At 40.4% G+C, this 57,671-nt stretch carries 52 protein-coding genes and 3 tRNA genes (1 of these 55 only partly in view); 39 read left to right on the top strand and 16 right to left on the bottom strand.

Translation table 11 applies throughout. The annotated features are described in order from the left end of the window. Positions 1-955, bottom strand: the 5' portion of a protein-coding gene (locus FJX03_05385; protein ID MBM3633116.1) for a lytic transglycosylase domain-containing protein. 38 nt of this gene lie to the left of the window's left edge; only the first 955 of its 993 coding nucleotides appear in the window; the start codon lies at positions 953-955; its stop codon lies beyond the left edge, outside the window. Positions 956-1,308: 353 nt separating this feature from the next. Between FJX03_05385 and FJX03_05380 the strand changes: the two genes are divergently transcribed. The 4 genes from FJX03_05380 (at position 1,309) to parE (ending at position 5,583) form a co-directional block, all read left to right on the top strand. Then, entirely contained in the window at positions 1,309-2,553 is a 1,245-nt protein-coding gene (locus tag FJX03_05380; protein ID MBM3633115.1) for an isovaleryl-CoA dehydrogenase, read from the top strand. Between the two features lie 127 nt (positions 2,554-2,680). Next, complete coding sequence (gene rpmI, locus FJX03_05375; protein ID MBM3633114.1) at positions 2,681-2,878, top strand: 50S ribosomal protein L35; 198 nt, start codon at positions 2,681-2,683, stop codon at positions 2,876-2,878. A gap of 12 nt (positions 2,879-2,890) precedes the next feature. Further along, positions 2,891-3,265, top strand: coding sequence for a 50S ribosomal protein L20 (rplT, locus tag FJX03_05370; GenBank protein MBM3633113.1), 375 nt, complete (start codon positions 2,891-2,893; stop codon positions 3,263-3,265). Positions 3,266-3,603: 338 nt separating this feature from the next. Beyond that, on the top strand, positions 3,604-5,583 hold the full coding sequence (gene parE / locus FJX03_05365) for a DNA topoisomerase IV subunit B (protein ID MBM3633112.1): 1,980 nt from the start codon (positions 3,604-3,606) through the stop codon (positions 5,581-5,583). 86 nt (positions 5,584-5,669) lie between these two features. Here parE and FJX03_05360 read toward each other — a convergent pair whose 3' ends face one another. After that, complete coding sequence (locus FJX03_05360) at positions 5,670-6,131, bottom strand: FKBP-type peptidyl-prolyl cis-trans isomerase (protein MBM3633111.1); 462 nt, start codon at positions 6,129-6,131, stop codon at positions 5,670-5,672. Positions 6,132-6,305: 174 nt separating this feature from the next. Here FJX03_05360 and FJX03_05355 point away from each other — a divergent pair, with 174 nt between their 5' ends. The 4 genes from FJX03_05355 to ispG are packed head-to-tail and all read left to right on the top strand — an operon-like array spanning position 6,306 to position 9,689. Next, positions 6,306-7,097, top strand: coding sequence for an amino acid ABC transporter substrate-binding protein (locus FJX03_05355; protein ID MBM3633110.1), 792 nt, complete (start codon positions 6,306-6,308; stop codon positions 7,095-7,097). After that, entirely contained in the window at positions 7,081-7,737 is a 657-nt protein-coding gene (locus tag FJX03_05350; protein ID MBM3633109.1) for an amino acid ABC transporter permease, read from the top strand. Before FJX03_05355 ends, FJX03_05350 begins: the two co-directional genes overlap by 17 nt. Further along, a complete protein-coding gene (locus FJX03_05345; GenBank protein ID MBM3633108.1) occupies positions 7,730-8,440 on the top strand; it encodes an amino acid ABC transporter ATP-binding protein in 711 nt (236 codons plus the stop codon). Before FJX03_05350 ends, FJX03_05345 begins: the two co-directional genes overlap by 8 nt. A 16-nt stretch (positions 8,441-8,456) precedes the next feature. Further along, on the top strand, positions 8,457-9,689 hold the full coding sequence (gene ispG, locus FJX03_05340) for a flavodoxin-dependent (E)-4-hydroxy-3-methylbut-2-enyl-diphosphate synthase (GenBank protein ID MBM3633107.1): 1,233 nt from the start codon (positions 8,457-8,459) through the stop codon (positions 9,687-9,689). Between the two features lie 30 nt (positions 9,690-9,719). On the opposite strand, the gene der is transcribed toward ispG, so the two are convergent. From der to FJX03_05325, 3 genes are read right to left on the bottom strand one after another with little or no spacing between them, the layout of a single operon-like run. After that, entirely contained in the window at positions 9,720-11,096 is a 1,377-nt protein-coding gene (gene der, locus FJX03_05335) for a ribosome biogenesis GTPase Der (GenBank protein MBM3633106.1), read from the bottom strand. A 6-nt stretch (positions 11,097-11,102) separates the two neighbouring features. Next, entirely contained in the window at positions 11,103-12,437 is a 1,335-nt protein-coding gene (locus tag FJX03_05330; GenBank protein ID MBM3633105.1) for a pyrrolo-quinoline quinone, read from the bottom strand. Between the two features lie 23 nt (positions 12,438-12,460). Continuing rightward, the gene (locus tag FJX03_05325; GenBank protein MBM3633104.1) at positions 12,461-13,153 is read right to left on the bottom strand and encodes a tetratricopeptide repeat protein; all 693 of its coding nucleotides are present in this window, start codon (positions 13,151-13,153) and stop codon (positions 12,461-12,463) included. A gap of 253 nt (positions 13,154-13,406) precedes the next feature. Here FJX03_05325 and apaG point away from each other — a divergent pair, with 253 nt between their 5' ends. From apaG to FJX03_05295, 6 genes are all read left to right on the top strand, one after another. Next, the gene (gene apaG / locus FJX03_05320) at positions 13,407-13,814 is read left to right on the top strand and encodes a Co2+/Mg2+ efflux protein ApaG (GenBank protein ID MBM3633103.1); all 408 of its coding nucleotides are present in this window, start codon (positions 13,407-13,409) and stop codon (positions 13,812-13,814) included. Between the two features lie 118 nt (positions 13,815-13,932). Then, on the top strand, positions 13,933-15,054 hold the full coding sequence (alr, locus tag FJX03_05315) for an alanine racemase (GenBank protein MBM3633102.1): 1,122 nt from the start codon (positions 13,933-13,935) through the stop codon (positions 15,052-15,054). Between the two features lie 3 nt (positions 15,055-15,057). Next, positions 15,058-15,903 carry a glutamate racemase gene (locus FJX03_05310; GenBank protein MBM3633101.1) on the top strand — a complete coding sequence of 282 codons (846 nt, stop codon included), beginning with the start codon at positions 15,058-15,060 and terminating at the stop codon, positions 15,901-15,903. A 128-nt stretch (positions 15,904-16,031) separates the two neighbouring features. After that, complete coding sequence (locus FJX03_05305) at positions 16,032-17,477, top strand: NADP-dependent isocitrate dehydrogenase (protein ID MBM3633100.1); 1,446 nt, start codon at positions 16,032-16,034, stop codon at positions 17,475-17,477. Positions 17,478-17,483: 6 nt separating this feature from the next. Continuing rightward, complete coding sequence (locus FJX03_05300; GenBank protein ID MBM3633099.1) at positions 17,484-18,050, top strand: hypothetical protein; 567 nt, start codon at positions 17,484-17,486, stop codon at positions 18,048-18,050. Then, complete coding sequence (locus FJX03_05295; protein ID MBM3633098.1) at positions 18,050-18,550, top strand: hypothetical protein; 501 nt, start codon at positions 18,050-18,052, stop codon at positions 18,548-18,550. The genes FJX03_05300 and FJX03_05295 overlap by 1 nt, the downstream gene beginning before the upstream one ends. A gap of 88 nt (positions 18,551-18,638) precedes the next feature. On the opposite strand, the gene FJX03_05290 is transcribed toward FJX03_05295, so the two are convergent. Then, a tRNA-His gene (locus FJX03_05290) sits at positions 18,639-18,715 on the bottom strand. Between the two features lie 158 nt (positions 18,716-18,873). On the opposite strand from FJX03_05290, the gene FJX03_05285 reads away from it, so the two are divergent. The 7 genes from FJX03_05285 (at position 18,874) to FJX03_05255 (ending at position 23,970) form a co-directional block, all read left to right on the top strand. Further along, the gene (locus FJX03_05285) at positions 18,874-19,260 is read left to right on the top strand and encodes a hypothetical protein (GenBank protein MBM3633097.1); all 387 of its coding nucleotides are present in this window, start codon (positions 18,874-18,876) and stop codon (positions 19,258-19,260) included. Between the two features lie 110 nt (positions 19,261-19,370). Then, on the top strand, positions 19,371-20,783 hold the full coding sequence (locus FJX03_05280; protein MBM3633096.1) for a hypothetical protein: 1,413 nt from the start codon (positions 19,371-19,373) through the stop codon (positions 20,781-20,783). Beyond that, positions 20,740-21,363, top strand: a complete 624-nt coding sequence (locus FJX03_05275) for a rhodanese-like domain-containing protein (GenBank protein MBM3633095.1) — start codon at positions 20,740-20,742, stop codon at positions 21,361-21,363. The genes FJX03_05280 and FJX03_05275 overlap by 44 nt, the downstream gene beginning before the upstream one ends. A 109-nt stretch (positions 21,364-21,472) precedes the next feature. Beyond that, positions 21,473-21,549, top strand: a tRNA-Arg gene (locus FJX03_05270). A gap of 241 nt (positions 21,550-21,790) precedes the next feature. After that, positions 21,791-22,807, top strand: a complete 1,017-nt coding sequence (locus FJX03_05265; protein ID MBM3633094.1) for an aminoglycoside phosphotransferase family protein — start codon at positions 21,791-21,793, stop codon at positions 22,805-22,807. A gap of 510 nt (positions 22,808-23,317) precedes the next feature. Then, positions 23,318-23,650, top strand: a complete 333-nt coding sequence (locus FJX03_05260; protein ID MBM3633093.1) for a type II toxin-antitoxin system RelE/ParE family toxin — start codon at positions 23,318-23,320, stop codon at positions 23,648-23,650. Continuing rightward, positions 23,647-23,970, top strand: coding sequence for a putative addiction module antidote protein (locus FJX03_05255; GenBank protein ID MBM3633092.1), 324 nt, complete (start codon positions 23,647-23,649; stop codon positions 23,968-23,970). The genes FJX03_05260 and FJX03_05255 overlap by 4 nt, the downstream gene beginning before the upstream one ends. Before the next feature lie 273 nt (positions 23,971-24,243). Here the strand turns inward: FJX03_05255 and FJX03_05250 are convergent, their stop codons facing one another. Together FJX03_05250 and FJX03_05245 are read right to left on the bottom strand one after the other, a co-directional pair. Further along, positions 24,244-24,837 (bottom strand): hypothetical protein, encoded by a 594-nt coding sequence (locus FJX03_05250; protein MBM3633091.1) that lies wholly within the window; start codon positions 24,835-24,837, stop codon positions 24,244-24,246. Positions 24,838-25,390: 553 nt separating this feature from the next. Next, on the bottom strand, positions 25,391-26,932 hold the full coding sequence (locus FJX03_05245; protein MBM3633090.1) for a hypothetical protein: 1,542 nt from the start codon (positions 26,930-26,932) through the stop codon (positions 25,391-25,393). 201 nt (positions 26,933-27,133) lie between these two features. On the opposite strand from FJX03_05245, the gene FJX03_05240 reads away from it, so the two are divergent. Beyond that, a complete protein-coding gene (locus FJX03_05240; protein ID MBM3633089.1) occupies positions 27,134-29,143 on the top strand; it encodes a hypothetical protein in 2,010 nt (669 codons plus the stop codon). Positions 29,144-29,329: 186 nt separating this feature from the next. Here FJX03_05240 and FJX03_05235 read toward each other — a convergent pair whose 3' ends face one another. Beyond that, positions 29,330-30,703: a hypothetical protein gene (locus tag FJX03_05235; protein MBM3633088.1), complete on the bottom strand. Its 1,374-nt coding sequence runs from the start codon at positions 30,701-30,703 to the stop codon at positions 29,330-29,332. A 258-nt stretch (positions 30,704-30,961) separates the two neighbouring features. Between FJX03_05235 and FJX03_05230 the strand changes: the two genes are divergently transcribed. From FJX03_05230 to fabF, 5 genes are all read left to right on the top strand, one after another. After that, positions 30,962-31,945 (top strand): NAD-dependent epimerase/dehydratase family protein, encoded by a 984-nt coding sequence (locus tag FJX03_05230; protein MBM3633087.1) that lies wholly within the window; start codon positions 30,962-30,964, stop codon positions 31,943-31,945. A 31-nt stretch (positions 31,946-31,976) separates the two neighbouring features. Next, the gene (gene fabD, locus FJX03_05225; GenBank protein MBM3633086.1) at positions 31,977-32,918 is read left to right on the top strand and encodes an ACP S-malonyltransferase; all 942 of its coding nucleotides are present in this window, start codon (positions 31,977-31,979) and stop codon (positions 32,916-32,918) included. Positions 32,919-32,946: 28 nt separating this feature from the next. Continuing rightward, positions 32,947-33,699: a 3-oxoacyl-[acyl-carrier-protein] reductase gene (gene fabG / locus FJX03_05220; protein MBM3633085.1), complete on the top strand. Its 753-nt coding sequence runs from the start codon at positions 32,947-32,949 to the stop codon at positions 33,697-33,699. A gap of 120 nt (positions 33,700-33,819) precedes the next feature. Next, positions 33,820-34,056, top strand: coding sequence for an acyl carrier protein (locus FJX03_05215; protein ID MBM3633084.1), 237 nt, complete (start codon positions 33,820-33,822; stop codon positions 34,054-34,056). 44 nt (positions 34,057-34,100) lie between these two features. Further along, the gene (fabF, locus tag FJX03_05210) at positions 34,101-35,363 is read left to right on the top strand and encodes a beta-ketoacyl-ACP synthase II (protein ID MBM3633083.1); all 1,263 of its coding nucleotides are present in this window, start codon (positions 34,101-34,103) and stop codon (positions 35,361-35,363) included. Positions 35,364-35,395: 32 nt separating this feature from the next. Here fabF and FJX03_05205 read toward each other — a convergent pair whose 3' ends face one another. Next, on the bottom strand, positions 35,396-36,478 hold the full coding sequence (locus FJX03_05205; GenBank protein ID MBM3633082.1) for a hypothetical protein: 1,083 nt from the start codon (positions 36,476-36,478) through the stop codon (positions 35,396-35,398). 487 nt (positions 36,479-36,965) lie between these two features. Between FJX03_05205 and FJX03_05200 the strand changes: the two genes are divergently transcribed. From FJX03_05200 to FJX03_05150, 11 genes are all read left to right on the top strand, one after another. After that, entirely contained in the window at positions 36,966-37,814 is an 849-nt protein-coding gene (locus tag FJX03_05200; protein MBM3633081.1) for an EAL domain-containing protein, read from the top strand. A gap of 214 nt (positions 37,815-38,028) precedes the next feature. Further along, positions 38,029-39,588, top strand: a complete 1,560-nt coding sequence (locus FJX03_05195; GenBank protein ID MBM3633080.1) for a 2,3-bisphosphoglycerate-independent phosphoglycerate mutase — start codon at positions 38,029-38,031, stop codon at positions 39,586-39,588. Then, complete coding sequence (locus tag FJX03_05190) at positions 39,575-40,558, top strand: hypothetical protein (GenBank protein MBM3633079.1); 984 nt, start codon at positions 39,575-39,577, stop codon at positions 40,556-40,558. Before FJX03_05195 ends, FJX03_05190 begins: the two co-directional genes overlap by 14 nt. Next, on the top strand, positions 40,548-41,732 hold the full coding sequence (locus FJX03_05185; protein ID MBM3633078.1) for a S41 family peptidase: 1,185 nt from the start codon (positions 40,548-40,550) through the stop codon (positions 41,730-41,732). The genes FJX03_05190 and FJX03_05185 overlap by 11 nt, the downstream gene beginning before the upstream one ends. Next, complete coding sequence (locus FJX03_05180; GenBank protein ID MBM3633077.1) at positions 41,708-42,814, top strand: divergent polysaccharide deacetylase family protein; 1,107 nt, start codon at positions 41,708-41,710, stop codon at positions 42,812-42,814. Before FJX03_05185 ends, FJX03_05180 begins: the two co-directional genes overlap by 25 nt. Then, positions 42,780-43,289, top strand: coding sequence for an RNA pyrophosphohydrolase (locus tag FJX03_05175; protein ID MBM3633076.1), 510 nt, complete (start codon positions 42,780-42,782; stop codon positions 43,287-43,289). The genes FJX03_05180 and FJX03_05175 overlap by 35 nt, the downstream gene beginning before the upstream one ends. A gap of 351 nt (positions 43,290-43,640) precedes the next feature. Further along, positions 43,641-44,876, top strand: coding sequence for an MFS transporter (locus FJX03_05170; GenBank protein ID MBM3633075.1), 1,236 nt, complete (start codon positions 43,641-43,643; stop codon positions 44,874-44,876). 180 nt (positions 44,877-45,056) lie between these two features. Next, positions 45,057-46,355: an MFS transporter gene (locus FJX03_05165; GenBank protein ID MBM3633074.1), complete on the top strand. Its 1,299-nt coding sequence runs from the start codon at positions 45,057-45,059 to the stop codon at positions 46,353-46,355. A 47-nt stretch (positions 46,356-46,402) separates the two neighbouring features. Next, the gene (locus FJX03_05160; GenBank protein MBM3633073.1) at positions 46,403-46,993 is read left to right on the top strand and encodes a DUF1013 domain-containing protein; all 591 of its coding nucleotides are present in this window, start codon (positions 46,403-46,405) and stop codon (positions 46,991-46,993) included. A gap of 284 nt (positions 46,994-47,277) precedes the next feature. Beyond that, positions 47,278-48,651 (top strand): M23 family metallopeptidase, encoded by a 1,374-nt coding sequence (locus FJX03_05155; GenBank protein ID MBM3633072.1) that lies wholly within the window; start codon positions 47,278-47,280, stop codon positions 48,649-48,651. Positions 48,652-48,764: 113 nt separating this feature from the next. Further along, positions 48,765-48,841, top strand: a tRNA-Glu gene (locus FJX03_05150). A 74-nt stretch (positions 48,842-48,915) separates the two neighbouring features. Here the strand turns inward: FJX03_05150 and gatB are convergent. From gatB to xth, 4 genes are read right to left on the bottom strand one after another with little or no spacing between them, the layout of a single operon-like run. After that, positions 48,916-50,391, bottom strand: coding sequence for an Asp-tRNA(Asn)/Glu-tRNA(Gln) amidotransferase subunit GatB (gene gatB, locus FJX03_05145; protein ID MBM3633071.1), 1,476 nt, complete (start codon positions 50,389-50,391; stop codon positions 48,916-48,918). Between the two features lie 6 nt (positions 50,392-50,397). Continuing rightward, complete coding sequence (gene gatA, locus FJX03_05140) at positions 50,398-51,882, bottom strand: Asp-tRNA(Asn)/Glu-tRNA(Gln) amidotransferase subunit GatA (protein ID MBM3633070.1); 1,485 nt, start codon at positions 51,880-51,882, stop codon at positions 50,398-50,400. A gap of 10 nt (positions 51,883-51,892) precedes the next feature. Continuing rightward, the gene (gene gatC / locus FJX03_05135) at positions 51,893-52,180 is read right to left on the bottom strand and encodes an Asp-tRNA(Asn)/Glu-tRNA(Gln) amidotransferase subunit GatC (GenBank protein MBM3633069.1); all 288 of its coding nucleotides are present in this window, start codon (positions 52,178-52,180) and stop codon (positions 51,893-51,895) included. A gap of 17 nt (positions 52,181-52,197) precedes the next feature. After that, the gene (gene xth, locus FJX03_05130; GenBank protein ID MBM3633068.1) at positions 52,198-52,965 is read right to left on the bottom strand and encodes an exodeoxyribonuclease III; all 768 of its coding nucleotides are present in this window, start codon (positions 52,963-52,965) and stop codon (positions 52,198-52,200) included. 223 nt (positions 52,966-53,188) lie between these two features. Between xth and ligA the strand changes: the two genes are divergently transcribed. Further along, positions 53,189-55,285, top strand: coding sequence for an NAD-dependent DNA ligase LigA (ligA, locus tag FJX03_05125; protein MBM3633067.1), 2,097 nt, complete (start codon positions 53,189-53,191; stop codon positions 55,283-55,285). Positions 55,286-55,503: 218 nt separating this feature from the next. On the opposite strand, the gene FJX03_05120 is transcribed toward ligA, so the two are convergent. After that, a complete protein-coding gene (locus FJX03_05120; protein ID MBM3633066.1) occupies positions 55,504-55,689 on the bottom strand; it encodes a hypothetical protein in 186 nt (61 codons plus the stop codon). 295 nt (positions 55,690-55,984) lie between these two features. Then, positions 55,985-57,568 carry a hypothetical protein gene (locus tag FJX03_05115; protein MBM3633065.1) on the bottom strand — a complete coding sequence of 528 codons (1,584 nt, stop codon included), beginning with the start codon at positions 57,566-57,568 and terminating at the stop codon, positions 55,985-55,987. Between the last annotated feature and the right edge of the window lie 103 nt (positions 57,569-57,671).

The raw sequence follows: 57,671 nt of genomic DNA, 5'->3' as shown, positions 1-57,671 counted from the left end.
CTTTATCTTTGTGCTGTTTACCATCACTTTTGTTCTTCTCGGATAGAGGAATGGAATTTTTAATAACACTGATATTTTCTACACTAACCGGCTTTTGAAGAACAACATTTGCTGAAGATCTGTGGATTGCCCTTCCAAAAGCTTTCGGCAACCACCCTTGAATAATTTTAGGACCTGTTCGTTGATCCCTACCTGAGTTAACAAGTTGGGGTGACTGGAGCGAATTTTTTTGAAAGACTCTGTAAGGGGCAAATCTTACCACCATTGGAACACGACGACCGCTAGGTGTAGCAACATTATTTACAATTTCACCTTTATGGCGTTCAAGATCAGCAAGAATCATTTCCGCAGTCAATTTTTTAATATCTAGAGGTTCGCGGTAAGTCATCTTACCATTTTGAACTTTAGCCCAAGTCTTTAAAACTTTGGCTTTGTAGGGCAAGTGAAATTTTGCCGTCGCAGAGTGATAATGTGCAACAGCATTGCCCCAAGATCCCTTATTTTTTTGTTTGGCTTTCAGAAATTTTGCAGCGTAGGCAATATTTGTTTCTGGATCAAAAGCGGCATCAAGAGTTGAAAACGCTTCTGGGTGCTGTTTTAAATTCACTTGCATGCACCCCACGTCGATGCTGGTAATACCGATTTGGCGCAGTTTGCGAACCATACTTATTGCCTGTCCCTTCGTTGCAAAAACATATGGCTTTCCATTGGCATTAATAGTCCACGGCCAAGCTACAATAGAACCTTGTACTTTGCGCCCCGATTCTACTAGAGAAATAGCCGTTAACAACTTATGGGGTATGCCATGTGCCGCCTCGTATCTACGTATTAAGGGATCGCATACATTTCCAGTGTGACCTATTCCTTTACTCATGCTGGCAACACCCAGAACACAAGCTAGCAAGAAAGTCTTGAGCATTACGACTCCTCTTCTCATTTGAATACAATTTTTCATAATTTAATCATTATGCCGAAAAGATTAATTTTTTATGAATATAAAAATTGTCGCACATTAAAAGTGGCTAAATAGAAGGAGAAAGGAAGTTAGGAGCCAAGAACAAGGTAACTTATACCGGGCGCCTAACGATTATATCTTTAATAAGTTACTTTTTTGCACGAACCTGTCGCACAATCACTTCCGCATCCACACGTTGCCCCTAACGAATTATTTCGAGGCTGGTTACAGTTCGTATACATTCCACAACATCCACTGAGGAGGGTTATGAAGCAAATTCCTGCTAATATTTTGGTCATTTTTATCTCCATTGTTCATCTTCACTTTGATTGTACCCTATGAAAAGTAAAGGAATGATTGACAAGGCAATTTGTGGGGTTGGCGAAGCAATTGGGACCGTACATAATAAAATAGGAGAGAGACAACAACACATAGGTGGATTCGTGAGCGTCCTTGATTTTGACTTAACCGAAACTTGCAAAAGTGTCCGCGATATGGTTCAGGCTTTTGCCCCCTCGGCCATTGCTCCTCGTGCCACTCAAATAGACGAAAGCAATGTATTCCCGCGTGATTTATGGCCAAAATTTGGGGAATTAGGACTTTTGGGCATTACAGTAGGGCAAGAGTATGGTGGCTCTAATATGGGTTACCTAGAGCATGTCATTGTCTTAGAAGAAATTTCTAGAGCTTCAGCATCCGTTGGACTCAGTTATGGTGCGCATTCCAACTTATGTGTTAATCAAATTAATCTGAACGGCACAGAAAATCAAAAACAAAAATACCTTCCTCACCTCATTTCGGGGGAACACGTTGGTGCTCTTGCCATGAGTGAGGCAGGTGCAGGATCTGACGTTGTTTCCATGAAATTGCAAGCGGATGCCAGTGGTGACCATTATATTCTTAACGGCACAAAGATGTGGATTACCAATGGACCTGATGCAGATACTCTCGTTGTTTACGCTAAAACAAATCCATCAGCCCATGCCAAGGGAATAACTGCTTTTCTCATTGAAAAGGGAATGGAGGGATTTTCCACAGCCCAAAAACTTGATAAGTTAGGTATGCGGGGATCAAATACTTGTGAACTGGTTTTTACAAATTGTAAAGTCCCCAAAGAAAATATTTTAGGAAAAGTCAACGAAGGCGTTCGCGTCCTCATGAGTGGATTGGACTTTGAACGTGTGGTTTTGTCTGGAGGCTCCCTTGGCATCATGCAAGCCTGTCTCGATATTGCTATTCCCTATGTTCAAGAGCGAGAGCAATTTGGCAAAAAGATTGGTGAATTTCAACTGATTCAAGCAAAATTAGCGGACATGTACACACAAATGAATGCTGCCCGAGCTTATGTATATACAGTTGCCAAAGCCTGCGATAAGGGAAGCGTAAACCGTAAAGATGCAGCTGGTGCCATTCTTTTTGCGGCAGAAGCCGCTACAAAGTTAAGTTTAGATACTATCCAGATTTTGGGGGGAAATGGTTATATTAACGAATATCCCGCTGGACGCCTCCTTCGGGATGCAAAGCTTTATGAAATAGGTGCAGGAACGTCAGAGATTCGCCGAATGCTTATCGGACGAGAGTTATTTAAAGGAAATTAAGCTTGAATTTTAAGAAGAGAGTCGGCTATAAGTAGGTTGTGCCTGTAAAAGACGGCGTGGCTTAAGGGTATGCCTATACGTTGTGGCACGTTAACTAACATCATTCATTGAAAGAAAAGAGACTGAAATGCCCAAACTGAAAACAAAGAGTAGCGCGAAAAAGCGGTTCCGAATCACGGGAACTGGTAAAGTCAAAATGGGTCAAGCAGGCAAACGCCACGGCATGAGAAAGCGCAGCAACAAAATGCTTCGTAATGCCCGCGGGATGACTATTATGCACGAAGCAGATGCAAAAAAAGTCCTTAGCTATTACTTCCATATGTAAGGAGATACCATTATGGCACGCGTAAAAAGAGGCGTCACAACACACGCCCGTCACAAAAAAGTTTTAAAATTATCCAAGGGTTTTCGAGGACGCTCTAGTAAGTGTTTTCGTATTGCTATTCAGAGACTCGAAAAGTCTTGGCAGTATGCTTACCGGGATCGTCGCAATAAAAAGCGCGATTTTCGGGCATTATGGATTCAACGAATTAATGCAGCATCTCGGGCAAATGGATTGCCTTATTCTCGCTTCATCAACGGCTTACTGAAAGCTGGAATTACGATTGATCGAAAAGTAATGGCTGATTTAGCCGTAAATCAACCCGCTGCTTTTAAATCGCTTGTTGAACAAGCTCAGAAAGCTTTAGGAAGCCAAGCTAAGGCTGCTTAAAAGAAAAAGCTACTTGAACCTCTCCCTTGGGAGAGGTTCATTTATCCCTCGATTGTAATGGCAAATCAAGTCTATGAAAGGTGACGTAAATTTCACAATTTTCTGATTATGCAAATTTTGAACACTATTGTTAACTCCTTACCTATGACCTTGCCCTATCAGCCGACATGTTACTCAGATTTTTTTTAACATTTTAAACCTTGATCGGAAACACAAGCAGAGCGTTTCAAACCAAAACCCTAGACTTGAAAAAAATATAAATTGGTTAATAATTAAATTAATTGTTGCTCGCCCAGTCATGGGAGTAAATTTTAGGCTCAATAATATAGGTTCCTTTTATGTCTGACCTTTTTCGTCAATCCAGTGCACTCACCAACACGGAATATTCCGCCAAGGATATCGAAGTTCTTGAAGGCTTGGAACCTGTCCGCAAGCGGCCGGGTATGTATATTGGGGGAACCGATGAGAAAGCCTTACATCACCTTGTGGCCGAAGTTCTCGATAATGCCATGGATGAAGCCGTTTCTGGTCATGCGAATCGTATTGAAATTCGTCTTGAAGCGGGAGATATTGTTTGCATTAAAGATAATGGCCGCGGCATCCCCACAGATCCACACCCCAAATTTCCCGAGTTGTCGGCTCTGGAAGTGATTTTGACAACCCTTCACTCAGGAGGAAAATTCAACAACGCAGTATATTCAACATCAGGAGGACTCCATGGAGTTGGTGTCTCTGTTGTTAATGCCTTGTCAGACTATCTGGAGATTGAAGTTGCTCGTTCGCGAAATCTTTGGCGTCAAACCTATTCAAAAGGCAAACCTACAACGCCTCTGGAACTACAAGAAGGAGCCACAAGCCGCCGAGGAACCACTTTACGATTTCACCCTGATCCGGAGATCTTTGGTCACAATCTACACTTCCGGCCTGCCGCTTTATTCCAAATGGCTCGTGCCAAAGCTTATCTTTTTAAAGGTGTTGAAATAAATTGGGTTTGTGATCCTTCTCTTTTAAAAGAAAATGACAAGATCCCCCAAACCGCAACATTGCATTACCCGGCAGGATTGGTTGATTATTTAAAAGACCAGCTAGATGAGCGTGCAAGCGTCACAGAAGATCCTTTCGCAGGAGAAGCCGTTTTTCCCAGCAAGCAAGGGCGTGTGGAATGGGCGGTTGCCTGGCCAGTCGATGATTTCACGAGCGATGAAACAGGTTGGATTTCATCTTTTTGTAATACGATCCCAACACCCCAAGGGGGTACACATGAAAATGGATTTCGTCAGGCTTTAACTAAGGCATTAAAGGATTATGGGGAACGGATTGGCAATCGGCGTGCCAATCAGTTGACCGCTGAAGATGTCAGTGGAGGTGCTTACGTCATTCTATCGTGTTTTATTAATCAGCCCCAGTTCCAGGGTCAAACAAAAGAGAAATTAGCAAGCGTTGAAGCGACAAGACTTGTTGAAAATACTGTTAAAGACCATTTTGACCTCTGGCTAGGAGCTCATCCTCAAGCCGCAACAGAACTTCTGGAACACGTCATTGGTCGTGCTGAAGATCGTCTCAAGCGTCGTCAGGCCAAAGAAGTGGCAAGAGCAAGTGCGACTCGAAAATTGCGTCTCCCCGGCAAATTAGCGGACTGTACAACTAACATTACTGAAAATAGTGAAATTTTTCTGGTTGAAGGCGATTCAGCCGGTGGTTCCGCAAAGCAAGCCCGCGACCGCGCAACGCAAGCTGTTCTGCCTTTACGCGGAAAAATATTAAATGTGGCAAACGCCACAATTGAAAAGCTGCATGCCAATCAAGAAATTAGAGATTTAGGTCTTGCCCTGGGGTGTGGCATGGGAAAATTGTGTGATCCAACTAAATTAAGGTATGCCAAAGTTATTATTATGACAGACGCAGACGTTGACGGTGCACATATTGCTTCTCTTCTCCTTACTTTCTTCTTTCAAGAAATGCGCGCCATTATTGACGCGGGAAATGTTTATCTTGCTCAACCTCCTCTCTTTCGTCTCACCCAAGGATCAAAATCAGTCTATGCAAAAGATGAGGCCGAAAAGGACCAATTGCTGAAGAATCATTTTAAAGGCGCAAAGAATGTAGATGTCGGAAGATTTAAAGGTTTGGGAGAAATGTTACCGATACAATTGCGCGAAACCACCATGCATAGAGATAAAAGAACGCTATTGCGTGTATTTATTCAAGATGATGAAGATATAGCGCAATTTGTAGACCGACTTATGGGCAAGAATGCAGAAGCCCGATATAACTTTATTCAAGAAAATGCGCCCCATATTCAAGATGTAGATATTTAATCAAATTAACCTTTTAACCAAACTTTACCCAACTATAAAAAAGGCAGCTTTACAGCTGCCTCTTCTAAGTTTGATAAACCTGTTGATTAAGATTGGGAGGATTGTCCTTTACTGGAGGAGGCACTCTTATCTTTACCTTGAATTCCAATTAGCTCAACATCAAAATGTAATGTTGCATTTGCAGGAATGGTAGCTCCGGCTCCTCGTGTACCGTAACCAAGTTCAGGAGGAATAATAAGATTTCGACGGCCACCAACTTTCATCGTTGAAATCCCTTCATCCCAACCTTTAATAACTTGGCCTTCGCCTAAGGTAAATTGAAATGGCTCATTACGATCGCGAGAACTGTCGAATTTCGTCCCATCTGGCAATGTTCCTGTGTAGTGAACACGAACTATGTCACCTGCTTTTGGCAAGTTACCCGTGCCTTCCTTAACTTCTACAATCTGCAGACCTGAATCAGTTGTCGTGGTTTTCTTAGCTGCTGAATATGCTGGGTTTAATGACAAGCCAATTAAAAGTGCTAAAAGTGTAGTTTTTTTAATCATGAAAATGAACTCCTGCTTAGGTTGATATTTTAATTGTCACGACAAATTATACTTTTGTCAATATAGAGAAAAGTTAGACGTTATAGCCGTAAATATCCATAACAATTATGCTAAGGATCCCTGATTAATCTTTCCTACTTGAACTTTTTCAATAAAAACAATAAAACTTAAACTATGATTCAGAAAATTCAGCCTAAAGGAATGATAATGAAAGTTTCAAAATTAATGGGTATCTTATTGGCAGCATCTTTCCTATTTATTGCTTGTGATAGCAAAAAGGATGGTAGCGGCAAGACGCTTACAGTTGGTGTATCTGCGGATTATGCACCTTTCGAATATTTCAAAGAAGGAAAAATTGTTGGCTTTGATATTGATTTAATGAATGAAATTGCGAAGCGTCTTCATAAAGAAGTTACATTTAAGGATATGTCTTTTGATGCCATCTTAGGCTCTTTATCTACGGGAAGATTAGACGCAGCTATCTCTTCTATTACGCCGACGAATGAACGTCGAAAATCTATTGATTTTTCAAACGAATATATTAAATCCAAGCGTGTGCTATTATGTAAAGGAACCTCATCCATTGAATCTGCCACAGATTTAGCGGGCGAATTGGTTGGTGTACAAAGCGGTTCAGTCCATGAAACTTACGCAAAGGATACCTTGCCACAAGATGTGGAAGTCCGTGTGAAATCCTTAAGCAAAGTCCCAGATCTTCTTCAGGAGATGGAAAATGGAAATGTGGCTTGTTTAATACTCGGCATTTCAGAAGCAGAAGCCATCAAATCTTCTCGACCTAACATTAAATTGATTACTCTTCCTGGAGAAGTTAGTGGTTCTGCTGTTGCATTTCCAAAAGAATCCCCATTACGAGTCCAAGTGGACAAAATCTTGGCGGAAATGGAAGCTGACGGTTCCTTAAAGAAGCTTAAGGAACATTGGCTCCCTCATGACGTTTCATTTTGAAGCTATATGGCCCTCTCTCCCCTTCATATTGGAGGGGGTGGGGGTCACAATCAAATTTACCCTTGCCTCCCTTTTGTGCGGTTTACCTTTGGGTATTTTACTTGCTGTTGCTAAGATCTCACACCTAAAAGCACCAAGATGGATAGCAGAAATTTATACATCTGTTTTTCGAGGAACCCCCCTGCTCGTTCAACTCTTTATTATTTATTTCGGCCTTCCCCCCCTTATAGGCTATAATCTTTCTGCTTTTGAAGCAGGCGTTCTTACATTCTCACTTAATTCAGCGGCTTATAGTTCAGAAATTATACGTGCAGGCATTCAAGCCATCGATAAAGGACAATGGGAAGCTGCTCATGTACTAGGCCTATCTTACCGCACCACATTATGCACAATAATATTGCCCCAAGCTTTGAGAAATATTTTACCGGCTTTGGTCAATGAAATTGTTGATTTGTTAAAGGAATCAGCTCTTGTTTCCACAATTGGTGAAGCAGACTTATTGCGACGTTCACAAATTGTTGCTTCAGAAAAATACCTTTTCTTTGAACCTCTTTTGATTGCAGCTGTTGCATATTATATCTTGGTTATGGTGGTCAGCCTTTTTGCCAAAGCTTTAGAGCGGAATATGCGCCATGCTTAATGCTCTTAATCTTTCTAAATCTTTTAATCACCACCTCGTTCTCAACGATATTTCCTTTAAAATTCCTATGGGATCAATAGCCGCTCTCTTGGGCCCATCGGGAAGCGGAAAGTCAACGTTATTGCGTTGCATGAGTCGCCTTGATATTCCAGATAAAGGTATCCTTACCTTTAAAGGGCAACCATTAAAAAATTTACCTGCTTATGGAATTGGCATGGTTTTTCAGGGCTTTCACTTGTTTCCCCACATGACGATTTTACAAAATTTGATTCATGCGCCTATTGCTTTGAAGCATCAAACAAAAGAAGAAGCAACCAAGCAAGCGATGAGACTACTCGAAAAATTTGGCCTTGCAGATAAAGCGGCTCAATTTCCCAATCAATTATCCGGGGGACAAAAGCAAAGAATTGCAATTGCCCGTGCCCTCATAGTTAATCCCCCCATTCTTTTATTTGATGAACCAACTTCTGCTCTGGATCCAGAAATGGTTTCGGATGTTGCTCATCTAATCCAAAGCTTGAAATCTTCAAATCGCTTGATTATTATGGCCACACATGAACTGCGTGTTGCAAAACTGGCCGCAGATCAGATTTTATTTCTTGATCAGGGAAACCTGGTAGAAAATACACTTAAGGCTAAATTCTTTCAAAAACCTAAAGCCGCACGAGCTCAACAATTTTTAAAGAACTTAACCGTGTCATAGAAAGGTCCCTATCCTCATGGTTCAACTCTCAGAAATTAAACGTCACAAAACCCATGCTGTTCAAGTGGGTCCTTATTTAATTGGGGGGAATGCACCAATTCTTGTGCAATCTATGACAAATACAGATACAGCCGATGCAGATGCGACAGCCGAACAAGTTATTAGCCTCGCTAAAGCTGGATCCGAGATTGTACGTATTACTGTAGATCGTCCTGAATCAGCACAAGCTGTCGCCAGAATTGGTGAACTTGTTGAAAAATCGGGTCTTAATGTTCCTTTGGTTGGCTGCTTTCATTTTAATGGTCACCGTCTCTTAAAGGACTTTCCAGACTGCGCTAAAACCCTTGCGAAGTATCGTATTAATCCGGGAAACGTAGGCTTTGGTGAAAAACGCGATAAGCAATTTGAAATGATGGTTGAAACCGCCCTTACATTTAATAAACCTATCCGTATTGGCGTAAATTGGGGCAGTCTTGATCAAGATTTGGCCCAAAATCTAATGGATACAAATGGAAAATCTTCGAATCCACGTAGTGGAGATGAAATTTTGCGGGAAGCATTGATAAGCTCTACATTAAATAGTGCAAAGTTAGCAGAAGAAATTGGCATGCGACCCGACCAAATTATTTTATCGGCAAAGGTTAGTCGTGTTCAGGATTTAATTTCAGTTTACCGTGAATTGGCTCATAAATCTAATTATTCACTGCATTTGGGTTTAACGGAAGCTGGATTGGGATCAAAAAGTATCGTAGCCACGACGGCTGCCGTGGCAATTCTTCTTCAAGAAGGTATTGGGGATACTATTCGGGCATCACTAACTCCAACACCAGGAGAAGCAAGGGAACGAGAAGTTATCGTCTGCCAAGAAATTTTACAAACGATGGGTCTTCGCTCTTTCTCTCCGTTAGTTTCTGCGTGTCCGGGATGTGGACGCACAACCAGCACCTACTTTCAAACATTAGCCAAAACCATTCAAGATTATGTTCGTGCCCAAATGCCTGTTTGGAAAAAGGAATATCCAGGTGTAGAAAATTTAAACCTTGCTGTCATGGGATGCATTGTTAATGGTCCCGGAGAAAGTAAGCACGCAGACATTGGTATTAGTTTACCTGGTACAGGTGAGTCACCTGTTGCTCCTGTATTTATGGATGGGGAAAAAACTCATACCTTACGGGGAGAACATATTGCAGAAGAATTTCAAATTCTTCTGCAAGATTACATCAAACGACGATTCAAAAAAGCTGCATAGGGCTTCTTCTTAACAGGTTCACCGGAGATGTTATTCCTTTTTGTCAGCAAATGGGTTCTTGGCACTTCGCATATAAATTCGAATGGGAACGCCAGGTAAATCGAAATCTTGGCGCATCTGATTAATTAAATAGCGAGTATAGGATGTTGGAAGTTCACCAGCTTGACTTGCAAATAAGGCAAAAGTTGGAGGACGCGTTTTAATTTGCGTCATGTATTTAAGGCGAATTCGACGACCAGATACGGCAGGTGCCGGATGTTTATCAACGACATGTTGTAACCATTGATTGAGTTTTGCGGTTGGCAATCGCTGGTTCCAAGCCTTATAAACTTGAAAAACGGCTTTCATAAGTTGTGCGAGGTTTTTGCCGTGAATAGCAGAAATAGGAATACAAGGGATGCCACGCACTTGAGTTAATTGGATATCTAATATCCTTTGAACTTCCTTCATTTGCTTGTCTTTATCTTTTACCAAGTCCCACTTGTTTAGTGCCAATATAAGTGCACGGCCTTCCTCAGCCACGTCGCTTGCAATACTTAAATCTTGACGTTCAAGGGGAGTGGTCGCATCAATAACTACAATCACAACTTCTGCATACTGAATTGTGCGTTGTGTATCCATGACGGCCAAATGCTCAGCAGAAGCTGTAACTCGGCCACTTTTACGCATACCGGCCGTATCTGTTAGACGAATATGTTGTCCTTCGTACTCCCAATCAAGGGCTATAGCATCTCGCGTCACCCCCGGCATATCTCCTGTAAGAAGTCGCTCTTTACCAATTAACTGGTTAATAAGTGTGGATTTCCCCACATTGGGGCGGCCAACAATAGCAAGTCCAAGTGGCTTTTGAGAAGTTTCACTGTCTTCTTGCTCTTCATCCGCTGGAATGTAAGCAGACATTGCATCATAAAGCTCAGTTAAGCCTTCTCCATGTTCCGCAGAGATAGCTATAACATCTCCAAGACCCAGGGAATGGGCATCAGACAATCCTAAATGACCATGTCGCCCTTCACATTTATTGGCTAAAACCAAAATTGGATTCTTCTGCCGACGCAAAAGTTTTGCCAAATCTTGATCGTAAGGCGTACATCCCTCTCGACCATCAACAACAAATAGAATTAAGTCTGCTTCTTCAATAGCTGCAAGAGTTTGCTCCATCATTGATTTTGTTAAAAGAGAAGTATCTGGATCTTCAAGACCAGCTGTATCAATGATCGTAAAGCTTAAATCAAATAGATGTCCTTCCCCTTCACGTCGGTCACGAGTCATTCCGGGTTGATCATGGACCAAGGCCAGTCGCTTACCAACCAATCTGTTAAATAAGGTTGATTTTCCAACGTTCGGACGTCCAATAATTGCCACTGTATAAGAGTGCCCAATTTGGGATATTTTGGGGCTTTGAGGCATTATCTCTTACGATTTCTGTTCTTCACTAGAAAATTTAATTAATTGAGCATTGTCCGTTAACACATAAAGTGCGCCCCCAGCAACAATTGGAGAAAGACTTGAGCTATCCCCAATTTCTAAAGTCTTTAAGGTTTTTCCATTTTGCGGTGAGGCAAATAAAAGTTTTCCATTAGAACTTGTTAAAATTAAAGAGTCATCGGCAACAATTGGTCCTGCCCATAAGATAGGCTTTTTATTGTCATCTAACTTAGGAAGAGGTACCGCCCAGTGTATCTGGCCCGTTCGCTTTTTAACACAAACTAAATCCGTATCATTAGTCATAATAAATATAGAATCTCCTATGACTGCAGGACTACGTATGGCCCCAATTTCTCTTTGCCAAAGACGACTTCCTGTTTTGAGATCTTGAGCAACCATTTGGCCCCCGTGACTAATAACATACACAACTCCCCCGGATATAGCTGGTCGAGCACGAATGTGTGCGATGCTGGCTACAGAATCAATGCGTAACGCGGGATTTAACAAATCTCCCCAAAGTGGCTGACCGTTCGTGGCTTGAAAAGCAAAAACTTCTCCCGAAGAATAGGCTGCAATAACTGTATTGCCTTCTGCAGCTGGACTTGCACCGCCCAAGATACCCGCGGCTTCAGATATGCCCGCGTGACTCCATAACTCATTTCCCGTCGAGGTCGTGATGGCATGTGTTTCATTGTTAATTGTTAATGCATACACAATGTCCCCTTTAATTGTTGGAGCCACGCGTGAAGGAGCGCCCAAAGATTTGCGCCACAATATTTTGCCATCTTGAGCATTTAAGGCCAACAACTCTCCGTGAGAGGTTGTACAGTACAAAGTACCATTATGAAAAGAGACGCCTCCACCCATCGCCTCAGAACCATGTCCTTCAGGCAAAGGATCTACTGACCACACAATGGCACCACTTTTTACATCAATAGCACTAATAAGTCCTACGGCATCGCTTACAAATATTCGACCTCCGCCAATAACGGGTCCAGAAGTCATTCGATGATCATCACTGACTCCAGAGCCAATAGAGGTCGACCATGTTTTATTTAACGTTTTTGCTAAGACCACATTCGGCATAACATGAGAAGGATTTCCGCCAGCTTGAGCCCAATCTTCATTTTTTGAAGGACTCGGGAGGTTAACAGGAGAATGAGCAATGGCAGGGTCAGATTGTAGTGACGAATCAATGGCCAGAATTGTTTCTCTTTTCCCAGAAAGAATAACTTTTTCTTTAAAACTGTCACACCCACTAAGGAAAATGGCAGTACTGGCTGCTAAAGTCAGCGCTGAATTTAGTTTTAATTTACTTGTCATGATTTTCTCTCATCAAAAATTAATTAGCTATTTGTCTCAGGTGTGCTCGAAGATACAATTTGGATCATTAATCGAGCTCGCATAGAAATTCCGGCCGGAGTTTGGCTATCCTGAACCAGGCGGATAAAGCGCTCCATGCTTTTTGCAGAGTCGCCTTTGCGATACAACAGTACGCCTTGCATTTCTTTCGCAATAAAGCGCCAAGGGTTTTTCTCATTTGTAAGGGGCTCAAGCTGCGTAAGTAATTCTTCAATTTTTACACCCGATATATCCATGCTAGCCATAATAGCTAAAAGCTTAGCTAAATCTCTCCACAAAGGTTCTATTTTCGTATTCGCTGATAGTTGATTATAAAGAGCGATCGCCTCAGCTGACTTTTCTTTGCAATTTTGCTGCAAAAAAAGACCGGCTTTTTGAAAGAGCCCTAAAAATTCATAAGTTGAACTTGAGCTTTGAGACAAACTTGTTAAGATGGTTTGAGCTTTATCATTTTCCCCTTTCGCCATCAATTCTTGAGCTGTAATAAGCTTTTCTGCCATTTGAATTTGTTTGTTATGCTGGTATTGACCCCACAAATTATACCCAATAATAAAAATGATTATTGCGCCAAAAACCCCAACAACTTGCTTACCATATTGCTTCCATAATTTAAGAAACTTTTCTTGACGAATATCCTTCTCAACTTCTTCTAAAAACTCATCAAACTTCTCAGCCATTCAATTTGCCCCTTAATTCTTTTCAAGAAATTTATTTTAAGCTCAAGATGCACTATAGCAACTGTTGAGAAAATTCCGTATAAAAAAATGAGTGTTGATCTGCTATATCTTCAATTTTAAGCGTCTGAGCATTTTGCCTTGTGGATAAAATATAAATTTTAAGCGGATATTTCACTAGCCTTAACCCCTTAATCAGGATAACTATCATATAATAAAAAGAGTGAAATCCCCTCTGAATATAGGAATGCCGACCATGACGTCAGACTCTACTTTTACCCAAACAACCAACACCATTCGAGTATCGGTCTTACCCGTATATCTTCAAAATCAATCGAATCCACCAAATAATCTTTTTGTTTGGGCTTATCATATTTGCATTGAAAACAAGGGTTGTGAAACATTTCAACTTTTGTCTCGATACTGGAAAATAACGGATGCCCACGGGAAAATTCAAGAAGTTCAAGGGACTGGTGTGGTAGGGGAACAGCCTGTCCTCCATCCCGGAGAGACATTTGAATACACCAGCAGTGTTAGTTTAACCCTTCCCTCCGGTGTCATGGGGGGGTGTTATGAAATGCAAAGCCCAAGGGGTGAAACAATTGAGGTTGTTATTCCTCTCTTTTCTCTCGACTCGCCCGAGGCGCAAAGAACCGTTCACTAAGATAAATTTATTGTTTTTATTATACTTTGTTGCTTAATATCTTTAAAACTTCTTGAATAAACAATGCCTTCTAAGGTATTTATAAGATTAGACATCCACCAGTTAAAGTGCATATTTCATGAGTCGTACAGCCGTTGCTATTTTATCTACAGAAAATTTACTTCATAACCTTAAAGTTATTAAAGGAAAAGCTCCTGAATCCAAAGTGATTGCTATGGTTAAGGCCAATGCTTATGGACATGGCTTACGCTCTGTTTCTTCACGACTTGAAAAATACGTCGATATGTTAGGGGTCGCCTCAATTGATGAAGCATTAGCTTTACGTAAAGTTGGCATTCAAATTCCCATTATATTGGCAGAAGGTGTATTTGAACCTAATGAACTTCTTGTGGCTTCAACAGAAGGGTTTCATGTTGTCTTTCATGAAGAAATTCAATTGCAATGGCTAGCCAACTTATCATGTCCTTTGCCCATTCAAGCCTGGATAAAAGTTGATACAGGGATGGGTCGGTTAGGTTTTAGTTTAGAAAATGCTTCTCAGTATTATGATCAGCTTTCAAATAGTCGCCAAATTGCGCACCCTATTCGCATCATGTCACATATGGCTTGCGCCGATGATGCAGGCAACCCATTAAATAAACAACAAATAAGTGCGTTTCAGACTTTCATTCAAAATGTGTCTCAAAAAGGTCCTTCCGAAGCAAGTTTATGCAACTCTGCAGGCGTCTTTCAGTTTCCTGAATGTCATTACAACTTTATTCGACCCGGTATTGCGCTTTATGGGGCTTCACCCCTTTTAAATAAGACAGCTGAAGAGTTAAATCTTAAACCTGTAATGACTCTACAAACAAGCTTAATTGCCACTAAAGTCATTAAAAGAGGATCTCCAGTCGGTTATGGTGCTCGCTATATATGCCAAACGGATCTTCCTGTTGGAATTGTTGCTTTTGGATATGGCGATGGTTATCCTCGAACAACCAAAGATGGAGCACCGATTTTAGTGAACAACACAAAATGTCAATTAATTGGCCGTGTATCAATGGATATGATTGCTGTTGATCTCAGCCCCTGTCCCACAGCTAAAGTCGGAGATCCCGTAATTCTATGGGGCAATGATTTACCTATTGAAGAAGTTGCCAAATTTACGGATAACGTTTCCTATGATTTATTAACGGGCGTACAGAATCGTGTAAAATTTCATTGGACAAGAAACGTTAACCCAGCAACAAGTGGGCTATAAATAATGCTGTCTCAAAGATCTATTGGTATATTTGACAGTGGCATTGGGGGACTGACAGTTTTGAGAAAACTGCAAAATGCGTTACCTCATGAGCATTTTGTCTATTTTGCCGACACCGCAAATTTACCCTATGGGGAAAAGACACCCGAACAAATTATCAACTATGCTCAACAAACTTTATCCTGGATGCAAAATGAAATGGGAGTAAAGCTTGCTGTGGCGGCTTGTCATACCAGCTCTACTACAGCTCTGGATATAGTTTCTCCCCATTTTTCAATTCCCATTATTGGAACAATTTACCCGATGGTTGAAGCCCTATTGGAACATCATCAAAACGAGCGGCTTGGCATTATTGCAACCCCTACATCCGTTCAAAGCCGCATGCATGAAAGGATTTTAAAAAAAGCAGGATTTGAAGGCGAGATTTTTTCTATCAGCTGTCCCAAATTTGTTCCTATTATCGAAACAGGACGTATTTCCGGCCCCGAATTGATAAGAACAACCACAGAATATTTGGAAATATTTAAAACCCAAAACCTTAATACTTTGGTTTATGGATGTACACATTATCCTTGGATTGCAGATATTGTTGAACAAATTTTACCAACGAAAATTAATTTTATTGATCCCGCTGAACATATTGCGAAAAGCGTTTCCCAAGAACTTTACAAACATAAAATGCTAAACACATCGTGGAATAAATTAAATGTTGATTTTTATTGCAGCGGCTCTCCAAATCGGTTTGCAGCACAAATTAACCTCCTCTTATCCATTCCAGTACCCAAAGTAACGCAAGTCAATTTTACAAGTTCTGAGTGGAATTCCCAGAAATTTGCTGTTAATCAATAAGTTAATTTCATCCAATCTATTTTTATGCCTATTGCTGTTAAGGAAGACGACGAAAGACTTGCTGAAAGGCTAAAATTGCTTATACTTTATACTATGGTTTCTTAAAATAGTAGAGAGTTTGAAATTTCATGGCACTTGCTCACAACATAACCCTCATCGAAGGTGATGGCATCGGCCCCGAAGTCGTAGGAGCTACACGCAAAATCATTGAAGCTACCGGCGTCAAAATTGACTGGGAAGTGTGTGAAGCGGGAGCAGAAGTTTTTAAAAAGGGGTTGTCAACAGGCGTTCCTCAAGAAACGATCGACTCCATCGTACGCAATAAAATTGCTTTAAAGGGTCCCTTAGAAACACCCGTAGGTTTTGGCGAAAAAAGCGCAAATGTAACTTTGCGTAAAATGTTCGAAACATATGCTAACATAAGGCCCATCCATGAATTTCCCGGTGTACCAACTCCCTATTCAGGTCGAGGTATAGATATTGTTATCGTTCGCGAGAATGTGGAAGACTTATATGCAGGCATCGAGCATATGGAAACGCCAGGAACCGCCCAGTGTCTGAAACTTATCTCCCGCAAGGGTTGTGAAAAGATTGTGCGTCTCGCCTTTGAATTTGCCCGTGCCGAAGGACGGAAGATGGTGCACTGTGCAACGAAGGCCAACATTATGAAATTGACCGAAGGCCTCATGAAACGTACCTTTGAAGATATTGCAACAGAATACCCAGATATTGAAGCTCACCACATTATTATTGATAACTGTGCTCATCAAATGGTGAAACATCCCGAGCAATTTGACGTGATTGTAACCACTAATATGAATGGGGATATTTTGAGTGATTTAGGTTCCGCACTCGTGGGGGGACTTGGTTTTGCGCCGGGTGCTAACCTAGGAGACCAATTTGCTATTTTTGAGGCTGTACATGGCTCCGCTCCTAAATATGCTGGAAAAAACAATATCAATCCTACAGCTGTGCTTCTTTCTGGGGTTATGATGCTAAGGCATTTAAAAGAATTTGAGGCCGCTTCTCAAATTGAACAAGCTCTTTTCCGAACTCTTGCCCTTGACAAGGTCATCACACGTGATGTCTTAGGAGATAAAGGAGCCGCAACGACCACTGAATTTACTGAAAGCATCCTGCGAAATTTAGGTAAATCTTATCCTGATTATAAGAACAGAAGTTACAAACCCATACACCTTCCTGAAGTATCACGTGAGGCAGACTTTGTCAAAACAGAGTCTCGGTCTGTGATTGGCCTCGATGTATTCATTGAATCAACATTAACGCCCAGTCTATTGGGGGCAAGTGTCGAGCGAATTGCAGCCCATACGCCCTATACCTTAAAAGGTATATCTTGCAGAGGGGTGAAAGTTTACCCAACCTCTGGTTTATACATAGAACCTACAGATTTTTTTCGGTGCCGATTTATAAATTATGACGGCGCAGAAATTGATGATGCGGAGATCTATGGCCTTCTCCAACGCATTAATCTGGAGCATCGTTGGACGCACATTGAAAAACTTCATGTTTTTGATGGTGTCCAAGCCTTCTCGAAAGATCATGGGGAGGATTAATTTGATATGTCCTTGGGGGTTAATAAAATAATACTTTTATCGCCAACAACATTAGAGTTTAATGGCGTAATATATGAATGTCGAACAGGACGAGGTGGCATTCGTTCCAAAAAGGTAGAAGGAGACGGCGCAACACCGACGGGCATTTTCCCCCTTCGAACTGTTTTTTACCGACCAGATCGCACGCGCCATTTTGCAACCGACTTACCTCTGTCAAGCCTAACACCTATTGATGGATGGTGTGACGATCCCACGGATCCTGCTTATAATTGTCTCATCAAGACTCCCTACCCAGCAAGTCATGAAATTTTATGGCGTCAAGATCATGTCTATGACATTTTGATTGTGGTTGGCTATAATGACCGTCCGCCCATTCCCCCCAAAGGAAGTGCGATCTTCATCCACTTAATGAATGAGAGAGAAACACCCACAGAGGGTTGTATTGCTCTATCTCGGGGTGACCTTATTGATATTTTGGCAGAAATCAGTCCCTCAACCGAGCTAGAAATTCCCCAACATTTGGAAGAAGCTATACAGCCTGCCTTTTCTTCCCTCTCCAAGGATATCCATTAATGTCCATATTGTCTTCTTATTGGTTTGGATTTGCAGATACACCCCAAGAGTCGGCTCGAATAGTTGGAGAAACAGGGGTTTTTTATCTTTCTCTCGCTGGTGGTTACCTTTGCTCGTTCTTTTATATGCGCACCTATGCACCCACAATTCTAAAACAGCAAAAAATGCACCTTATCAGTATTCTTTTGTGGGCTTTCACAGGGGGCGTTCTGATTTTCTTTCAAGGAATTTTTTCACTCATTTTAACCACATTACTCATCTTATTAAGCCTGATCGTTCTTTATCAACTTCAATTCACCAGTCCTCTCATGGCCCAAGCAGACTATAATATTCCAACAGATTTAAATGACAAAAAATCTATGTACGGAAAAACGCTCCTGACTTGTATGAATTATAATTTGGGAGATGCACTTGGGATTAGCATTATCAATGAACAAATTTTGTGGATTCTTATCCTTTATCGTTCCTGTGTTACACTACGAGCATCATTTGGACTTTAAAAGAGTAATATAAAATCTCAAGCTTCTCTTTAAAGAATTGTGTCATTTCATAAAGTGAGGGAAGAGTCTGTTATCATTTTTAAAAACATGGGGCGAGTGACCGGGATCGAACCGGCGACATCCAGTACCACAAACTGGCGCTCTAACCAACTGAGCTACACCCGCCACGATGTATTTCAATTACTAACCTGTCGCCCGGAACCCGTCAAGGGGATTGTCGTATCAAAAATACAATATTCCATAAGGGGTTGAACAGAATTGCTTTTCCAACTTATGATAAGACAAGATCCAACCTTAAACACTTTGTGAAGGATGCTAAAATCATGGGTTTGCACGCGACAATTCTCTTTGCTGGTATTTTTGGACTGATGTACCTCTACTTGACAGTAGAAGTCACAAAACTTCGGGCAAAATATCAAGTTTGGGTTGGACATGGTGGTCATTTGGATCTTTTAAAGGCAATTCGCATTCATGGTAATTTTGCAGAATACATTCCCTTCATCATGCTCCTTCTTTTTCTAAGCGAACTCATTGGAGGTCGTAGCTGGATGCTCTATTTCTTAGGAAGCCTTCTTCTGGGCGGTCGAATTCTCCATATTATAGGTCTTCGCAAAACCGAAGGCCCTTCCCTTCATCGTTTTGTTGGAGGTCTTCTAACCTGGACGGTGCTTCTTGTTCTGTCTGTATTTTGCTTTGCTTCTGCTTTTTAGCAGACTCGTTATATCACTTTCAGCACAGCTATTTTCATAATATTTACCAAACCTTAAATCCTTCTTTTTTATAATAAATTAAAGAAACTGCTATTGAGACGGATTATGGGGTGATAAACGGTGTATTTTTCATTTTAGGATTAATCTTAATCCCGCAGGCTCATGCGGCCGTCGTTGCCACAATTGGAGACAAATCGGTCGTCATCGATAAATCGACATCCTGTACGGCAAAAAGTTGGGGTTCGAACCAAGCCCATACTTGTGGATGCTGCATTACAAAAGAAAAAATGACAACCCAAAAACCAGCTGAGGAAGTGGTAAGAACTTGTATCAAAGAAAATCAATGTACACTTTCCACACTGAACCAATGGGTTCCCGGAGAAACAAATTCGGAAGAAATAATCTCAAACGTTCTTTGGAACACTGTCGACTCGCCAAATGTATGGGTAGACCCAAAGTTACTTGATAAAAGTGGTAAATTTCAATCTGGGCAATTTATAAATTTTTTAGCTACTCTTAAGAGAGATTTGCGTGATTTGAGAGAACCCATGCTTTCAGATTTTTCCATGCCACAGTGTATGAAAGTTAGTAGCTTAAAGGCAAATGGAGTCAATGTCCTTCAACTTTTCATTATTAGCGTAGATGAAAAATGTATCCAGGGAAAGGCGGGAAAAACTGCCTTTATTCCGAAATATGTCGTAAAAGACACCAAGAAAAAAACGACTGAGATTCGCAATTTGCGACAACTCCACAATTCAGATCTCAAAAAGCTCTACGATATCCAGCTACGCAACCGTTCAAAAAACAAATTGGCAATATCCTTTGATTTACTCAATATCAAATATAAGATTCAAAATACGAATCACTACCTCTCATTTTTAAGCGCCGCACCAGGAATGTCCTTTATGGATGTTAGCAAAAATTTAGCCGCTTCCATTAAAAATGGGGATACGGCCGCTATACATCGAGATTCTGATATCCTCTATAATTCTTCCTTATCTTTAGGAAAACGGATCAGTGAATTGCATACTTATTTTATGGAAAAGCCAACAGATAAGCGGCTATTAGGAAATTCCATTGTTCATGGAGACTTGCATTTAGAAAATGTTTTCGTCGATTCCTTTAACGATTTCCTGATAACCCTTATCGATAACGAAAGCTTCAGTAAATCCCTGGTTAAAAAGCGACCTGTCGGCGTTGATTTATTTCTTCTCTATGCTTTTACGGTTTCTCAATTTAAAGACAAATATGCTTACCCCAAAGAAATTAGCGCCACCCTATGGAATAACTTAATGTTAAAACCTTTTTTATTAGGATACATATCCATTTGGCCGCAAAATCAACGGGCGCAGCTCTTAAGGGAATTGCGCGATATTTATACGAATCCGACAACACAATTAAGTTTATTGCCCCAAAGATCTCTTTTTATTAACCCCATTTCTTACCTATCAAAAGTAAAAGACGTCAAACGTGTTTTTGATGAAATATCGACAAATTATAAGGAGGATACTCATGTCCATTAAAACGATTACTGCGCAAGATTTGTACCGCCGCCTGAAGTTGGGTCATAACGTAATCCTTATTGATATTCGCTCTGAGCAAGACTATCACCGAGGCCATATTCCCGGAGCCACTTCCTACCCACTTGAAGGTTTTGATGCCCAAGCCCTTATACATAAAGTTTGTGTGCCCTTCCCCACAAAGCCGACGATATATATCACCTGTGATTCAGGTAAAAAATCATTCGAGGCCTGTGAACATTTGGCGCAACAAGGTTATGAATTTATCATTCGCGTTGATGGAGGCATGAAGGCTTGGCGTCAAGCAAAGCTGCCCCTGCAAAAAATCGTCTTGACTGACCCGTCCCTCATTCCTATTAACTTACCTCAGCAAATGCAAATTAGTGTGGGCTCCCTTGTCGTTTTGGGTACCCTTTTGGGAACCCTCGTTAACACAGGGTTTTTAGCCATAAGTCTTTTGGTGGGCGCAGGCTATATTTATGAAGCGATCTATGAAACAGACTACTTGAAGCAAATACTTCTAAAAATGCCCTGGAATCAAGCCTCCTCAGACGAACCCAGCATTTTTAAGACCAGCCGCTAACCTTCACCGCAAACGAATAGGGTTTGTGGGAACAATATCGTCCAATGTCCGCGGTAGATGTCTCATCTTGTTCGCTGGGAAAATTCCCTCTATAAAAGAAGCAGAAGCTGTTCCCGTAGCTCAGCCGGATAGAGCGCAAGATTCCTAATCTTGAGGCCGTGAGTTCGAATCTCGCCGGGAACGCCAAATAATCAAACGACCACCCCTTACCTATAGAATTTTCAGCATTTCCATATAGAGGAGCTTTATTGCGCAAGATTGCATATTTTAATATAAAAATCCTTGCACAATGTTGTTTAAAAATTGCGAAATCATGTTAGGCACAATACAATTGATGCTTGCTTATAGGAACCCGCATCTTGTAACAACCGTATTAAGTCTTTTATTAATTAAACAGGTTGATTATTTAAAGTAATCATGAGGAAAGATGCTCAACCCACCAGACATTAAAGATGAAGTCATTATTGAATGTTTAAAAAATGCTTATGGGTTAGATGTAACAACAATTTCTTTCCTTCCGCTTGGTGCTGATTTCAATACGGCTGTTTATCGCATTACAACAAGTAGCCAAACGGATTACTTTCTCAAATTACGACACGGACAATTTTATGAAGGTTCCGTGTTCGTACCAAAATACTTAGCCGATCTTGGCGTAAAACAAGTGATCGCACCGCTTTCTAGCAATACAGGTGAACTTTGGGCAAATCTAGCATCATTTATAGCCATTCTTTATCCCTATGTGGAGGGATCTAATGGCGTGGAAGTAAATCTTTCAGATCAACAGTGGATTGAATTTGGTACCTTCATGAAAAAGTTTCATAGCATTGATTTTCCTCCAAACATAACAAACGGTATACCTCAAGAAACGTTCTCGTCAAAATATCGAGAAACAGTTAAAGCATTTCTTTTACACATTGAAAATAATGTTTTTGACGAGTCAATTGCCAAGAAAATGGCATTATTCCTAAAATCTAAAAAAAGTGAAATACTTAAACTTGTGGAGAACGCTGAAAATTTTGCCATCACGCTTCAAAAATACCCTCTTGAAAAAATTTTATGCCATGCAGATATTCATGGGTGGAATATAATTATTGATAAAGAAACTGCCCTTTATATTGTTGATTGGGATACCCTTATCTTTGCCTCTAAAGAAAGAGATCTGATGTTTGTTGGTGCAGGTATTTGGAAGAGCGGTCGCCGACCTCGTGAAGAGGAATTACTCTTTTATAAAGGTTACGGACCCACAGAGGTAAATCAAGATGCGATTTGTTATTACCGCTTTGAGCGTATTATTGAAGATATCGGTGAATTCTGCAAATATATATTTCTGTCTAATAATGGGAGAGACGATCGAATGCAGGCCCTTGAATATTTGCAATCTAATTTTTTACCTGGCGGCACAATTGAGAGAGCCTATCAGTCCTTAATGAGAAAAATGCCCTGATTACCGATTCTTTGATTTTCCCTTTAGGGACCAATGCATATTCTTCTTTGCCTTAATTTCCTAATTCCCTAATGCAGAATTTTTTTCACAAACTCTTCAACATAATAAATTAAATTTTAGACCCATTATTTTTTTATCCTTCTGAGTTAATAGAATGCTTTAGCGTATAGATGGCCTTTTGTAATTTGGAGGTGACAAGTTGGTGACAATGAGTTTTTAGGATGGAAATTTATCAGCATAAAACTCAATGAGAGGTAAATTGTCCTTAAACGTTTCGCATACCCCCACACTTGGCTCTTTGCTATGGGCATAACAAATCTCAACTTGCTTTGGTGTATAAACTTTGAAAGTCCAGATTGTTTGCTTAAGCTAGAAGGTTGCTAGATATGGTGAGCCCTCAAGTGTTGTTTAGGAATATTACACCTGTATATAGGCCAATCTAACTCTTAGGGGTTGACTTTTTGTCGCCTACAACATACATTATATAGTATAAAGAAGGATAAAACATAAATGTCCTCACAAAAGACAGTTGAAATTTATTGCACTAGATTTGGAAAAGAGCCATACACGGTTTGGATTAAGTCTCTGAAAGAAGCTACAACAAAGGCACGAATTGAACAGAGGATAAGACGCATAGAGAACGGAAACTTTGGGGATCATAAATCAGTTGGTGAGGGTGTTTGGGAATTGAGGTTGGATTTTGGACCAGGTTATCGAGTGTACTATGGGCATGAGAATGATCGAATTGTTATTTTGCTTTGTGCGGGCACCAAAAATGCACAGCAACGAGACATTGCTCAAGCTCAGTCGTACTGGAAAGAATATAAAGGAGGCTTATCATGAGAAAGCTACGAAAATTTAAAGAGGCCCTTTTAGAAGATTTGAAAGATCCTCAATATGCTCAAACCTATTTATCAGTTGCTCTTGAAGAGTATGAAAAAGATAAAGACGTATCCGCATTTTTAATGGCTTTAAGAGATGTCGTTGAGGCTAAAGGAGGAATAACCAAGTTAGCCGAAAAGACTCATTTGAATAGACAAAGCCTCTACAAGTCATTATCAGCTGAAGGCGACCCCAAGCTAAATACAGTCGAAACTGTTCTTAACGGTCTTGGCTATCGACTCTCTGTTATTCCTTTGAATGAACAACGAACTCCAAACTAAAGCCCTATGAAATTTCGGCATTTCCTATGTGCTACAGCATTATTTTGCAACATTGTGCAACTTTGATATAAAATTCTTGCACAAGGTTGCATAATTGGAGCGCCAGGAACCATCACCTTATGGGACAAACTTCACTTTAGTGATCCAAAACTCTTTAGTGCTTCCCATTCTATCAAGGAATTCAGTTCGTCTACCTTCAGATTTAAAATATATGTTTTGAATAAGTTGTTCGGGAATAATTGGTAGCGAAAGTGGGGTGATAGTTTCGTTAGGCTACTTTCGCCTATCATATTCATCTTGAGATATTAAATCCTGAAATAAAAATCTATACTCTGTGTCGTCCACATACTCGATATACTTGCTAAATACTACAGCTCTCATAAAGGACCTGGCAGCTCTATCGCTCATACTCTTTATTTTATTTTCTAGAAGATGATGAAGAAAATTTTTGACATATCGATGTTCGAAAGCTCTGCTATCATAATTAAGCTTGCCTTCATCAACATAATTTATTTGTGATCTAATTTCCGAAGCACATAACTGGAGACAACAACCTTTATCTTTAGCATACAGCCTCCAATGATGACGATTTTTACAGCTAGTAGTTGTAGAAAATAAGTAAGACATAACAATAATGGGAATGACTGCACCTGCTACAGAATCTATAATCACTCTTAACCTTTCAACCGAATTATCACTATCTATAATATTTTTCATAATGATTGGAGCCAAATGCCGGCCCGGGAGAAAATCTAGGTTTTTCGGCAATTTTGCTTTTACAGAGCTGCACAATATTCTCTCCCCTAAAATTATTGATATCAAAGAGTCAATATCTGTAAAATGAAAAATGTTTTTGCGCTTGTACATATCTAATCACCCATCACATGCTTGTAAGGATAGCACTAATTTCTTACGATTCGATTGCTTCATATGGAAAGTTGCAATATGAAGTATAGTTTTGCAGGTGACAATTTGGTGACAATGGATTTTTGGGACTGTAATATGTAAGCACAAATAGCAATCTATTTATTTGTTTTTCACCGCATATTTAAAACACTCAACACCCTCTGCCCCCTTAATTCCTAATCTTGAGACCGTGAGTTCGAATCTCGCCGGGAACGCCACTGAAATCAAATTTTTTTTCTGAATTGACATACCTCTTATAAAACAAAGTGTGCAAATTCTTGGAAATTGAAGATATTTCAGTTACTCTTACCCAAATTGGGAGGGCAAGAGTAATATCAGCAAAATAACATAACTTTTAACCGATAATTTTCAAGATTTCTGGAATTAACAGCATCTTTGGATGACATCCTTCCATTAGCGCATTTGCCAAGGTTTCATATTGTTTCATGCCAAAGCTTGATAGGAACCTGGCTGATTAATCCTATGATTCAAGATTACATCTGGAAACAATATCTTAATGTGTCTCAAATCCCATGCCATAAAAGAATGTTTCATCGATGGCGACTTGCCCTTTCTCATATATATCCCCTAATTTTTTCAATGCTTCTTTAATACTTATTCCTGGAGGCATAGCTTGGCAAAAATCAGGTAAAAGACATCTCAATTGATCAAAATCAGGTAGTTTATCCGCACAATTTTCTTGACGAGCGATACAATCTAATGTTCTAAAATCAATTTTAAAACTAGGATGTTCAGCGCAAATAAATGCAATCATTTTAATAGTTTTTTCTATCTTCATATTCATAATCACTTTTATAAAAATAGAGTCATCAATAGAACATCGAAAAGGACCAGAACGTTTTTGTCTTTCTTGATAAATGACCTCAAATTCTTTAGGGTTTAAGCGGGGATCAGATTGGAGTCCACTTACAATTTGTATATTGATCTCATGTGTGTTTTTAGACAGGTCATCCATTAATGTGCCTAAAATATCTTTATCTTGAAAAATTGATTTACCATTTTTACGTATATCAACCTCCAGTTCCAAAAGGCCTAACCATTTATCAATTACAGGATCTCTCTCTTCAAGAAAAGTTTTGATTTCTTTTGAAAGGGTTTCAACCTCCTCTCCTAGTTTTTGCCTATAATACCTCAATAAAACAAGAGCACGTTCTATTTCTCTTGGCTCCAAAAGCTCGTCAAGAAAAGCGTCACTCATAAAGGCAACTCTAAAATTGTGATTAAGATATCCTAAGATTAAATCTACGATTCCATGGGGTGATTCTTCATGTATGCCCCAATGTCTGTTTCCTAGAATAGGTTTAAAAATTTCATGTGCTTTTTTTATTTGTGCTTCTTTTATTTCACTAGTAATTTCTATTTCCCAATCACTAAAAGTTCCTGGATTTACGGATTTCACAGTTATACCTAATTTATTTTTAATATGCTCCTCTGCAGCTTTTGCTCCTGTTGATTCCTTAGGGTAAGATATAATTGTTGCAAGAGTATTAAAGTTTTCTGCTTCTAACGATTCAGATTCTCCTTCTGGTACAAAAATAATCGCATCTTTAGATAATTTATGATTCCCTATAATGACAATGTCGTCGTGATATCCTCCGTACCATTTTGTCTCTAAGGCTTTAAATGTTTCAATGATGGCATACTTTCTTTTTAACATACCCCTATCGGCAGTTGCCTTTACTGAAACTGGTTTATTCCATGCAAAATGTAAGGACGATCTTTCAGGCATAGCTCGGTTAGGAGGAGGTATTCTTGTTCCTATTGCAGCTCCTGCAATCATTGTTCCTCCCTCAGGAAACTTGTTCGTGAGGTGCACACAAAGTGACTTCTTTCTTAACTCTACAAATTTATCAGAAGTTTTTTCCTCTTTTGCTCTTTTACTTATTTGTTCATGCCCTTCTTCAATTACAGAAGAATTCTCTTTTCTTTTTGGGAATCTTACACTTTCTGTTTTTTTATTAAAAAACTCAGTAGTATGAACTGAAGTTGAAGAGATTAACATTAATAAAACAAGAAATTTTTTAAAATAACCCATTGGAAACCTCCTTAATCATCAATATGACATTTAAATATGTGCAGCCACAAACTATTACACACAATTCCTTTACACTCACCTTCCGTAATTTCTACGTATGTAGTCTACTTACGACAAGTTTACCGACGAAAAATGCTCATATTTCTTTCATATTACAAATCTTGATAGCGCCCATTTTGCAAACCATGAAGGAGAAAGCTCATGTTTCTTAAACTTAAAAGATATTTTATCATTGAATTCTTAAGTGCATTTCTTATTTTAGGTCAAAGTTGGGCCACTGAAAGCACTTCGAAGAAAAGTAATGAAATTGACGGCATATCAGCTAAAACCACAACTGCAAATTCGAGGACTCTTCTTAACGACGATGAAAACTCTTTTGATATGGCAAAAATGGCAGCAGAAGATAAAAGATACCAAGACCATTGGCTGCAACAACAAACGGCTTTTGCAAACTATGATACCCCAACAGATGTTAACCAAGTCACGACGGCTTTGGGACATTTAGGAATTGACGAAAGACCCCTAGCCTTTGGCCAAAGATCCTATATTAAAAGCCCAACCGGCGAAACTCAATTTGCCAGCTACAAGCATCAGCCTGAGACTCTGCAGGTTAGAGATTATGGGTTGAGCCCCACACGCGTGAGTTATATTGCAACAGAGGGGCAGCGATATCGAGAAACTTTTACACCAACATTACGTAAGGGAAAAACTTTCAAAGGAAATCGTAAGCATCCTTTCCATGCTTTTTCTCTTACTCTAGGGGGTGAAAAAATTGATTTTGATGCGGGGCACGGAATTGATCAAGCCGATACAGTTGTGGCAAACGGCCGAAACTCAAGTACAGATCCGTTAAATTTTGTACCCCAAAATAGATTTTATAATCAAATGATCCGCAATCATATTGTCAATCATGAGACACGAAATCACTCCGAGGGGTCTTATCGGGAAATTAGTGTTTATGACGAATCCTCCCCTACCCAACACACTCTCTCAAATGGCCAAATATGTCAAATTCCCATTGGCTTTATTTTTGTTATCTTTCGCAATCATCAAGTCGCCCGGACCTTCTATTTTCCAAACCTAATTTCTTATGAGAAGTTAACGCAAGAACAAGGTATAGAGCCAGGCTATCGTAATTATATGAAATATTTTGAAATTTCACGTGAAGCTGTCGTGAATAATGCGGTTGAAGTCGGAGATACAGATCAACACTTACGTGCCGAAAATGACCATTCCTATAAAGGATATCGATCTCTTTCCGGTCGATATGATGTGGTTGACCATATTGGAATGCCAAATTCCGCGAAAGCCGCTTTACGTCGTCTTTTGGCGATCTATCATATGGAACAAGCCGCTCACCTGGAATTTCGCTGCGTAGAACAAAAAGCAGAACTGGTACGTATCTTCACCAGTAAAATGAAGTATTATGCATTGGATAAAGCCGATGAGGAAGAAGAGCAAGAAAGAGATAAAGCTTATTGGCAAGCTTTTAAAGATGAAGAAAAAAAGCTTATTGCAGAGCATCCGGAGGTCGGTGAAAAGTTTGATTTAGCAGAATATGCCATACGCGATAAATATTTTTTGCGAAGGTTAGATGGAAAAATACCGGCAGATGACCCTCGAGAAATGGCTTTAAAACGGGTTGACGAAGCCCATAAAAAGCGGGAGAAGGGTCAGGATCTTTATAACCCAGAACGAGCCAAATTATGGCTTTCTCGCACAGAAAAAGCTGTTCAAGATATGCCAAATGTTGAGGATATTATTCGCCTCTTAGAACTTTATGATATTCCTGAGGTGGAAAACCGAGATAAGAAAAGATCTCTTGAGGCTTTATTAGAAAGTCAAGGCCATGAGGCAAGCCTTGAAGAGCAAAAAATGGTGGGCGACTACTTTTTCCACCAACTCTCGAACACAAATCGAGAAGCGGAAATGAAATTAATTCAAGAAAAAGTTGATGCCTGGAAAGCGATTATTGAAATGAGAATTGATGAAAGCAGATCTGTGTCAGAAATCAGAAGAGCTGCGGATTGGTATCACGCTGGCAGCGGCATACTGGGTGAAAATATCACGAAGGCCCGTAAGTTTTATAAACTCCTGCTACCTCATGCTAAAAAATATGAACAACGCCGCCTAAATTCTTGTTTAGATCAATTAGACACAATCGAAGGCTATCGGAAAACTCAGAAAAAAGATGGCTTAAAACAAGCTTGATAACAAAATAATAAAGTGCTTTGTGAAGATTGAGTCTGTCGAATGACAGACTCAAGTTTAGCACATCATCTGCATTGGTTATTAATTAAATGTACACGCAAAACAATGTTTGTATTAAATTTATAAAGCTTTGAACGGTGCCCATTTCAATGAGCTCTTTCTTGATTTAATAAATTTTAATAACGGTCACTTACGGATAAATTGCCTTAGGAAGGCCAACCTTGATTTTGGATTTTCTCCCCCTTCAAGAACAGTCGAATCTATCGCCGTTCTCTCAGGTGGAAAATTCATAGCCGCCTGAATAGCTGTCAGCATACTCGCAGCTTTTTCTGATGATAAACTAGCATCAAGATCGGATCGACTCATGTCAAAATTCCTTTGTAAGGTTTCCAAGGCGCTTAAAAATGTATAAGGCTCGCTAACCTTCAGCAATGCTTTATACTGTTCCCACAGCTTGTCTATAAAACCTTTATAAGTACCCGGATCGCTTAACACTTCTTGAAAGTCAATATTTGCTTGAATAGGGGTCGATTTCGTGGAACTTGTTTGGACATTTCGTTGTTCTGTCTTGAGGTCACGGCAGGTTGTCATGGCTTGTGCGATTTTCAAAAGATATCCAACTTCCTCCTTATTTTCTAATGGTTTTCCCGGGGGATAAGATTCTGCCGGATAACACATAATGACTTGGCCATCCTTTAATTTAAAACCAAAATGGGCTTTGTAATAGGAAGCCATTAAACTTGTCGTATCATGATAAGTTGTCCGAGATAGATTACAAGTTGCAAATACACCTTTTAATGTACTTCTAAAGTGATGCTCTCCCAAAAATGTTTGAGGAAGACCTGTATGAACAGAACGCATGAATAAGCAATTTTTCCCCACCTTCGGTATGAAAAGATCTGGAATTAATTTTGCCAGTATTTCCTGTCCAATCCCTTTCCCTTTATACTGGGACATTAGGTGGAATCTAACTTCAAGAAATCCAGCGTTTTCGCCCGGACTCGTTATAAATTGAGGAAAGGTAACAATCCCTATAGTGGTTAGATCAACAGGACTTCTTATACAATAATTCCCAAAATCTACATTTTCAGGATATTCTAAGGCCGGTCCAATATTTTCTACAAAATGTCGGGCTCCCGAGTGCGTGAGCCCTACAACCTCTTCCACACCTGTGGCTTTGGCATCCGCAAAGAGAAGGTTAAATACCATTGTATAATCACTTGTAGAAAGGACAGGGGCTAAAATAAACTTTTCTGTTTGAATTCTATAAAAAGCCGACATGACTTTTTCTTTTTTAGGTAATCCCTCAAGACTAGGCTCTGGTTGCTGAGGATCTACCGCACCCAATTCATCTCCGCTCCGCTTTTTTCTTTTGGTAATATTTTCCGCGGTATCTGCCCTTTTCAAAACATGAGAGGTGCTTACCCCCACATTTTGCCCATCATCACTAAGAACCACAGGGCGTTGGGCACTTCCCTCACCTGCCTTTTCCTCTTGGCTCGCGTAGGTCGGCACGCAGCAGATTAAAATCATTGCGAAAGTTAAATTTTGGAAGCGCATTATTTTTTATTCCTTATAAAACCATATTTCTTCATAAAATAAATGAAGCCGAATTATGAGGCAAGAGCCCTCAAAATACATCTCATCATCCAACTGACCTATTCATTTATCAGCATTAATTTCGTTTTAAATAAGTTATCGGCTTGAGTTCGTTACCTCAATACCTTATAGTTTTGCCATGATTGCGTAAATAAATAAAGCGAAACCACTGATGGTACAGGATTGTATTTTATTTTTTAAATTAGGACCCTATAGACCATGACGACACCTATTATGGTAACGGGGGCTGCAGGTTTTATTGGTTTTCACACGGCTTTGTCCCTATTGAAGCAGGGCAAAACAGTCATTGGAATCGATAATATGAATCCTTACTACGATGTCAAATTGAAAGAAGATCGGCTTAAGCTTTTACAAGCTTTTCCCACTTTTCGATTTCATGCAGTCGACATCAGTGACAAAAAGGCTATGGAAGAAATTTGGCAGGTGCATGCCCCTATTTTCCACGTCATCAATTTAGCTGCTCAAGCCGGTGTTCGATATTCTTTAATGGACCCATTTCCTTATATTACAAGCAATGTTATGGGATTTATGGTTATTTTAGAGCTATGCCGCCATCAACCTAATTTTCAACATTTGGTTTATGCCAGTACGTCTTCTGTTTATGGGACAAATAAGGATATGCCTTTTGAAGAGACCATGCGAACAGATTCACCAATGTCTTTATATGCTGCCACGAAACGCAGCAACGAACTTATGGCTCAATCCTACAGTCATCTCTACGATCTGCCCGTTTCAGGATTACGTTTTTTTACTGTATATGGACCTTGGGGTCGACCAGATATGTCTGCATTTAAGTTTATGAAGGCAATGTTAGCTGGGGAAGCTATTGATGTTTATAATCATGGAGAAATGGCCAGGGACTATACCTATATTGATGATATCGTAGATGGAATTTTAGGGGCGCTTAATTCTCCCACCAAAGTGAAGAAAGATGAGCTCCACCCGGTTTATAATTTGGGAAACAATCATAGCGAATCGCTTCTGCATTTTATCGAAATTTTGGAAGAATCTTTGCATATTAAAGCCATTAAAAACTTTCTTCCTTTGCAAGATGGCGATGTCCCCAAAACTGCTGCAAATATTACAAAAGCGATGAAAACCTTTGGCTATGCGCCGGCAACCCCCATTCATGTTGGCATACCACGTTTGGTCGCGTGGTACAAAGAATACAATGGAATATAATAACATTCGAGTATGGATATAGGATAACTAGATGACTCTCGCATTTACTTTCCCGGGACAAGGTTCACAATTTGTTGGTATGGGACGTGAGTTTGTTGAAACTTTCCCGACTGCAAGACATGTTTTTAATGAGGTTGATGAAGCCTTACAAGAAAAATTAAGTCATAAAATTTTGGACGGTCATCAAGATGACTTAACGCTAACGGAAAATGCTCAACCCGCCCTTATGGCCGTAAGCATGGCCATTGTAAGAGCGCTTGAAGCAGAATTAGGAAAACCTCTTCCTACCTTATGCACCTATATGGCTGGACATTCGTTAGGCGAATACACCGCACTTTGTGCAACGGGTGTCTTTTCTCTCTTTGACACAGCTCGACTCCTTCGTCTTAGAGGACGCGCTATGCAAGAAGCCGTTCCCGTAGGTGTTGGTGCTATGGCAGCAATTTTGGGTCTGGATGCCAACGATTGTGAATCTTTAGCCAATGATGCCGCTTTGGGAGAAATTTGCGTCATTGCTAACGATAATTCTCCGGGACAAATTGTTTTGAGCGGACATGCGGGCGCGATTGAACGCGCAATTGCCATGGCGCCCGAACGCGGCGCGAAAAGAGCCCTCCCTCTAGCCGTTAGTGCACCCTTTCATTGCGATCTCATGAAACCTGCTGCCGTTACGATGGCAACAGCCCTCAAAGATACTAATATGAATGAAGCCCATAAGTCCATTATGTCTAATGTTACAGCTATGCCTGTCAAAGAAGTCAGTCTCATCCGCACTCTGTTAATAGATCAAGTCACTGCACGCGTTCGCTGGCGAGAGATCGGATTAAATTTTGGCCCTTTAGGTGTCACAAATGTCATTGAAATAGGTGCCGGAAAAGTCTTAACAGGTCTTGTGAAACGAATTGACCCTGGTCTTAATGCTCTGGCTATTAATACGCCTGATGACATGAATGCTTTTTTAAAAACTCTTTGAAAACAATCAACAAAAGGATGAAATAAGAATGTTTAAATTGACTGATCAGACTGCTCTCGTAACTGGTGCTTCAGGATCAATTGGTGGTGCCATCGCGAAAGCTCTTTATTCCCAAGGGGCAACAGTAGCCATTTCCGGTACCCGTGAAGACGCTCTTAAAACTTTGGCAGAAGAGCTAAAAGCATCCGGGCAAAAAGGTCAGATCCACATCCTTCCCTGTAACTTGAGTGATTCAGAAGCTGTTGAAGCTTTATTTCCTAAGGCTGAGGAAATAATGGGTAAGGTTGACATTTTGGTAAACAATGCAGGCATTACCCGTGATGGGCTTTCCTTGCGGATGAAAGATGAAGATTGGGCCCAAGTATTAGATGTGAATCTCACATCATCATTCCGTTTATGTCGTGCTGCCATAAAATTCATGATGAAACGTCGAATGGGACGCATTATTAATATTGCGTCTATTGTTGGCGTTACGGGCAATGCGGGTCAAGCCAACTACGTAGCCTCCAAAGCCGGACTTATAGGTCTTTCAAAGTCCTTGGCCCAAGAGGTTGCCAGTCGAGGAATTACCGTAAATTGTATTGCACCTGGCTTTATTACGTCCCCCATGACGGCGGAATTACCAGATAGTGTAAAAGAAAAACACTTAAGCGCCATTCCTCAAGGTCGTATGGGTTTACCTGAAGAAATTGCGGCAGGAGCTGTTTATCTAGCAAGCCCAGAAGCTGCTTATGTTACAGGACAAACTTTACATATTAATGGCGGAATGTTTATGAATTGAGAGAGAAAGCTTGAATTATGTCAAAATTCAGGGTAATTAGAGACAAGATTGTTCTGAATCTCATTGAACGTTTGGAGCAACGAGTTATAGTTATGCATAAAATTTAGGAGAGAAGTTAAAATGACTGAAGTTGCAACACGCGTTAAAGAAATTATCATTAAGCACTTAGATGTTGATCAAAGCAAAGTTACCGAAAGTGCAAGCTTCATTGATGACTTGGGCGCTGACAGCCTTGATACAGTCGAACTTATTATGGAATTTGAAGAAGAATTTGGCTGCACAATTCCTGATGATGCAGCGGAAAAACTTCGCACTGTTAAGGATGCCATTTCCTACATTGAAGCGAACAACGCCTAGAGTTCGCTTTTATACCAATCCTTCATAAGAGGTAAATCAAAAGCATGACACGTCGCGTCGTTATAACTGGTATTGGAGTTGTATCTCCCCTAGCAGACGGAGCTGAACTAACCTGGAAAAAGCTGATTGAAGCTGAATCAGGTATACGTGGTATAACGTCTTTTGATGTTTCTGATCTTCCTGCTAAAATTGGGGGATCTGTGCCTTTGGGTGATGGATTAGGCTTATTTCAACCTGATAATTATATGTCTGCGAAGGAACAGCGTAAAGTTGATAAATTTATCCTATACGCTGTTGCAGCCGCTACACAAGCGGTGGAGGATTCGGGTTGGCTGCCTCAAGACGAAGAATCAAGAGAAAGAACTGGTGTCATGATTGGTTCTGGTATTGGGGGTTTACCTGAAATAGAGAGTACTTCTCATATTTTAAAAGATAGCGGCCCTCGTCGAATTAGTCCCTTCTTTATTCCGTCCTGCTTAATTAATTTAGCTTCCGGGCATGTTTCCATTAAATACGGGTTTAAAGGTCCCAATCACGCGGTTGTAACGGCCTGTGCTACGGGTGCACATGCTATTGGAGATGCTTCGCGAATGATTATGTTCGGTGATGCAGATGTAATGGTTGCGGGAGGCACAGAAGCTGCTGTCTGTCGCATCGGCATGGCGGGCTTTGCGGCTGCCCGGGCTTTGTCCACAGAATATAATGACACCCCTACTAAAGCATCTCGCCCCTGGGATGAGGGACGTGATGGATTTGTGATGGGTGAAGGATCTGGTATTGTTGTTTTAGAAGAATATGAGCATGCCAAAAAGCGTGGCGCCAAGATTTATGCGGAAATTATCGGCTACGGTATGTCTGGGGATGCCTACCATGTCACCGCTCCTGCGGAAGATGGTAATGGTGGATACCGCGCGATGCGGGCTGCTTTGAAAAATGCATCCATAAATCCAGAGCAAATTGACTATATCAATGCCCACGGCACGTCGACTCCGCTGGGAGATGCAGTTGAAATTGCAGCAGTCAAGCGCTTATTCGGCAACCAAACTCACTCATTTTCTATGTCTTCAACGAAATCTGCCATTGGCCATCTTTTGGGAGCGGCTGGGAGTATTGAAGCTATATTTTGTGCACTTGCGCTTCGTGACCAAGTTGCCCCTCCTACTCTTAACCTAGAAAGTCCTTCTGAAGGTTTTGAGAAATTAGATTTAGTCCCCCTTACGGCAAAGTCACGACCTATCAATATCGCCCTATCCAATTCTTTTGGTTTTGGCGGAACAAATGCCTCTCTAGTCTTAAAAAGAATTTAATCTTTTATCATTATGAAGCGTAGATGGATAAATTATCTTATTTGACGTGATTTATTAAGCGTCGTTTGAATGTGTGCTTTATATAAATCCATAAATACGGGTAAAGTTAGGTTTTCTACACTTTCGACTTCACTTCGGTAGCACATATAGATAAATCGAATCACTGAGAGTAATTGTGGTGAACAATTGACCCAGCCCAACCTATGTATCAGTCTTAAAGGCAGTGCTTTTTGGTTTATATATGTTAAAGCGCTCCGAAGCCTCAGGTATTGAATTAACGATATATTGTTCCAGAAGGTAGGCAGCCCGCCTTGGGGGGGTTCTAAAGAAATTTGCATTTGTTCAATTGTGAGGGGTATTCCTTGTCTTAGCAATGGCATAACCGTTTGCCCACTTTCTTTATCGGAAGAATAAAATAGAAAGTTAAAGGATTTTTGTAAAAAATTTTGGGGGCGTAATCTTATTGTGTATACTTCTCCCTGATTTGTTTGATACTTGCAAATAATAAGTTTTTGCGAAAAAACTACAATGCTTGCTGAATGAACACCAAGATATCGCGTACTATTTTGTAAAGAGAAATTTCTTAAATTTTCAGCCAGAAACCTAATATCATCAATTTCAGTTTTTGTTAAAGATCTGGGCTCTTGCATATGAAAAACATTTTCCATTCGGCTATATTCAAAAGCAATAAATGTTTGAACATCAAAACGGGCTTTAATCGGCGCACTTTTTTTGGACTCTTTTCTGAAATCACCCCAATTCGTTGACGAAGACACACTTGGCACAGACGGTACATTAGCCGTTGCGTTAACCAATAAAACAGGGGCGCCTTGCACGTTAAGATTTCTACGAGTTCCTTGTCTTTTTAATTGCTTTCTTCTATGAGTGCTGGAAGGGTTGTCACTCTGACCTCCTGCTATAGCCCCAGTATTATTCTGTGTGGGGGTTGCGGGTAGATTGGCAGAAATTCTAGGATTATAAATTAACCTTTGCGTTGGTTTTGGTAAACTGGTCAATTTATCAAAACGATTTGATGATATATCATCCGTCCCCTTAATGGGATGGATCACGAAACAAGATACGTAGAATAGGACTGAAAGGCAATTTTTTTTCATTTCAATTTCCTTAGATTTTGATTGCTATTTATTATAGCACTAGCAACTTAAAAGCCTCCTTTTCAAGAAGATTTTTTTAGAAAATTTTTGATATAGAAATTGAAATAAATTAAATTTGATAATTTTTAAAAAAGTGGTGATTTTTCTTTATAATTTAGCTCTTGCAATTTGAATAATTTATTGGTTATTATGAATTATCTCTAGAAATTGAGATAAATTTCACGAATTACTGGGTAAATAACTTGTAAATGCAATGTGGCACAACCACATAAAGAATATACCCAAGAAGAACCTAACAATATTTATTGCTTTTAGTTGAAAACTTGGATTCTGATTCTAAAAATTACTATTTAGATAAATTTATCTAAATTTAGGTCATTAAAACCAAGGAATTATGTCACTTCACGCAGAATCTTGATGTGCGCCATTACGCCGCAGTGGCTTTTATTACATTAGTGTTAGAATAGATAACATTAGGAGAAAATTTATGACAAATTTACATAAAAAAGCGAAAAACCTCCCCAAAGGTAGTCAAAGCCTGGCGAATGATTTGCGTGTAGCCTTAATGACGCAGCAGCTTCAAGTTGTTTTTCAACCAAAGGTCTGCGCGGACACCCAGCGAATTGTCGGCGCTGAAGTATTGCTTCGCTGGCTACACCCTATTGAAGGCCTCATCTCTGCGGAACGTTGGGTTTCTATAGCTGAAGCCCACAATTTGATGCGTCCCCTCACTGTTTGGCTTGTTGATACTGCCATATCTCATTTAAAGAGTGCTGGTGAAACAGCCTTGCCGCTTGCTATAAATGTTTCTCCAACCATTATGGATGGCGCGTTTGCTCTCCACATTCTCAAAGCTCTTAATGTTGCAAATGTTGCGCCTCACTTATTAGAAGTTGAAATTACGGAATCAGCCCCTGTGAACAATATTACGAATCTTGCGAATGCTGTTCGTTTAATACAATCAAAGGGTGTAAAAGTTTACCTTGATGATTTTGGTACAGGCTACTCTACCATGCAATATTTAGTCTCTGTGCCTGTCGATGGGGTTAAAATGGATAAAAGTTTTGTCCAACAGGCACCCTTAATTCCAGCGGCTCGCTTGATTCTGAAATCTCTTATCGACTTAGCCCATGAAATTGGTGTTACCGTTGTTTGCGAGGGTGTTGAAACTGTTGAGCAACTTGTGCTTGTCAAAAATTTAGGGGCACAAGTTATCCAAGGCTATTTAATTGGCAAACCAATGTCAGCAGAAGCCTATGCCGCACGGATCGATTCACCAACAACACCTATTTTCCTTGATCTTGATGTTGACTACTACAAATTGCATGCTTCTTAAATTTATAAATACCTTTTCTAGCTAGGTCATAACATATAAAGCGATTTAGCGAAAAAGAACGGTAAAGCATCTAACACGGGTGCAAATAGAAAATGGGAAGCATGTTAATGTGGCAAATATTTATCTCCTCACCCCTCAAATCCCCAGCTGACAAAAGAAGGAAAATCTGCAATAGTTCTTTTGAAAGAATATTCCTTTTAAGGAAAGTAGGTCAATGTCTCCCTCAGCTCGTGTTCCAACCATTTTGTGTATTTTGGATGGCTGGGGCATTGCACCTGTTTCCCAAATTAATGGGATTACTGCGGCTTATACACCCGCTTGGAACTATATACTCAACACTTACCCCCACGCCGAACTCCAAGCCTCTGAACTTTATGTAGGGTTACCTCCAGGGCAAATGGGAAATTCAGAAGTCGGCCATATGACGATCGGGGCCGGACGTGTGGTTCTACAAGATCTGCCCCGCATAGATCAAAGCCTTCAAAATGGAACTTTGGAATCTAACCCCCAATTTTTAGAATTTATCAGTCAACTTAAAAAAACTGGGGGAACTTGCCATCTTCTCGGATTGCTTTCACCAGGGGGAGTTCATTCTCATCAATCACACATAGAAAGTATTGTTCACCTATTATTCAAGCATAAAATTCCCGTCAATATCCATGCTATCCTCGATGGCAGAGACACACCCCCTCAAAGTGCCTATACATATCTCCAGGAATTTTTTGCCAAAACGAATCACACCCTCTCAACAATTGGCGGACGATATTATGCTATGGATCGAGATAAACGGTGGGACCGAATTGAGAAGGCTTATCGTTGCCTCACTTTTGGTGAAGGACCTCGTACACAAGATCCTCTGGCTTTACTCAAAGATCTTTACAATCAGGGGATCGGAGATGAATTTATACATCCCCACTGTGTTAATGATTATGCAGGCATAATGGACGGCGATGGTCTTTTTATGCTAAATTTTCGGGCTGATCGCGTTCGACAAATATTGAGCGCACTGCTTCTTCCCAATTTTAAAGATTTCGATAGAGGCACTCCTCCTCGTTTTAGCGCAACCCTTGCTATGGGGGACTATGCAGCGGAATTAACACCCTTTATCCCTGCCCTATTCCCTAAAGAACAAGCAACATCCCCCCTAGGGGCGGTTGTCGCCGCAGCTGGTCTTAATCAACTACGCATTGCGGAGACAGAAAAATACGCTCACGTTACTTTTTTCCTCAATGGTGGACGTGAAGAGGTCTTTCCTGGAGAAGACCGTGTTATGATTCCCTCACCTGACGTGGCTACATATGATTTAAAGCCAGAAATGTCGGCAAAAGAGGTCACAGATAAAGTTGTTGAAGCCATCACCACCAAATGTGCCGATCATCCTTATTCTTTAATTGTCATCAATTATGCCAATACGGATATGGTTGGCCACACCGGTATTCAAGAAGCAATTGTCAAAGCTGTGGAAACAATTGATCATTGTTTAAGTCGATTAGAAGTTGCTGCTAAAGATGCAGGGTATGCATTAATTATTACAGCAGACCATGGAAATGTTGAGCAAATGATCAATGAAACAACAGGTGAAGTACATACAGCCCATACCTGCAACCCTGTTCCCTTTGTACTTATAAATGGACCAAAGTCTATTACCCACGTTGCTAATGGACAACTCAGTGATATTGCCCCAACAATATTAACGCTTCTCGATTTACCCATCCCTGAAGATATGACCGGGAAATCATTGTTAAAAGAAAGAGCCGGACATGACGTGGCTTAAAATAACAGTATCGCTCATCTTGTGCATACACGGGGTTCTGGCACAACCGAATGGGAAGAAACTGTCACAAAAAGAAGCGGCTCAGAAATTGGTGACTATTGCTGCAACCATTCAAAATCACGAACTTCAACTGTCAGCGGTAGAATATGACTTGAACCGGGCTCGAGCAGAGGAAGGCGCAATTTTGGCGGAACTAGATCACCACAACCAACGCTTGATGGAAACGATTCACTATTTACGTCATGCTACACAATACACACCGCTTTTAGCTATGCTTTCCGCGCCAAAACCGGAAGATGTCATCCACAGCTCTATGCTACTAAGGTCGATCACACCTGAAATTCATCAACGCAATCAACAACTTTTGGAAAAGGTGCGTGCCCTATCAGACATTCGTAATACCTTAGAACGAAAGCAGAACCAGCTCCAAGATCTCACTTTTAATTATTATCAAGAGCGTGAAAGTTTAGATCTCCTATTAAATACAAAATCCCAAACTCCTCCCACACTTGATGAAAGTACAGTAGAACCTCCCAACGAGCTAACTTTGAGAAAACCAGTCGTTGGAAAACTCATTCCCTCATTTGGTAGCACAGATCCCGAATTGGCATCCTATAATGGGGGTGTGTTATTTGTTACTCGATCAGAAGCCCAAGTTATCTCTCCTGTGTCAGGCACAATTGTGTTTGCCGGAGATTATGCTAAAGGGCAAGGAAAAATGGTTAGTATCCAAACACCAAATTATCTTATTATTCTCTCAGGCCTTGAGACCTTAAATCGGAATTGCTCAGTTGGTCACAATGTCGTAGTTGGAGAGCCAATTGGCGTCATGCAAAAGATAAACTCAAAGAAAAACAAAACATCTGTTCAAAAACAACCCAGACTTTATTTAGAAGTATGGAACCAAGAGCAAACTATTGATCCACAATCTATCCTGCAAGAAGAGGGGAAAGACTCTCATGTTTCGTAAGGCAAACGTTATATTCATAACATTATTGCTGTTGAATGGTTGTGGAGACTCTTCAAAAAATTCTCGCTCAACTCCTGCTTTTTCAGAACCTCTTATCTCAAAAATTGTTGAAAAAGTTCGACAAGAATATGTTGAAAAGCCTGATGAAAAGAAGATGTTAGATGGTGCTCTCAACGGAATGCTCACAGCCTTAGATCCCTACTCCGGTTTTTATACTCCTGAGGCCTATAAAATTTACACCGCATCCCAAAAGGGTGAGTTTGGTGGGTTGGGTATGAGTATTATTCTCATTGATGGTGTCTTAAAGGTAATTGCTCCGTTAGATGATACACCGGCTCAAAAAGCAGGAATTAGGGCCGGAGATATGATCACGCAAATTGATGGAGTACCCATAGCGTCCATTCCGGTTGAAGATGTCTTGCAAAAGCTTCATGGCAAACCAGGAACATCTGTTTCTTTAAAAATTGCGCGCGGCTTCGCGACACCTTTTGTCATCAAAGTCACGCGAGATCTAATTATTGTTAATCCGATTAAATACCGTGTGGAGGGTAATGTTGGTTATATCCGAATCAGTACATTTAACGATCAGACAACCGAAAAACTTATCCAAGCCATAGAGTCTATCCAAAGGAGCTTAAATAAAAACCTTCGGGGTCTCGTCCTCGACTTAAGAAATAATCCAGGAGGCGGAGCGGAGCAGGCTGTATCTGTCTCCAGCTTATTTCTTAACTCCGGCATCATCGTTCAAATTAAGAGTCGAAATGCTGCCTATAATCAAATTTATAAGGCAAAAAGCAAAGATATGATAAAAGATATCCCCCTCGCTATTCTTATAAACCAAGGTTCGGCATCTGCTTCTGAGATTGTGGCCGCTGCTTTACGGGATAATCATAGAGCCGTCCTCATTGGGGAAAAGACTTTTGGAAAAGGATCTATTCAAGATCATTTTACTTTAGGAGATTACGGAACTATAAAGTTGACGATTGCCAGATTTTACACACCGAAGGGACAAGAAATTCAAGGTAAAGGCATTCAACCGGACATTACCCTTTCACCCGTCACCCCATCCGACCCTTTAAAAGAAATTGAAAAAAACACGGATAATGACGATAAACAACTTCAAAGAGCCATAGATCTGTTGCAAGGTTTATGGGTGGTAAAAATGCGCTTATGAAAAAAAAATCCTCCCCCCCCCACCCATCAGCAAAAACGAGACGCAAGTTTTTTCACTTTTCGTACCCATTCGTATTGATGCTTATTATTCTTGTGATCATCGCAAGTCATTATTTATTAGGAAAAAAAGAGGCAAAAAAAGAACAGACTGCCTCCCCCTCAATTCGCACATCAATCCCTAGCGAAGAAAAAGCCCCAAACACATTCACAGAAAAAGAAGACGAAGCAGAGGAGGAAAATGAGAATGGTGATGAAGAAAATACCAAAGACGAAGAAAGTCCATGGACTCTTTTAAAAACCGCCCTGCCCCCTCGATTTTCCCAGTCTCCTTCGAAAGATCGGCCTGCACGTGTTGCTATTATTCTCACGGGCTTAGGTCTTAATAAGGCTTGGACTGATAAAGTATTAGAATCTTTTAAAGGGAAAATATCTCTTGCCTATAGCCCTTATAGCCCTAAGCTTACTGAGCAGTTAGAACAAGCCACCCTTAAGGGATATCAACCAATGGTTGCTTTGCCTATGGAATCTAATTCTTATCCCACGATAGATACGGGACCTTATACGCTTTTGACTGCGGTGAATTCTGAAGAGAATATGAGGAAGCTAAAAAACATTCTTGAAAAAACTCCTCCAGGAACAGCCGTCATAGGAGAGTACGGGGGAAAATTCACAAAATCTACGACTGATCTGACGCCAATCTTGATTGAGCTTAAAAATCAGGGGCGGATATTTGTGGATCCGAATACAACTATTTATTCACAAGTACAAAGTACGTGTAAAGTTCTAAATACGCCTTGCTTTCAAGTCGATCTCACTCTTCCCCTAACCACAACAACAGCTGAAAGAGATGATTTTTTTAAAAAAATTATTCAAAATTCTCAAGAAAATGGTATCATTGTTATAAGTGTACCTGCCATTCCACTGTTTATAAGCTATTTACAAGAATGGGTGGGAATACTTGATAAAAGCGGTATAAATCTTGTGATGATTACTGAGCTCAAAAACCCAGAATATTCTTTGGTAAGCCCCAAAGATCAAGGTAAAATAGATGTCCAAAGACAGGATTCACATCAACCCGGATAATATAGAATACCGTAAAGGTGTGGGAATCATGATTTTAAATGATGATTCGAAGGTATGGGTTGGTCAACGTCAGGACTCAGTCAATCTTATTGGCCCAAATACCTGGCAAATGCCCCAAGGAGGTATTGATCATATAGAAACACCTTGGCAGGCTGCTTTAAGAGAAATGAAAGAAGAAATTGGAACCGTCAATGTGCGTCTCATTGCAGAGAGCCACGATTGGATTTCCTATGACTTTCCTGAAGAACTTTACTCTACATTATGGGGAGGATGTTTTTTTGGGCAAACTCAAAAATGGTTCTTGGTAAAATTTCTTGGTTCTGATTCTGAGATTAATATTGAAACCCGCCATCCTGAATTTATAGCCTGGCGGTGGGTAAACCCTCAAGATCTTCCAGAGATTATTGTGCCTTTCAAACGAGATCTCTACGTGAAGCTTTTAGAAGAGTTTAAAGAACATTTATCAACTGCTTAAAAATTATCGGGATGTAAAAAATTCTCTTAAATTTAAAGCGCTACAACACTTGACAAACAACCTCCATTTGCGCCAATGTCCCATTTAGAAGCAAGCTCGTTGAATTAATCAATTAAGAATAGGTAATTTCTGGTTGCTAATTTTAAGGGTAAGACCGTCAATAGACCCTCTAACAATGAAGTGTTTGAATAGCTATGACCTACTTTTCTTGCTTTTATCAACAAACACAGAGAATGAGAAACCGACCGGGGTTTATACCTGAGGTTAGGAAATATAATCCACTTATGAGTCGCTTCGTTTCACTAAAAATGTTTGCTGGGGTTCTTCAATACTAATTTTAAGGTTTCTGGAGTGATGATGCCCACTTTGCCATCCCCTCAATCGACATATTTCTCAATTCCAAGACAGATTTGGGGTATCGGATGGGGTGTATTTTTTATTAATACTTCTTCCGTTATGGTTCGCGCGATTGCAGCCGTATATCTTAAGGCTTTAGGTGTAGAAATCGGTTGGATTGGACTTTTAGAAGGGTTTATTGAAGGTTTATCTTTTGTCATTAAAACATTTGCTGGCGTCATAAGTGATTATTTACGCCGCAGAAAAGCCTTTGTAACCATTGGTTATATCCTCATAGCTTTGAGTAATCCTATTATTGCATTATGGGCCACTTTTGGTGGGGTTTTTGTATATCGGGTCATTGCCCGGATTGGAAATGGTATACAAGCCACACCACGAGATGCGTTGGTGGCTGATATTGCCCCTGCCAAAAGTCGGGGTGCTTGTTATGGTTTACGTGTTGGCTTGGGTATTGCTGGATCTTTTGCCGGGGCCTTTATTGCTTGGCACTTCATGCATAGAACGAGCAATAACTATCAACAACTTTTCTGGCTCGCTACAGTTCCCGCTATAGTAGCGGTTCTCATTGTTCTCATTTTTGTGAAAGAACCCAAAAAGAATCTTCACCCGAAAGATCATCAAACCCGTCACCCTATTCACTGGGCAGACTTGCCCCGTTTAGGCCGGCAATTTTGGACATTAATGGGGGTTGTGGCTATTTTTATGATTGCTCAAGTCGGTGAGCCCTTTATGGTTCTGCATGCTCATCTGAACTTTGGGCTACTTGAAGCGGATGCACCAATAATTTTTCTTCTTTTTAATGCAACTCATTCCGCATCCTCCTTGCCTGTAGGAATGCTGTCAGATCGAATGAGTCGCTACCATCTATTGGCGCTAGGTTTTCTTGTGCTTATTGCCTCAGACTTAATTTTGGCAACGGCAACAAATTTGACAAGCGTCTTTATTGGTATTGCCATTTGGGGATTCCAGATGGGCATCCACCAAAGTATGTTTCTTGCTCTTATAGCGGATAATTCACCTGACGATTTGCGCGGCACAGCATTAAGCGTATATTATCTCATTTGTGGCGCCTCCCTCTTTTTAGCTAACACATGTGGAGGAATTGTTGCACAAGTATTTGGCTCAAGTTCAACCTATCTCTTCTCTTTTGTCGTCGCTGCCATCGCACTCTTTTTCCTTGTTTTCATTATGCCTAAAAAAAGAGATAAATCTAACAAACCTATTGCGTAAAATATTTGTATAGAGTATGGTCCTGTTAGGTTTTATAAATAATACCTACTATATAAATACATTGGCATTTTGAGTGTTTTGATCGCTGATTATCGTGTTGCATTTGCAAATACGAAAGCATCACTATAATATGCCAAATAATAATGCAAGGACGCATGTTATGATTGAAGCGGGGATAGGATGTCGCTAAACGACACACCAAACCAATCTTCACCACCAATTTCTCCAATTCTTCCGATCTATCGTTTTTCTTATTTTTCTCCAACCATTATACCTAGTAACATATGGGCGTTAGGCGCTTCCATGTGTCTTATTAATATATCCGTAATAATGGTTTACAGTCTTTCCGCTCTATATATGAGCACTATAGGAATATCAACCGTTTGGATTGGTTTGTTGGAAGGTGTCGTTGAAGCCACTTCCTTCTTTATGAAATTATTTTCTGGAATTTTAAGTGATTATCTCAAAAAGCGTAAAGGCATAATGTTAATTGGCTATGGCTTAACTGTTATCAGCAAACCTCTAATTGGTATGTCGACAGGTTTTTCTGCTGCTTTTGCGGCTCGCGTCATTGAACGCTTAGGAAATGGTATCCAAGCAACACCGCGGGATGCTTTAGTGGGTGATGTGGCACCACCAGATCATCGCGGGGCTTGCTATGGTTTGCAACGTAGTCTTGGCATTATTGGCTCAACTATCGGAGCTGTACTGGGTATGTTAGCCATGATCTACACCTTAAATAATTTTAGGATTGTTTTTTATATTGCAACTATACCGGCTGCTATTGCCTTTGGAATTCTATACTTTGCCGTTAAGGAGCCTAAACATGCTCACTATAAAACTGATATAAGAATAAACAATCATCGCGAAAGACATCCTATCCATTTATCGGACTTAAGACGCCTGGGCAAAGAATTCTGGTGCTTAATGATCATTGTTGCTGTTTTTATGCTAGCGCGTGTTAGTGAAACATTGATTGTCTTAGATGCCCATCATAATTATAAATTACCAACAAGTTATGCTCCTCTCATCATGTGCGTGTATAATATAACTTACTGCCTATTTTCTTTCCCTGTTGGTATTTTGTCCGATCGAATCGGAAGATTTAAAATGCTCGTTGTAGGTATTGGTATTTTAATGATTGCTGATTTTTTCATTTTCTCAGCCACGAGCTTATCAACTCTATTTATTGGTGTCCTTTTTTGGGGATGCCAAATGGGGATCGCTCAAAATACTTTTGCCGCGCTCATTTCTGATATAGCTCCCGATGACCTCCGCGGTACGGCATTTAGTATGTTTTATGTTATCAGTGGAATTTCAACCATCGGGGCTGGATTAGCCGGTGGTTCGCTTGCTCATTTTTACGGAGAAAGTGCTGCGTTCAAGATGAGTTTTCTGGTTGCAGGACTTGCTATGGCAATCCTCTTCTTTTTTAAGCCAGGACAGAAGAAAACGATAGCTATTTCTCCTAAAGCGTAGTAGTAAAAAAGCATAATGATGTCCAAATTAATTTGTTAGGAGTTACAATGCCGACGCCTTTGATGCCTAAAGCAACCGCTGTTTGGCTGATTGAGAATACAAGTTTAACGTTTGACCAAATCGCTGAATTTTGTAATATACATCCCCTAGAAATTCAAGCCATTGCAGATGGTGAATCCTCAACAGGTATGGTTGGTTTTAATCCTATTTCATCTCAACAATTAACTGCTGAAGAAATTAAGAGATGTGAAGTTGACTCAACAGCACACCTTCAGTTAACACCCCCGGTAACAGCTGATTCATTGTTGGGGAAGAAAAAAACACGCTACACACCCGTATCCAAGCGACAAGATCGCCCAGATGCAATTGCCTGGCTGTTAAAATTCCATCCAAATTTGACGGATTCTCAGATTTGTCAATTGCTTGGAACAACAAAACCGATGATTAAATCCATTCGCACCCGTACGCATTGGAATACAAATAATATTAAACCGCGTAGTCCCGTGCAGCTCGGCTTATGTTCACAAAGTGAACTTGATACCATGGTTTTAACGACACTGAAGAATAGTGTGTCCTCAAATGAAACAACACAAATCCTTGAGGATGATGTCTCTAAATCCCAACTCGAAAAAGTATAAAAAAATGTTTTTCTATTGCTCTGGGGATACTAAAAATTAATTTTAAGGTAGTTATTTGAATAAATTGATTAATATAGTTTTTCTTTCAAATTTCTAACTGCAAATTTCATATATTTCAACAAAATATATAAAACACGAAGCCTGCTAATAGTTGACAAACCTGCATAGACTTGGCATGTTTAGATGAATATGTTAACCTTTTGTTAACTATTATGTATGTGTTTACCTCCCCCTAGTGGTTGATTTATGGGATGTAAAGTTTTTTTATTCTTGAGGGGTGTTATATGATATCTTTTTCTCGTCCCCAACTCTCGGGATTATGTTTTCTTCTTATTGCCACTGGCATTGCTGTTCATGAATATCAATCAACCCCGCAAATCGTGAGCGGCGTCACCCAAGAACTCATTACTATACAAAAAGATCCATCTACACCGCCTAACGACTTATCTGAACTTGCGGAACAAATATCTAGTCCATCTGAAAGTCCTCAAGAAACTCAAGAAAAAGACTCTATTTTACAAATTTCTAGCGGTGACACAATGATGTCTATGTTAGGGAAAATTGGCGTTCCTCGGGAAGAAGCTGTGCGAGCTATTGAAGCGTTAAAGCGCGTTTACGACCTTCGTGAGCTAAAAGTTGGACAGGAAATGAATGTGCGATATCGCAAAGATTCTACAAAGAATGAGTCCACTTTGTTGTCTCTGTCTCTCAAATCAGCTCACGATAAAGAAATTGCCCTCGCTGCTGAAGATGGTGTTTTCTCTGCAAAACAATATCAGATTGCTCTTAAAAAGGTTCAAAAACGAGTCATGGGAACTATTGATTCTAGTTTTTATGCAGCTGCTCTTAAAAGAGGTGTGCCCCCTCAAGTTGTCCGTGAAGCCATTAATGCACTTGCCTATGATATTAATTGGCAACACGACCCTACCCGAGGAGATCCGTTTACCATCGTTTACGATGTCTACCAAGACACAAATGGAAATGTTGTGAGATCTGATAATTTAAAATTTGTTTCCTTTGCTCCGGGAGGCAAGAATAGCGGAAAAAACAATGTGCGTCGTGTCTACCGATTCCAACCTGTAAAGGGAACAGCTGGATATTATGATCCAAATGGTATGAATGTTGTCAGAACATTGTTGCAAACCCCTATGGATCCCTCAAAAATGCGTCTGACCTCAAAGTTTGGACGACGGGCTTGGCATCCTTCCGGTTATTCTCGAAATCATAAAGGCGTCGACTTTGGGGCGCCCATAGGGACGCCGGTACGTGCGGCTGGTGACGGTGTCATCATTAAAGCATCAACCTGGGGCCATTATGGTAACATCATTCAAATAAAGCACAATAAAGAATATGTAACAGCCTATGCCCATTTAAGTTCTATGAACGTCAAGGTAGGTCAATATGTTCGCCAAAATCAATTGATTGGTAAAGTTGGCAGAACAGGTCGGACAACGGGCCCCCATCTTCATTATGAAGTCATACACAATGGTGTTCATGTTAATCCACAAGGACTAAAATTGTTACCTACAACAAAGTTGAACCAAAAGGATTTAGCCGAGTTCCATAGAGTTAAAGCGCAAATTGAAAAAGAAGTTGCTGAAATTGCAACTTCACCTTCTCAAGTTGCCTCTGTTCAGACATCAACGAGAACGAGTTGATGCAATCATTTTTATGGGTTGAGCATTTATTCTCAACCCAATAAACAAATATTTGCAAAACACTATCAAAGCACTTGATTTAATTTCCGTATACAGCTAAAAACGAGGAAGCTGTCCCCATCGTCTAGCTGGCCTAGGACACCGCCCTTTCAAGGCGGCAACACGGGTTCGAATCCCGTTGGGGACGCCATTTTTTTTCTTAGCATTTTTCTGGCACTACAATTGATTCTTTTGTCCATTATGGCGTGAAAGACAAAACCTCTCTTAACCAAGTTTCTTTTTTAGGAGTTCATTGACAACACCTGGATTGGCTTTGCCTTGCATAACCTTCATGATTTGACCTACAAAGTAGCCAAACAACTGTTCTTTTCCACTTTTATATTCAACAACTTTAGCAGCATCTCGCTGCAAAAGATCATCAATCGCACTTTCAATGGCACCTGTATCCGATATTTGGCGCAATCCCAATTCATCGACAATACGAGCAGGTGCGGTGCCGCTTTCCCACATTTTGGAAAAGACATCCTTAGCAATTTTACCCGAGATGGTATCATCAAGAATCAAGTCAACCAACTCAGCTAAGTGCTGAGGGGACAAATTCATGGTCTCAATGGTTTTGTTGTCACGATTCAAAACCGCGAAAACCTCGCCCATAAGCCAGTTTGCAATCATTTTTGCTGCTTGTGCACGGTCCTTTGCCTTAGAAGCTGCTACAGCTTGTTCATAGTACGCCGCAATTTCTTGTTCTCCCACCATAACCCCAGCATCATAGGCGGATAACCCAAATTCTTCTATAAATCTTGCTTTCTTAACATCCGGTAGTTCAGGCATTGTTGCACGAACAGCTTCAATACGTTCTTGCGTTAAGCGTAAAGGGCGCAAATCAGGATCAGGAAAATAACGATAATCGTGGGCATCTTCCTTGCTGCGCATAGAACGTGTTTCGCCTTTTGTAGAATCAAACAATCTTGTTTCTTGAGCTATTTCCCCTCCATCTTCCAAAATTTGAAGTTGGCGATGAATTTCGTATTCAATTGCCTGGCCGACAAACCGAATGGAGTTAACATTCTTAATTTCTGTCCTTGTTCCAAAGGGTGTTCCTGGACGGTGCAAGGAAACGTTTGCGTCTGCTCGCATACTCCCCTGCTCCATGTTACCATCACAAGTGCCAAGGTATCTGAGAATCGTTCGTAATTTTTTCATATAAGCCATGGCTTCAGCAGGAGAACGAATTTCTGGCTCGGATACAATTTCCATCAATGCTATACCCGACCGATTGAGGTCTATATATGTTTTTTGAGGATGTAAATCATGAATACTTTTTCCCGCATCTTGTTCCATATGAATTCTGGTAATGTTGATTCGTTTTGATTCCTCACCTTCCAAATCAAGATCTATATACCCCCCCGTAACAATGGGTCGGGTAAATTGTGAAATTTGATAACCTGAAGGCAAATCAGCATAAAAATAATTTTTACGATCAAATACAGATATTAAATTTACATTCCCATTCAAACCTAAGCCCGTTTTGATAGCTTGATCTACACAGCGATGATTTAGGACAGGAAGCATGCCAGGCATACTGGCCCCAAAAAAACCAACTTGAGTATTTGGTTCGGCGCCAAAATCTGTTGAAGCCCCACAAAAGAGTTTTGAATTAGAAATAATTTGGGCATGAACCTCTAAACCGATAACCACTTCCCAAAGACCTGTTTTTCCTTCAATCAAATTCTTCGACATATTGCTTTAAACTCCTTTTCGAATCATTTTGACTTGGCCTTCAAAGTCAGCGGCTTCTTCTAATGCTAAAGAGGTATTAAATAAGCGCTGCTCTGAAAGTTTGGGGCCAATAAGTTGTAACCCAAGAGGCAAGCCAGACTTTGACAAGCCAACCGGAACCGAAATACCGGGTAAATCCGCCAAATTTACGGTCACAGTAAAAATGTCATTCAAATACATTGTTACGGGATCCATTGGCTTTTCATCAATGGCAAAGGCCTCTGTTGGTGTTGTTGGAGTTAAAAGTACATCGACTTGCTCAAAGACACGTTCAAAATCTTTAGCAATGAGTGTGCGCACTTTCTGAGCTTTTAAATAATAAGCGTCATAGTAGCCTGCTGATAGCACATAGGTTCCAATAAGAATCCTTCGTCGCACTTCTGCTCCAAAACCTTCACGACGGGTATTTTCATACATCGCGTCCAAAGTTGTTCCGGGAACACGCAATCCATAACGCACCCCATCATATCTTGATAAGTTTGAAGATGCTTCTGCCGGTGCTATAACATAATAGGTAGGGAGGGCAAAGGGTGACATAGGTAAAGAAACATCGTGGATGGTAGCTCCTGCAGCGGTGAGCCAATCTATCCCTTTTTGCAAAAGGTCACTCATTTCTAGCGACAAGTTTTCCCGATACTCTTTTGGCAAGCCAATGCGTAACTTTTTTATATCGCTAGTGATATTAGCCAAATAATCAGGAATTTCAACGTTTAGGGATGTTGAATCCCACGGATCATAACTGGCCATGACTTGAGTCATAAGAGCTGCATCTCGAACTGTTCTGGCAACCGGGCCTGCCTGGTCAAGAGAAGACGCAAAAGCAATCATACCTCGACGGGAACATAATCCATAAGTTGGCTTTATACCCACTAATCCACAAAATGCGGCGGGCTGACGGATAGATCCCCCTGTATCAGAAGCTGTTGCTGCCAACGCCATATGACCGGCTACCGCCGCAACAGACCCACCTGAAGAGCCTCCAGGAACCAAATCTTTGGTGGGATCATCAATTCTTCGCCAAGGATTAATAACGGGACCATACGCACTATTCAAATTTGCAGACCCCATCGCAAATTCATCCATATTTACTTTGCCAAGCATAACCGCGCCAGCATTCCAAAGATTCTGAGTTACTGTTGATTCATAAGGCGGAACAAAATTATCAAGAATCTTTGAACCAGCCGTTGTACGCACACCTTTCGTACAAAACAGATCTTTGATGCCGATTGGCAAGCCTTCCAACGCTCCCGCTGAACCTTTGGCAATCCTTTCATCGGAGCTAGCTGCTTGGGCCAAAGCTAGATCTGCTGTTTCTGTGATATAGACATTAAGATTTTGCTTCCCATCCATAGCAGCAAGATGAGCTTTAGTAAGTTCAACAGAAGTAAATTCGCCTTTCAAAAGACCTTCACGGGCCCCTGTTAAAGATAAAGTTGTCAATGAAGTCGTCATTCTCTATCTCCTACTCAACAACTTTTGGAACGGAAAACATATTGTGAGCTTTGTCGGGCGCATTTGCCAGGATATCTTCTACACAATTGCCATCATCAACAATATCGTCTCGTTCTGGCACAGTTAAGGGGTAAGCGTCGGTATAATTGTCGACCCCGGCCACATCTACAGATTCCAATTGATCGATCCAATGAAAAATACCGGATAATTCCTTTCCAATTGCCACCAATTCTTCATCTTCGACCCGAATCCTTGCTAATGAAGCCACTCTGGCCACCTGTTTTGCTGATAATTCCATAAATGCTTTTCCTTCAATTAATTTAAAATACACCATACAGGAGCATGATCCGATGCTTTTTCTTTAGCACGAGGATCACGATCAACACCAGAGTCTTGCACACGATCAACCGCCAAAGGGGATAGTAAAAAATGATCAATTCTTAAACCCTCATCTCTTTGCCAAGCCCCACTGCGATAATCCCACCAGGTAAAGGGACCTTTTCCATGATGATGAATGCGCAAAGCATCATGATATCCTAAATGAAGTATTGATTGAAAGTGTTGGCGCTCTGCTGGAGAACACAAAATTTCCCCTTCCCATTTTTCGGGCTCACTGACATCTCGCGTTTCAGGAGCAATATTATAATCACCTCCAATAATGGTGGCTTCTTCAAACATTAAAAGAGACGCAAGATGGTGCCGAAGTCTTTCTAAAAAGGTTAATTTATAGCGATATTTATCTGCCCCGACTGTCTGACCATTTGGAACGTAGACGGACGCCACTCGAACTGTACCGACTACCGCTTCAATATAACGAGAGTGATCATCTTCTGGGAACGTGGGTAATCCTCGCGTAACATCTTCTATAGGGGATTTCGCTAAAATTGCCACACCATTGTAGGTTTTCTGGCCCGCGATGGCGAGGTTGTACCCTAAATCCTCAATGGGCCCACTCGGAAAAGCACCTTCTTCACATTTCAGTTCTTGAAGAAGGACGATATCGGGATTTACATCTTTTAGCCATACCAAAACGTTGTCCAATCGAGGTCGAATTGAATTGACATTCCATGTGACAATTTTCATTGTTCTTTTGCCTTATAATATTATCTATCCTTATCAAGGTGCCTGATTTTGGAGTTTGGATCAACTTGATATTCTAGAAAAATCTTTGCCAATTAATTATTATTGATAAACAATAATTTGGTGCACATAAATGTCCTATTACCCAACCCATAATCCCTCTGTCCAGAAGACACAGATTCCGCTATTATTTGCCCAAATAATAATACCTGATAAAGAAAATTTGATGAATTTAACTCCTCCTGTGGAACAATTAAGTCGTGAACAAGCGATTGAAGAGCTAGCAAATTTAGCGAAAGTTATCGCTTATCATGATCATTTGTACCATCAACAGGATGCCCCAGAAATTAGCGATGCTGATTACGACGTACTGATTGCTCGCAATCGGGCCATAGAAAAACGGTTTCCCGATTTAAGACGCGACGACAGCCCATCTCATCGGGTGGGAGCAGCCCCAGCTTCTGGCTTCAAAAAAGTGAAACATCGGGCACCGATGTTATCATTGGATAATGCTTTTACTGAGGGGGAGGTTATTGATTTTTTAAACCGCGTTCGTCGCTTTCTTCAGTTGCCTGCCGATCAATCAATTGAAATGGTGGCTGAGCCCAAGATAGACGGGCTGTCTGCTTCTCTCCATTATCAAGATGGGCGTTTTGTTTTAGGCGCGACTCGAGGCGATGGCAGCGAGGGAGAGGACATTACGGCTAACTTACGCACCGTTAAAGGCATACCGCTCATTTTGCAAGATAAGAATGCCCCCCCCAACCTAGAAATTCGGGGTGAAGTATACATGCGTCGAGATGATTTTTTGACTCTAAATAGGGCGCGTATAGCAAAGGGCGAGGCTGAGTTTGCGAACCCTCGCAATGCGGCCGCTGGCTCAGTCCGCCAGCTTGATCCCAAGATCACGGCCAAACGTCCGTTACATTTTTTTGCTTATGCTTACGAAACATTAACTGGACATAACGATAATACCCAAAGCTCGCTTCTTGAGTCTCTAAAACGCTGGGGATTTTCCGTAACGACTTTGCGACAAATCTGTGATAATGAAAGCGGCTTGATGAGCTACTATCATAAACTTGAAGCCATGCGTGCCGAATTAGATTTCGACATCGATGGTGTCGTCTATAAAGTTAATAACCTTGATTGGCAACGTCGTTTAGGTACTGTTGGACGTACCCCTCGCCATTCTATAGCTCACAAATTTGCCGCCGAAAAAGCGGAAACCATCTTAGAAGATATCCTTATACAGGTTGGGCGGACAGGCGTTTTAACGCCCGTAGCCGTCTTAAAACCCGTGACGGTTGGCGGAGTCGTTGTTCAGCGAGCGACACTTCATAATGAAGATGAGATTGCGCGAAAGGATATTCGCATTGGCGATCATGTCGAAATTCAACGGGCTGGCGATGTCATTCCCCAAGTGGTGAGAGTATTTCCGGAAAAGCGGACCTCATCGAGTCTTTCGTACATTTTCCCACAAACGTGCCCTATCTGTGGGAGCAAAGCTATCCGCACAGAAGGAGAAGTAGCCCGTCGATGTACGGACGGTCTTGTCTGCCCTGCCCAAGCTGTGGAACGACTCAAACATTTTGTTTCCCGGCAGGCTTTTGATATTGAAGGTCTAGGAGAAAAGCACATTGAAGCCTTTTATCAAGAGAATCTTATTCGATCTCCAATAGATATTTTCACCCTTGCAGCTCGGGATCGGCAGTCCTTAACTCCTTTACGAAATAAAGAGGGCTGGGGCGACCAATCCGTCAAAAATTTGTTTGAAGCCATTGAGCAGCGCCGTTCCATTTCTTTAGATCGATTCATTTATGCCTTAGGCATCCCGCAAATCGGAATCGTAACCGCCAAACTGTTAGCGTGGAATTATTGCTCTCTCACTCATTTTCGCGAACAAATGATTTTAGCTCATGATAAAAATGGTGAGCCCTGGTCAGAGCTATTGTCCCTCGAAGGAATAGGAACAAATATAGCGACAGATCTGGTGGAATTCTTTCAACAACCTCATAACGATGAAATTATCAGAACACTAAGCGAGATATTAAATATTCCCAACTTTATTGTTGAAGCCTCAACACCTTCCCAACTAACTGGAAAAACGATTGTGTTTACAGGAACTTTACCAACACTGAGTCGTGCAGAAGCCAAAGCCCGTGCAGAACGGTTGGGCGCCAAAGTAACAGGGAACGTAACCAATAAAACGGATTACGTTATTGTTGGGGCTGATGCAGGATCAAAAGCAAAAAATGCCAAAGACTTAGGCGTTACGACTTTAATTGAAGATGAATTTATAAAATTAATGGAGGACAAAAAGTAAGACATTATTAGTGTAAGTAATATGATTTGAAATTACAAAATTAACTATAAATAATTTTTACTATATATTTTTTTAAATTTATCTAAATATAAAATATTTGCAATAAGTTAATATATATGAAATATAAGTAAATATCAAACATATACCTACATTACAAAATTTAAAGGAACGCCTACTTATGTATTTTTGTTAACTTTTAGTGTCTTACAACTTAGATCTCACGCTGCTGATGAGACTCGCAAAACACCCGACCTGGTATCCTCCTTACCCCATATGCAAACTTTCTCAGATCCTTCACCATTAGAAAAAGCCATAGAGTTTTTTGAAATTGCAAAGAAAGAAAAATCTTCCCTCAAAAAACTCACTTCAGTTTTAGGGAGTCTTTGTCCTGCATTAACTTTCATATCTTATGCTCATACCCTGCTGAAAAAAGAACCTGGTATAAAAATTCCACATATTGTCTCAAGATTTATACAAACAGGTGCCCGAACCATTATAAATTCTGAAATATACACACATGATAATGAAGAAGTATTTTCACTCATAGAAAGGCTTGACCCCTTATATTGGTATTATAACACAAATTTTTCTCTGTAAGGGCTGAAGAGTTATTCCCTATAAATTCAACTATTAACTAGTCAACCATTATACCTAGAGTAAGGGGTAGCAATATTCCTTACCCTACCCCCATTTTAAATTTTAATTTTTATATTCCTCCCTCGCCTGGGATGTTGTAAATTCATTAATGATTTGAGCCGTAGCCTCAATTCGAGCTTCCCTCAAATCATACGGCGTTTCCCCTTTAAGATTTCGAATTGTGGAATTTGCCCCATTTTTAAGAAGTAATCCAATATCCTGTAGTCGACTATTTCTATATTTTGCATCTGTGATAGCCTTATGAAGAGCTGTATCACCAAAGCGATCTTGTGCATCTAACTTTGGTTTCATACGCATAAGGTGAAGAAGTGCCTTACCTTCAAGATGATGTATGACATAATCTCCATTTATATTCATTGCGTTGGGATCAAATCCCGTCTGATTGAGTAAGAATATCTGCATATTTTTAATACATGTTGTAAATATTAAGGGTATGCCCATAGCATTTCTTTGATTTACATCCGCACCTTCTGCGAATAGCCTGCTTAATACCTCTTGATCATTGGTGTCTACGGCATGAAATAAAGGGGGAGGTATTTTTTCAATTTGATTCAGTTTGCCCTCTTCTTCACTGCCAAGCAATGGTTGCCAGACAACTCTCTTCGTTTGCCATTGAGGCGAGTGTGTCCATACCCATTCAAATAAATGACGATCGCCGTGTATAGCGCCTGTTTGCCAAGTTGGCAAGTTTAGGGAGGGAACTTCAATTATCTCAAGCTTATTAAAATACGCTACTGGCTTTCGTGAAGTGTTGGCAACTTGTACATAATGAGTTCCTGCATACTCTAACGAAAGTGATAATGGCTTATTATTTTGGCGTTTCATTAAAAATGGGGGTATATCACGGCCATCTGCATGTCCTACAAGGAAAGGAACCCTAGTGCTCAAAAGGAATTCTATCATTGGATAATGTAGAAAATAGTGTACGTTTGGCCCATAATACACAGGGAAGCCATGAAATAATATTATTCCTCCTTCTGGTCGCAGAAAATTATAGGCTTGAACAAAAGTTCCCACTGGGTCATGTAAATGAATGAATGTATATGAGGAAATAATAAGATCAAAAATATTATGCAAATTCAGATCAAATTGGCTCATAAGTTGAGTAAGGCCCTTATATAAATCTTCAATTTTAAAGGCATCAATATTATAACGTTTACATTTTCCAATCTTTTCAACCGACTGACCACCATAATTTTCTCCTGTAACACTAATAACATGAACGATAATATCTTCCGGAAGGTCAGATTGCTCATTAATAAAATCAACAGTTCTATTTCCCCAAGAAAAATTACCAGCTCCAATATCAAGAACATAAAATTGCTTTTGATTCGTAGAGATTTGTATAAGTGATTTAAGCATATACGCACAATCAATGCTCATTATGGTATAAGAACTAGACCCGTTATAATTCCACTGGGGTTGAAATGAAAGGAGACTGGTATGCGTTGAATTGATATCCCTTTGAAGATCATTAGGTCTTTCATAAGGATTCAATGATCGTTGCCTTGACTGTATTTGTGAACAATCAGAAGAGAGTGTATCTATGGCAAAAGTGGGCACCATCTCCATCATTAAGGATGATGCCAGTATTGGAATACCTAAAATAAATTTTTTAATATACATTATTTTTATCTGCATTCATTAAATAAATAGCTTGGAATGCTCTTTACTTAATAATTAAAGTGCCCTTTATAAAAATATGGGCATAAAAAACATATATTTCAAG

Source organism: Alphaproteobacteria bacterium (genome assembly GCA_016870095.1).
In the GTDB taxonomy this organism is placed as follows: domain Bacteria; phylum Pseudomonadota; class Alphaproteobacteria; order Paracaedibacterales; family VGCI01; genus VGCI01.
Note: the sequence above shows the minus strand (reverse complement) of the source record. Positions and strands in the feature narration are given on the sequence as shown.

Bases quoted from the DNA above. Each gene is read 5' to 3' on its own strand.
- FJX03_05380 (MBM3633115.1), top strand. From the start codon at position 1,309: ATGATTGACAAGGCAATTTGTGGGGTTGGCGAAGCAATTGGGACCGTA.
- rpmI (MBM3633114.1), top strand. From the start codon at position 2,681: ATGCCCAAACTGAAAACAAAGAGTAGCGCGAAAAAGCGGTTCCGAATC.
- rplT (MBM3633113.1), top strand. From the start codon at position 2,891: ATGGCACGCGTAAAAAGAGGCGTCACAACACACGCCCGTCACAAAAAA.
- parE (MBM3633112.1), top strand. From the start codon at position 3,604: ATGTCTGACCTTTTTCGTCAATCCAGTGCACTCACCAACACGGAATAT.
- FJX03_05360 (MBM3633111.1), bottom strand. From the start codon at position 6,131: ATGATTAAAAAAACTACACTTTTAGCACTTTTAATTGGCTTGTCATTA.
- FJX03_05355 (MBM3633110.1), top strand. From the start codon at position 6,306: ATGATTCAGAAAATTCAGCCTAAAGGAATGATAATGAAAGTTTCAAAA.
- FJX03_05350 (MBM3633109.1), top strand. From the start codon at position 7,081: ATGACGTTTCATTTTGAAGCTATATGGCCCTCTCTCCCCTTCATATTG.
- FJX03_05345 (MBM3633108.1), top strand. From the start codon at position 7,730: ATGCTTAATGCTCTTAATCTTTCTAAATCTTTTAATCACCACCTCGTT.
- ispG (MBM3633107.1), top strand. From the start codon at position 8,457: ATGGTTCAACTCTCAGAAATTAAACGTCACAAAACCCATGCTGTTCAA.
- der (MBM3633106.1), bottom strand. From the start codon at position 11,096: ATGCCTCAAAGCCCCAAAATATCCCAAATTGGGCACTCTTATACAGTG.
- FJX03_05330 (MBM3633105.1), bottom strand. From the start codon at position 12,437: ATGACAAGTAAATTAAAACTAAATTCAGCGCTGACTTTAGCAGCCAGT.
- FJX03_05325 (MBM3633104.1), bottom strand. From the start codon at position 13,153: ATGGCTGAGAAGTTTGATGAGTTTTTAGAAGAAGTTGAGAAGGATATT.
- apaG (MBM3633103.1), top strand. From the start codon at position 13,407: ATGACGTCAGACTCTACTTTTACCCAAACAACCAACACCATTCGAGTA.
- alr (MBM3633102.1), top strand. From the start codon at position 13,933: ATGAGTCGTACAGCCGTTGCTATTTTATCTACAGAAAATTTACTTCAT.
- FJX03_05310 (MBM3633101.1), top strand. From the start codon at position 15,058: ATGCTGTCTCAAAGATCTATTGGTATATTTGACAGTGGCATTGGGGGA.
- FJX03_05305 (MBM3633100.1), top strand. From the start codon at position 16,032: ATGGCACTTGCTCACAACATAACCCTCATCGAAGGTGATGGCATCGGC.
- FJX03_05300 (MBM3633099.1), top strand. From the start codon at position 17,484: ATGTCCTTGGGGGTTAATAAAATAATACTTTTATCGCCAACAACATTA.
- FJX03_05295 (MBM3633098.1), top strand. From the start codon at position 18,050: ATGTCCATATTGTCTTCTTATTGGTTTGGATTTGCAGATACACCCCAA.
- FJX03_05285 (MBM3633097.1), top strand. From the start codon at position 18,874: ATGGGTTTGCACGCGACAATTCTCTTTGCTGGTATTTTTGGACTGATG.
- FJX03_05275 (MBM3633095.1), top strand. From the start codon at position 20,740: ATGAAATATCGACAAATTATAAGGAGGATACTCATGTCCATTAAAACG.
- FJX03_05265 (MBM3633094.1), top strand. From the start codon at position 21,791: ATGCTCAACCCACCAGACATTAAAGATGAAGTCATTATTGAATGTTTA.
- FJX03_05260 (MBM3633093.1), top strand. From the start codon at position 23,318: ATGTCCTCACAAAAGACAGTTGAAATTTATTGCACTAGATTTGGAAAA.
- FJX03_05255 (MBM3633092.1), top strand. From the start codon at position 23,647: ATGAGAAAGCTACGAAAATTTAAAGAGGCCCTTTTAGAAGATTTGAAA.
- FJX03_05250 (MBM3633091.1), bottom strand. From the start codon at position 24,837: ATGTACAAGCGCAAAAACATTTTTCATTTTACAGATATTGACTCTTTG.
- FJX03_05245 (MBM3633090.1), bottom strand. From the start codon at position 26,932: ATGGGTTATTTTAAAAAATTTCTTGTTTTATTAATGTTAATCTCTTCA.
- FJX03_05240 (MBM3633089.1), top strand. From the start codon at position 27,134: ATGTTTCTTAAACTTAAAAGATATTTTATCATTGAATTCTTAAGTGCA.
- FJX03_05235 (MBM3633088.1), bottom strand. From the start codon at position 30,703: ATGCGCTTCCAAAATTTAACTTTCGCAATGATTTTAATCTGCTGCGTG.
- FJX03_05230 (MBM3633087.1), top strand. From the start codon at position 30,962: ATGACGACACCTATTATGGTAACGGGGGCTGCAGGTTTTATTGGTTTT.
- fabD (MBM3633086.1), top strand. From the start codon at position 31,977: ATGACTCTCGCATTTACTTTCCCGGGACAAGGTTCACAATTTGTTGGT.
- fabG (MBM3633085.1), top strand. From the start codon at position 32,947: ATGTTTAAATTGACTGATCAGACTGCTCTCGTAACTGGTGCTTCAGGA.
- FJX03_05215 (MBM3633084.1), top strand. From the start codon at position 33,820: ATGACTGAAGTTGCAACACGCGTTAAAGAAATTATCATTAAGCACTTA.
- fabF (MBM3633083.1), top strand. From the start codon at position 34,101: ATGACACGTCGCGTCGTTATAACTGGTATTGGAGTTGTATCTCCCCTA.
- FJX03_05205 (MBM3633082.1), bottom strand. From the start codon at position 36,478: ATGAAAAAAAATTGCCTTTCAGTCCTATTCTACGTATCTTGTTTCGTG.
- FJX03_05200 (MBM3633081.1), top strand. From the start codon at position 36,966: ATGACAAATTTACATAAAAAAGCGAAAAACCTCCCCAAAGGTAGTCAA.
- FJX03_05195 (MBM3633080.1), top strand. From the start codon at position 38,029: ATGTCTCCCTCAGCTCGTGTTCCAACCATTTTGTGTATTTTGGATGGC.
- FJX03_05190 (MBM3633079.1), top strand. From the start codon at position 39,575: ATGACGTGGCTTAAAATAACAGTATCGCTCATCTTGTGCATACACGGG.
- FJX03_05185 (MBM3633078.1), top strand. From the start codon at position 40,548: ATGTTTCGTAAGGCAAACGTTATATTCATAACATTATTGCTGTTGAAT.
- FJX03_05180 (MBM3633077.1), top strand. From the start codon at position 41,708: ATGGGTGGTAAAAATGCGCTTATGAAAAAAAAATCCTCCCCCCCCCAC.
- FJX03_05175 (MBM3633076.1), top strand. From the start codon at position 42,780: ATGTCCAAAGACAGGATTCACATCAACCCGGATAATATAGAATACCGT.
- FJX03_05165 (MBM3633074.1), top strand. From the start codon at position 45,057: ATGTCGCTAAACGACACACCAAACCAATCTTCACCACCAATTTCTCCA.
- FJX03_05160 (MBM3633073.1), top strand. From the start codon at position 46,403: ATGCCGACGCCTTTGATGCCTAAAGCAACCGCTGTTTGGCTGATTGAG.
- FJX03_05155 (MBM3633072.1), top strand. From the start codon at position 47,278: ATGATATCTTTTTCTCGTCCCCAACTCTCGGGATTATGTTTTCTTCTT.
- gatB (MBM3633071.1), bottom strand. From the start codon at position 50,391: ATGTCGAAGAATTTGATTGAAGGAAAAACAGGTCTTTGGGAAGTGGTT.
- gatA (MBM3633070.1), bottom strand. From the start codon at position 51,882: ATGACGACTTCATTGACAACTTTATCTTTAACAGGGGCCCGTGAAGGT.
- gatC (MBM3633069.1), bottom strand. From the start codon at position 52,180: ATGGAATTATCAGCAAAACAGGTGGCCAGAGTGGCTTCATTAGCAAGG.
- xth (MBM3633068.1), bottom strand. From the start codon at position 52,965: ATGAAAATTGTCACATGGAATGTCAATTCAATTCGACCTCGATTGGAC.
- ligA (MBM3633067.1), top strand. From the start codon at position 53,189: ATGAATTTAACTCCTCCTGTGGAACAATTAAGTCGTGAACAAGCGATT.
- FJX03_05120 (MBM3633066.1), bottom strand. From the start codon at position 55,689: ATGAAAGTTAATGCAGGACAAAGACTCCCTAAAACTGAAGTGAGTTTT.
- FJX03_05115 (MBM3633065.1), bottom strand. From the start codon at position 57,568: ATGTATATTAAAAAATTTATTTTAGGTATTCCAATACTGGCATCATCC.